Here is a 57,671-nt window from a genome sequence, read left to right on the forward strand (position 1 = left end):
ACGTGACCTACGTCGTCAACCGCAACATCAACTTCACCAACGTCTGTTACGTCGGCTGCCGGTTCTGCGCATTCGCGCAGCGGCGCACCGACGCCGACGCCTACTCGCTGTCCCTCGACGAGGTCGCCGACCGCGCCCAGGAGGCCTGGGAGCTCGGCGCCACCGAGGTCTGCATGCAGGGCGGCATCGACCCCGAGCTGCCCGCGACGGCGTACTTCGACCTGGCCTCCGCCGTGAAGCAGCGGGTGCCGGAGATGCACGTGCACGCCTTCTCCCCCATGGAGATCGTCAACGGCACCGCCCGCACCGGCCTCTCGATCGAGGACTTCCTGATCAAGGCCCGCGAAGCCGGCCTCGGCTCGCTGCCCGGCACCGCCGCCGAGATCCTCGACGACGAGGTCCGCTGGGTCCTCACCAAGGGCAAGCTCCCCACCCGCACCTGGGTCGAGATCGTCTCCACCGCCCACCGGGTGGGGCTGCCGACGACCTCGACGATGATGTACGGCCACGTCGACCACCCCCGCCACTGGGTCGGCCACCTCAAGGTGCTCGCCCGGATGCAGGACGCCGCCTTCGAGGCCGGCGCCGCGAGCTTCACCGAGTTCGTGCCGCTCCCGTTCGTCCACACCTCGGCGCCGATCTACCTCGCCGGCGTCGCCCGCCCCGGCCCGACGCTGCGCGACAACCTGGCCGTGCACGCCATGGCGCGGATCATGCTGCACGGCCGGATCCACAACATCCAGACGTCCTGGGTCAAGCTCGGCGTCGACGGCACCCGCGCCATGCTCCAATCGGGCGCCAACGACGTCGGTGGCACCCTGATGGAGGAGACGATCTCCCGGATGGCGGGCTCGGAGCACGGCTCCGCGAAGACCGTCGAGGAGCTCATCGAGATCGGAGCCGGCATCGGCCGGCCCGTCCGCGAACGCACCACGACCTACGCGCTGCGCTGACCTCGGACCCACACCAGAGAGTCCGTCGGAGGTCGCAGACGCCGACTGACCTGGCCTACGGATCCTGGTCGTAGGGTCCATCCGGCCAGTCAAGCGTCCGCGGTGATGCCCCGCGGTCCATTGCCTCCGCAGCCAGGAAGTACATCAGCGAGTTAGCCGCCCGCTGAGCCGCGCGTGCAGTCTCCAGAGCCGCCGCCACCTCCATGAAAGACCAAGCGCCGGCGGTCGCTCCCTTATCTGCGCTGGCCTCGGTTGGCAGCCACGACTGAAGTCTCCCCAGTGCCGCGCTCAACGCTCTCATCGCCTCGACTGCGGCCTCGAGGTTGGACATTTCGTTGTCCGAAAGTTCTCGCCATCAAGGTCGCCTCACCTTCCGCAGAGCCTGAGCACAACGAATCAACGACCACGCCTCAAGCGAGCCGCACCAGCCGGAGCGGCCAGATACCGGCGAGCCTCTGGGACGCCCGATCTGCGGGCGCCGCCGTTCGTTCCGGCAACATGCTGAGGCTCTTCATGACGACAAGACCGCCGCAACCATATCGTCCGCGCACAGGACCCTCCCGATGCTCGCACCTTGATGCGCCCGTGACACCTTGCGCATCACTGTAATCGCAGATATGGTCTTATGCAGTTATTGAGGAGTAACATGACTTATGTCATCACTGGCGCCTGTATCGACGTCATCGACCGAGCCTGCGTTGACGAGTGCCCCGTCGACTGCATCTACGAAGGCGCACGCAAGCTGTACGTGCATCCCGACGAGTGCATCGACTGTGGCGCGTGCGAGCCGGTATGCCCGGTCGAAGCGATCCTGAGCGAGGACGACGTACCGGACGACCAGACCGCTCACATCGAGGACAACGCGTTGTTCTTTGCCACTGCGCTCGCAGGCAGAGCTAAGCCCTTGTTGAGTCCCGGCGGTGCGACATCGATCGGACCGATCGGGGTCGACACGACGATGGTGCTAGCCACTCCTACTCCCTGATCACCGACAGACGACGACGCAGAACGAGGAGCGATTATGCGTGACGCCGTGATTGTAGAAGCGGTTCGAACGCCGATCGGCAGGCGTGGGGTGGTCTGAGCGGAGGCCACCCTGCCGACCTCTCTGCCCTGGTGCTGGGCGAATTGGCCACCAGGGCAGGTCTGGATCCGGCCGACGTCGAGGATGTCGTGTGGGGATGCGTCTCCCAGGTGAGCGAGCAGACATTCGACATTGCGCGCACCGCCGTGTTGTCAGCGGGATGGCCTGAGACGGCTCCGGGGACTACCGTCGATCAACAAGTGCGGCTCCTCGCAGCAGGCCGTGCACTTCGCTGCGGCTGGCCTCATCGCTGGCCAGTACGACGTGGTCGTCGCCGGCGGGGTTGAGTCCATGAATCGGGTGCCGATGGGATCGGCCAACACCCCCGGGCTCGCCGTTCGGGCCGAGTTACCGAGCCCGGCACGGTCCCGAGGACCCGAACCAGGGGGTCGGGGTCATCGCGGCCATCGGCGGCGGCGACATGCCGGTGGTCGTCTCGATGCTCAACAGCTACTCCGGCTGGGCCGCCGCGGCGCGGGCTTCCTGCTCGACAACGACCTGCTGATCATCACCGGTTCCCTGGTCGGCGAGCACCGAGATCCAGGCCGACGCGACCGCCGACCTCCTGGCCAATGCCTCGACCGTCGTGATCACGCCCGGCTACGGGATGGCCGTCGCGCAGGCGCGGTACCCTGTCGCCGAACTGACGGCCAGGCTCCGCGCCCGCGGCGTCAACGTCGCTTCGGCATCCCCCCGGTCGCCGGCCGCCTGCCCGGGCACATGAACGTGCTCCTCACGGAGGCCAAGGTCCCCTACGACATCGTCCTGGAGATGGACGAGAGCAACGGCGACTTCCCCACCACCGACGTCGTCCTGGTCATCGGCGCCAACGACACCGTCAACCCCGCCGCCCTCGACGAGCCCGGCTCCCCATCGCCGGCATGCCGGTCCTCGAGGTATGGAACGCCCACGACGTCATCGTCTTCAAGCGCTCCACGGGCCTCACCGCGCAGGGATCACGAGAGCGGGCTCCTGCATCAACGTGGGTTCAGTATCAGAGCTCATCGGCGGGCCGGCCATGTAGTGCCGCCTGGCGCGCGAACCGCTCCGCGACGGCAGGGACCTGAGCGAGCTTGACGGGGTATCCCGGGCCCATGACCATCTGAGTGTCTGCGGAGGTGAGCGGCTCAGCGCAATGAGCACAGACGATCTCGGCCCGAGTCTCATGACCACAGGCGTGTCGATACCGGATCGGCGGGCCGGACTCACTCGCCAAATGCTCGTCACCCCACTGTGCCATCGCCATCAGCACGGGGAAGAAGTCCTTCCCCTTCGTCGTCAGGACATACTCATACCGAACCGGCTCGCTCTGATATTGCTTCTTCTCCAGCAGTCCCTGGTCGACCAAGCGGCGCAGCCTATCCGAGAGCGTCTGCCGGGCCAACCCGAGAGCCTGGTGGAACTCCTCGAATCGGCTGCAGCCGTAGAAGGCCTCCTGGAGGACCAACGGTGTCCACCAGTCGCCCATGACATCCATCGTCCGCGCCACCGGACACGGCAGCTGTCCCAGTGAGGTTCGACGCACTCCATCACCCTACTCTCGGACCGAGGCTGGCCGACCGGCGTGTACCACGACTCCCATCGACAGCTACCTCTTCCCAGCCAAGGTGAGAACGACCTCGGAGGCCGCCTCGTTCTCGCTCACCTCGGCAGGAGTCGCAGCTTCAAGCCGCACAGGCATGTCCTTGTGGTGAGGCGTCCCCGCTATCGGGTCGCGATCGAGAGCATCTGTGATCAGGTTGATACGTGGCCCATTGAGCACCCGGCCGCCGTGCCCGTCGGAGACGACCATCCCGAAGCCATGGGGCAGTGCGACCTGACCAGACCTCAGGCTGTCGTCGATCTCCGCCCGGGCCACCAGCCGTCCGATCCGGGTAACCACGGCAACCCATCCCCCCGGCTCGACACCCACGCAGGCGAGGTCATCGGTACGGATCCGCAGCGCCCCCTCTGGATCCGTCTTGCGCCAAGCCGGTGGGCGCAAGATCTGGTTGGCGTTATGACTGCGCCGCTGCCCGTTGATCAGGGAGAACGGGTACTCGAGATCGTCTCGGCGGTCACTGTCCGCGTCGAGCCGCCCAATCCACTCGAGCATCTCCGGCACCACCAGGTGGACCCGATCATGGCGCACCAGCTCCCAGATCTCCTGGTACTCGTGCTGGCTGAAGGCTGCGCCGCTCGCGCTCTCCAGAATCGTATCGAACAGCAGCTCGCCGAGAACCGGACCCTCGACAGACGTATTCAGGGCACGCTGGATGGGCCGAGGCATCGTCATTGCGGCGCGGTGGCACCCGGCCCACACTGGGGCGACAGCGGCCGACCCGTCAGGCAAGACCTTGCCCACGGTGCGATAGAGCAGGACCGGTGCGACCGCGGCCAGGTCCGGGTCGGCGCGCATCATGGCGCCCAGTCGGGGCAGAGCCGCCGCACGGTCGTGTTCGGCGACCTCGACGATCTCCGCGAGCTCCTCGTCGGCGGGCATGGCACCTAGCGCCTCGAACAGGCGCGCATAGATCTCCGGCTCCGGCAAGGAGTCCCCGAGGGGCTCGAGAAGTGGCCGCCGGATGTGGAAGTAGTTGGTCGGCCACTCCCAATTGAACAGGGTGAACTCATACTTCTCGATCTGCGTCGCCGCAGGGAGCACGTAGTCGGCCAGGGCCGCTGACTCCGTGAACGCGACGTCGACCACGACTGACAGTTCGGTGTCGAGGATTGCTTGTTCCACGGCAACGGTGTCCGTGTAGGTGTTGGCGGGATTCGACGACTCGATCCACAACGCACGGATCCGGTTCGGGTGATCGGTGACGATCTCCTCCACCAGGGTGTTGGTCGGCAGCAGCCCGGCGATGTACTCAAAGCCGGTGATCTCCGATCGTTCGCCCTGGGAGTTGACCCAGAGCGGTACCAGCCAGGAGTGCAAACCATTGGTGCCGGGTCGCCCGAAGTTGCCGGTCAGCAGGAACAGCAGCTTCTCGAGGTAGCTGTTCAGGGTCGAGTTGCGACCCTGCTGGATGCCGAGCTCTGCTCGCACCACCATGCGCTGGGAGGCGAGGATGAGGTCGACGGCGCGGTCCACGTCCTCCCGCTCGACCTCGGCGTGATGGATCCACTCGTCGACGGGCACCGCCCGCAGTACCGCCGCCACCGTCTCGAAGCCGGTGGTGTGCTCGGCGAGGAAGGCGTCGTCTTGGCCCCCGCGTTCTAAGACCAGGGCCAGGATGGCGCTGAGCAGGTAGGCGTCGGTGCCCGGGCGCAGGGCCAGGTGAACATCGGCAATCGCGGCCGTCTCGGTACGCCGCGGGTCGAGTACGAGCAGCTTGCGATCGGGATTGGTCTTGATCTGGTTGAGCGTGTTCCGCGCCCGGTTGAAGCCGTGCGCGAGCCACGGGTTGCAGCCGAGCACGACCAACAGGTCGCTATCCTCGATGTCCTCGGCCGTGTGGCAGGTCTGCGCGCCGAACATGTGTCCGTTCACCCAGAAGTCGCCGGTCTTCTCCTGAGACAGCGCGTTGAAGGACCTGGTCGAGCGCATCCACCGCATCAGCGCCGTCCCGTACCCGCCGCCGGAGTGGTTTCCCTGGCCACCGCCCCCGACGTAGGCGAAGGAGCCCGGTCGTCCCGCGGCGGCGTCCGCCTCACGGATCGCGATCAGACGCTCGGCGATCTCCGTGAGTGCCGTGTCCCATTCGATCTCGACGTAGGTGCCGTCGGGCTGACGCCGTAGCGGCATCCGGAGGCGGTCCGCGTGGTCGCCGTACCACGTGAGTCGCTGCGCCTTCTGGCAGGCGTAGCCCTCGGACTTGGGGTGACTCTTGTCGCCGCGAATCTTGGTCAGCGCTCGCCCATCGATCTGCACCTCCAGACCGCAGTTCATGTAGCAGAGTCCGCAGGCGGTCTTGTGCCACTCAGGACCATCCTTCGCGCCCGGCGCTGCCACGAGCCCATCGGTGGGTCCAGCCATGCCTATCTCCATGATGCACTCCCGCTCTTGAGCCCGGCCTGCGCCGGGACGCGAGTCAGTCTAATAGGAAGATTGGCTTGTGGCCAGGTCGGTCTGGCTAATAGACTTACTCCTGGCGGGCACCTCGAACGTGGCCGCGATACCCAGCTGGAGCGTCTGGCCGGACCGAGCCATGAGGAGCCACCATCGCGATGAAGCTAGCCAAGGAGATCGACCGAGTTGTCATCCGCATAGCCGGTGACAGCGGTGACGGGATGCAGCTCACGGGCGAGCGGTTCACCCAGGAGACCGCGAGCTTTGGTAACGATCTGTCGACCCTGCCGAACTTCCCGGCCGAGATCCGGGCGCCCCAGGGCACCTTGGCGGGCGTTTCGTCCTTTCAGTTGCACTTCGCCGATCACGACATCCTCACTCCGGGCGATCGGCCCGACGTTCTGGTGGCGATGAATCCGGCGGCACTCCGCGCCAACCTGGGCGATCTGCACGCGGGGGCGATCCTCATCGTGGACACGCACGACTTCAGCAAGCGCGCGCTGACGCGGGTCGGTTGGGAGTCGAATCCGATCGAGGACGGCTCGCTCGAATCGTTCGCCGTCCACGCGGTCGACATGACCCAGTTGACCCTGGACGCCGTGGCGGGCAGCGGGCTCAGCCGGAAGGACGCCGCACGGTGCAAGAACATGTTCGCGCTGGGACTGCTCTCCTGGATGTACTCGCGACCGACCGAGGGGACACTCGACTTCGTACGTGCGAAGTTCGCCAGGCGGCCCGAGATCGCGGAGGCCAACATCGCCGCCTTCAAGTCGGGGTGGAACTTCGGCGAGACGACCGAGGCGTTCGGGCACTCCTATCAGGTCAAGCCCGCGGTCGTGCCGTCCGGGACGTACCGCAACATTTCGGGCAATCTGGCGCTGGCCTATGGTCTGCTCGCGGCGTCTCAACGATCCGGTCTACCGCTCTACCTGGGCGCGTACCCGATTACCCCGGCCTCGGACATTCTTCACGAGTTGAGCAAGCACAAGGGCTTCGGCGTGCGCACCTTCCAGGCCGAGGACGAGATCGCGGGTGTCGGTGCCGCGCTCGGCGCGGCTTTCGGAGGGGCGCTCGGAGTCACGGTCTCGTCCGGGCCTGGCATCTCGTTGAAGAGCGAGACCATCGGGCTCGCAGTTTCCCTCGAGACGCCGCTGGTGATCTGCGACGTCCAGCGGGGCGGACCGTCGACGGGCATGCCCACCAAGACCGAGCAGTCTGACCTGCTGCAGGTGATGTACGGACGCAACGGCGAGTCGCCGCTTCCGGTCATCGCAGCTCAGTCCCCCGGTGACTGCTTCAACGCCGCGATCGAGGCGGCGCGAATCGCGGTGACGTACCGAACCCCTGTCTTTCTGCTGTCCGACGGCTACATCGCCAACGGATCCGAGCCATGGGCGGTGCCGCGAATTGAGGATCTGCCGACGATCGACCCCGACTTCGCCACCAGCCCGAACGGACCCGACGGGGAGTTCCTGCCGTACCTGCGTGACCCTGTCACGCTCGCCCGTCCTTGGGCGGTGCCCGGCACGCCCGGTCTGGAGCACCGAGTCGGCGGTATCGAGAAGGCCGACCGGACAGGCGTCATCAGCTACGACCCAGACAACCACGACTTCATGACGCGCACGCGACAGGCCAAGGTGGACGCGGTGGCCGCGTCGATCCCCGACCTCGAGGTCGAGGATCCGGGTCACGACGCACGGGTTCTAGTCCTGGGCTGGGGCTCCACCTACGGCCCGATCGGGGCGGCCTGCCGGCGGTTGCGCAAGTCCGGCACCCCGGTCGCCCAGGCCCACTTGCGACACCTCAATCCGTTTCCTCGCAACGTGGGCGCCCTCCTGGGTCGTTACGAGCGTGTCATCGTCCCGGAGATGAACCTGGGGCAGCTCTCAGTGCTCATCCGGGCCAAGCACGACGTCGATCTCGTGTCCATCACCCAGGTTCGCGGCCTGCCGTTCCAGGCCGCCCACCTCGCCACCCAACTGCAGGAAGTGATCAGCCAGTGACCGCCGTTCCGATCGAGCTCGGGCTCAAGCCCAAGGACTTCAAATCCGACCAGGAGGTCCGTTGGTGCCCCGGGTGCGGGGACTACGCGATCCTCGCCGCGGTGCAGGGTTTCATGCCCGAGCTGCAGATCCCTCGTGAGGACATCGTCTTCATCTCTGGGATCGGGTGCTCCTCACGATTCCCCTACTACATGAACACCTACGGCATGCACTCGATCCATGGCCGTGCGCCCGCGATCGCGACAGGACTCTCCACCTCGCGCACCGACCTGTCGGTGTGGGTGGTGACGGGAGACGGCGACGCCCTCTCCATCGGCGGCAACCACCTCATGCACGCTCTTCGCCGCAACGTGAACTTCACCATTCTGCTGTTCAACAACCAGATCTACGGTCTCACCAAGGGCCAGTACTCGCCCACGTCCGAGCAGGGCAAGGTCACGAAGTCGTCGCCGATGGGTTCCCTGGACGCCCCGTTCAACCCTGTCTCGGTGGCCCTGGGAGCAGAGGCGACCTTCGTCGCGCGCACGCTCGACTCGGACCGTGGACACCTCCAGTTCGTGCTGCGCGCAGCCGCCGAGCACGAGGGCACCGCACTGATCGAGATCTATCAGAACTGCAACATCTTCAACGATGGAGCCTTCGACGTGCTCAAGGACCCGGCCACGCGTAACGACGAGATGCTCATGATGGAGCACGGAAGGCCGCTTCGTTTTGGATCCGAAGGCGGGCGCGCGGTCATCCGCGACCCGGCAGGCCGGCTGCTCGTTGCTGACGACGTCGCGGCGGATGACCCACGGGTCGTCGTCCACGACGCCCTCACGGACGATGTGGCCTACGCGTTCGCACTGAGCAGGTTGACCCGTCAGTCGCCTGGGTGCACGCCCATGGGCGTCTTCCGCAGTGTCGAGCGCCCTTCCTACGACGCCCTCATGTCCGCCCAGCTTGCGGACTCGGTGCTCCAGGGGCCTCCCGACGCGGAGCTCCAAGCGCTCATCGAGGGCGCAGACACCTGGACCGTGTGACGGTCCAGATCGTGCAGCGCCCCCGCTGCGATTGGACGCCGGCCCCGCGACCCCGTCGTAGACCTGCGCCGTCATGTCCGGAGCCTCCCTTGGCGCGCCCAGCTGGGAAGATGGGTAAAGGCTCCAAGCGGCCCCTGTCGTCGACGTCTCGGCCGTCGGTGACCCGGCATGACACGCGGCGGGTCTGACGCTTCAAGACCTCTTCACACCTCCGGGTCGATGCCTCACGCGGCCATGAACATCGCATGCACCCCACTCGCGCGGTCGACGGCATCGCAGGTGAAGACACGAATGGAGCCCCGGGTCACATCGACCCAGGACCCCACGCAGGTTCGCCGCGCCGGCTACCCCTGCGGCATCGGATAGTCCGCCGCGAGGTCACTGGTCTCCGCCTCGCGCACCAGCTTCAGCCCACCGAGCGGGTTGTCCTCGGGCCGTGCGATCAGGACCGACCGCGTGGGAGGCTCGCTCGGGTCGCTGAAGTCCAGTGGCGGCATGATGCCGCCGGTGTCCAGTTCGGTGATCTCGGGGTAGGCGGCCAGGACGCCCTCACGTGTCAGGTCGCCGTTCTCGCACGCCTTCTCGAGGATCGCCGAGTAGGCGGAGGCCGCGGCATAGGACCAGGGGATGACGGCGATGGGCTCGTCCTTGTACTTCGCTGCATACTCCTCTCGGACCTTCTCGGCCCCAGGCACGTCGGCGTTGAACAGCTGGTAGGACTGCGCGACGTAGTAGTGCTCCTTCAGCGCATCGCCCGCGGCCGTCCCCAGGAGCTGCGGCGCCCACGACGGGTTGCTGCCAAGCAGCGGGACCTTCAGTCCGCTGGCATCGTCCGCAGCGGCGGCCGACGCGGTCTGGCCGGGGGTGGTCGAGAGCAGGATGGCCTTGACCCCCTTGTTCTTCAGCGTTGTCACCTGGCTCGTGACGTCGGTGGCGGTCGGGGGCACTTCCTGCCCGACGAGCGTCAGTCCGAGCTGGTCGGCGGCGTAGGTGCTGCCGGCAAGCGCGTTCTCGCCTAGCTCGCCCTGGAGGTAGATGTGACCGATTGTGTCACCTTCCTTGATCAAGCCCTCGTCCATCATCCAGGAGATGCCGTTGATCATCTCGAGGTCGAAGGTCGCTCCGACGATCAGACCGTTCTTCCTGCCGAGCAGACTGGAGGCCCAGGACCCGGGCATCACGAAGATGTCGTCCTCCTCCATCTTGGGGCCCAGCGCGGCCATCTGCGGCGACCCCAGGATCATCTGGAAGCCGAGCACGTCGGCTTCCATCTCCGAGTACAGCGAGATCGACTTGGGCAGGTCATAGCCCGAGTCCCGCACGTCGAGCTTCACCTCACGACCGCAGATGCCGCCGTCCGTGTTGAGCTCGTCGAACCAGATCTGTGCGCCCTGGTTGAGGGCGTTGCCCACCGTGGCGAAGGGCCCCGAGAGATCCGTGATCACGCCCAGATCGATGGTCGACTTCGTAACCCCCGGTCCCATCTTGACACCGTCGGCACTCTCGGCGCCCGGCCCGTCGTCCTTCTTGGTGCTACAGGCAGTGACCGACGCCGCGATAGCGAACGCGGAGAGTGCCACGACGAAGGTTCGGGAACGGCGGATACGCACCGATTTGCTGAAGCTGGCTTGCATGTTTGCCTCCATTTGCGACGACCGGCATGGGTTCATGCCGGCAGGTGGGGCCGCTCCGAGGATTGCGGCTCGAGCTGTGCGCCGTCGGATGCCGGCGCCGATCGGGGTGCAGCCCGGCCACGGACGGAGGCGAACACTCCGGCCAGGCCTCGTGGGATGAACAGAATGACGGCCACCACGAGCAGGCCGTATAGGTACTCGGAGAACTGGACGGCGCTCACGCCGTCGCCTCCTGGCTGGGACAGGAACGGGAGGCTCGTGGCGTAGTGGTTAAGCACCTCGGGCAGGGCCACGACGAAGAAGGCCCCGGCGACGGATCCCGGCAGCGAGCCGAGGCCACCGATGACGACCATGATCAAGTAGGAGATCGAGAGCGCGAGCCCGAAGTAGTCGGGGACGGCCCGCCCCAATGCCAGCACGATGAGGACGCCTGCCGCACCCGCGTAGATCGAGGACAGCACGAAGGCCGAGGCCTTGTAGTGGCGTACGTCGATGCCCATGCTCGAGGCCGCGACCTCGTTGTCCCTGACGAGCTGCATCGCACGCCCGGTCCTTCCAGCCACGATGTTGCGGGCGAAGACATAGGCGACCAGCAGGATCGCCGCCCCCAGATACCAGAGTCGCTCCTCCCTGCCGAACGGCACACCGAGCACCATCAGGACCGGGTCGGTCTCGGCGAAGGTGAAGCCGAACAGGCTCAGGGTGGGCACGTCGCGTCCGTAGAAACCGCCGGTGACAGACTCATAGTTGTGCAGGACGTGCTGGCCGATGAAGATCAGAGCCAACGAGGCGACCCCCAGGTAGATGCCGCGCAGTCGACCTGAGATGGGGCTGAAGAGCAGTCCGGCGAAGCCGGCGACTCCCACCGCCAGGATCGCGGCGAGCCAGGACGGCAGGCCCGCGCCGACCAGGGCGCCGCTGATGCCTTCCTCGCTCCCCCCAGCCAGGAACACGTAGGCGTAGGCGCCCACGGCGAGGAAGAAGCCGTGCGCCAACGACAGGAGGCCCGCGATGCCGGTGAGAAGGTTCAGTCCCAGGGTGCCGACCGCAGCAGCGAAGCAGAAGAAGCCCAGTTGCAACCAGAACTGGTCCAGGTAGAGGGGCGCGATGAGCACCACCACGACAGACGCGGACACCAGCAGCCTCGTCGCCCACTGTCGCGAGGCGGTCAAGTTCTCAGACACGGGTCATCTCCCGGGTGCCGTAGAGGCCGGAGGGACGCCAGAGCAGGATCATGATCATCACGACGTAACCCGAGACCTCGGAGAGGGGGGATCCGAGGAAGGAGACCTGGTCGTTGTAGCCCCCACTGAGCGACTGGACCACACCGACGATGAGCCCGCCCACCACGGCTCCACCTGGCGAGTCCAGCCCGCCGATCACCGCAGCCGGGAAGGCATTGAGCGCCGTGACGTTCGCAGTGCTGGTGAGGCCCGGGCTCGGGGCGGTGCCCATGAAGACGCCGGCTACCGCTGCCAGCCCGCCCGCAAGTGCCCAGGAGGTGGCGGCCACGCGATGCCGGTTGATCCCCATCAGGGCGGCAGCCTCGGGATCCTCGGCGGTGGCGCGGACCGCGATGCCCCAAGAGGTGTACTTGAGGAGGGCGAAGAAGGCCACCGCGATCACGGCGCAGACGACCATGGCCGCGAGGCGGGCCTGGGGGACGACGAACGGCCCGATCGCCGTCGTGCGGTTGCCCCAGGGGTCCGCGAAGGACAGGACCTCGCTCCCGATCCGCCGGCTGAGCTCTGTGGCTAAGGCGATGTCGATGCCGAGCGTCAGGATCGCCAGCGAGATGTGCTCGTGGGTCGAGGCGCGCCGGACCAGGAAGACCTCGATCGCACCCGCTACTGCGGCCGCGACGGCGACCCCGGCTAGGACCGCGCCATAGAAACCGAGCCTTTCCTGCAGCTGTACGACGACGTAAGCGCCTAGGAGCAGTGTCGAGCCCTGGGCGAAGTTGAGGACCTGTGTGGCCTTGAAGATCACTGTGAAGCCAATGGCGATCAGGGCGTAGATGAGGCCAATGGACACCCCATTGATCAAGAGTTCCACGAAGTAGGTCATGGGGTGCTCCCGGTCGTCGAAGAGGTAAGGGGGGCGGAGGACTGGTCGCCGGATGTCGCTCCGGCGGCAGTCCCGAGGTATGCGCTCAGCACCGCGGGGTCTTGCTGGACGTGTGCCGGCGTGCCCTCGGCGATGAGGCGCCCGAAATCGAGCACGGTCACGCGGTCCGCGATACTCATCACCAGCCCCATGTCGTGCTCGACCAGCAGAACCGAGACGCCGAGCTGGTCGCGGATGTCCAGGATCTGTCGTGCCATGTGGCGGCTCTCGCTGGCATTGAGCCCCGCGACGGGCTCATCGAGGAGCAGAACCGACGGCTCGATGCACAGCGCGCGAGCGAGCTCGACCCGCTTCTGGTCGCCGTAAGAAAGCGTCCCGGTTGGTTGCGACAGCAGGTGCGTCACCCCGACGAACTCGGCGATCTCTCGGACCCGCTCCAGATGTCGCCGTTGCTCTCGTCGGGCGCCAGGTAACCCCAGCCCGGTCGCGACAAAGCCGGCTCGCGTGAGTCGGTGACGCGCGAGCATGAGGTTGTCGCGGACGCTCAGACGCTCGGCCAGGGCGATGTTCTGGAACGTGCGGCCCACTCCGAGCTTGGCCACCTCATGCGGCCTGCAGTCGGTCAGCATCTCGTCGCCGAGCCTCACCGTTCCGGCGGTGGGCCGATAGACACCGGTGAGGACGTTGAAGCAGGTGGATTTGCCTGCCCCGTTGGGCCCGATCAAGGCGTGGATGGTTCCCGGAATCACCTCGAAGCTCACGTCGCTGACGGCCGTCACGCCCCCGAACGTCTTGGTGATGCCCTCGGCGGAGAGCTTCCGGGGCTGGTGCGTGAGGGGTGGTGTCGTCATCAGGAGGCCTTCCTGCTTCGCGTGCGCGCCGCGGCGGTGAAGTCCCAGGGGGCCAGCACCGGCCGCGGCCCGTCTGCGACCTCATCCCCGAGCGGGGCGCCGTCGCCCAGGTAGAGCTGCCGAATCGCGGGACTGTTGCGCAGTTCGCTCGCGGGACCGGAGAGCACGACCCGACCAAGTTCGAGGACATAGGCATGGGTAGCAACTCCGAGAGCGACCTCCGCGTTCTGCTCCACCAGTAGTACCGATGTGCCCTGACGGTTGATCTCGGTGATGACGTGGGCGATCTGCTCCACCACGAGCGGAGCCAGACCCAGCGACGGCTCGTCGAGCAGCAGCACGCGCGGGGAGGCCATGAGGGCGCGGCCGATGGCCAGCATCTGCTGCTCGCCTCCCGACATCAAGCCAGCGCGCTGGTGTCTCCGGTCGGCCAGGATCGGGAACAGATCGAAGACCCGTGCGCGAGCCTCGGCTGCGCTACGACGATCCCGCGTGCGGATCCCCCCCACCCGAAGGTTCTCCTCCACGGTGAGCCTGCTGAAGATGCGCCGTCCCTCGGGCACCTGGATGACGCCGTGGGCGACGATCTTGCGCGGGTTGAGGCCCCCGATCGGCGTCTCGCCCACGAACACCTGCCCCCCGGTGATTTCGCCGCCGTGAAGCCGGTGCGTGCCGGACATGACGCGCAGCAGCGTGGTCTTCCCCGCTCCGTTGTTGCCCAGGACCGCGACGACCGCCCCCTCGGGGATCTCCAGCGCAGCCCGGTCGAGCGCACTCACAGCACGGCCGTAGCGTGCGCTCACATCGGCGACCTTCAGTGCGAGGGGCGAGGCGGACACAGTGCTCCCGTTCATGCGTGCGGTGAGGGCCGAGTCGAGGCGAACCGCGTCTCGATCTGCTCTTTCACCTGTGACGTCGGTTACTGTTACTGATTGAACAGTAAGTGAAAGGGGTCACAGCGATCCTGTCAAGTGCAGATATCGAACTTAGGAGTGATGTGGATCCGACCGAAATCCGTCAGCGCGGGGAGGCGGTGCTGTCCGCTCATCGCTTCTGGCCGCGTGACGCACCTGGAACTCGCCGCAACATCGTCGACGCGGCATTGGCCACGTTCGCGTCGCGAGGCTTCCACGGATCGACATTGAAGGACATCTCGAACGGGTCGGGCCTCAGTACGGCCGCCCTCTACGTGCACTTCGCGTCCAAGGAGGACCTTCTTTTCGAGATCAGCCGGCATGGACACGCGGTGGCCCTGGCGATCCTGGAGGGCGCGGTCGCCGAGGCAACCAGCGCAGCCGCCGAACTGGACCTGATGGTCTACTGCTTCACTCGATGGCATGCCGAGCAGAAGACCCTCGCCTACGTCGTCCAGCGCGAGTGGATGGGGCTCAACACTGACCACCACGAGGCAGTCCGCGCGCTGCGCAGCCGAATTCAGGCCTGCGTTCGGTCGGTACTGACGCGAGGGGCCAGCACGGGCGAACTCGACGTGCCGGACGTGCGCAGCGCCTCTGCCGCCGTACTGTCCCTCTGTATCGATATCGCCCGCTGGTACGAACCCGATGGGCCGTACACCCCCGACGCAATAGGTCAGATCTACATGGATTTCGCTCGCCGCCTCTTCGGTGTCGATCGGGCCGGACCGGTGCCCAGCGGTAGCGAGCACTTCGGCGTTGACCAGCCGTCCTTGCCTGCGCCCACAGTTAACTCATAAGGCAGTAGGCTCGCGCAGGATGGTTCACACGACGACGGCCCGGGAGGCAAAGTGTCGCTGAGAAATGCACTACTCGGGGTGCTCTCGCTGCGCGAGATGTCGGGCTATGACATCAAGCGAAGCTTCGATCATGCCGTGCACTTCGTCTGGAACGCGGCCGACAGCCAGATCTATCGTGAGCTGCGCGACATGGAGAAGCATGAACTCATCGTCTCTCACCTCGTCCAGCAGGATGGCAAGCCCAACAAGCGCGTGTACCGAGTCACCGAGCACGGGCTCGCGACGCTGGACGAATGGCTGCGCTCACCGGCTGAGGCCCCCTTCGACAAGGAGCCCTTTCTGATGCGGTTGTTCTTCATGGGCCGCATCGATCGAGACGATGCGATCCGGGTGCTCTCTGAGCGCCGAGACGAGATCCGGGCACTCCTCGCAGTGGCATCCGACCGGCTCGAGATGTACTCGGACCTATCGCGCACCGAGCACCCCGAGATGCTGTGGTGGCAGGTTCGGCTGATCAAGGGATTCGAACACACCCAGACCGCGCAATTGGAGTGGATCGACTCGTTGCTCGACGAGCTTCGCACCCAGGTCGAAAGAGATCACGGCACCGAGGTGCCGGGTCTCATGTCCGAGGACTGATCTTCCGCTCGTCAGGCGTCCCCACCGGAGATGGCTGATCGGATATCCCGTCATCCGTGACTGGAACGGGACGAGCTACCTCGTGGGTCGACGCCGAAGGGCGGCAACTTGTGCTGCCACTTGATCCAGTTAAAGCACGACCGGCAGGAGCGACAGAAGAACAGCACCTCAGACGCGGAGCTTCCCGTCAGTGACTCGACTTCGGTCTCGCCGCTGCCGCAGGCAGGGCAGGTCACCGCGGCGAAGTCCAGATCATCGCCGTACACCTCCCGATCACGGGGTCGCTGTTTCAATGTGCGTACACCGGGTCCTTGAACCTGATGATCTCGAAGAGGCCGTCCGGTAGATCACTTCTCCGACGGCGCGAACTGTCCCATTCCCCGCGGTCGAGAGGCTGCGAAAGGTCGGGCAGTTGCAACCCTACCCGCTCGAGGTCCTGAGCGACGTTGCGAAGGAAGCGCTGGGTTCGAGAGCGCTCCGAGGTGCTCGCTTCCGCCACGTCTGCGGTGTCGCCGTCCGGGTGACCGAACCAGTCGACGGCCAGCGGAAGGCGTCTGGCCAGGGCCTCCATCAGCCGCTCACTGCTCTCGTCCTCGGACCGGATGACCTGGAACCAGCCTGTGGCGTACTTGAGGTGGAAGTAGGCCTCCTCCCCCACCTTGCGGGCGATGGCGGAGACGGCCCGGTCCGGATCGTCCAGCAGCGACGACATCATCGCCCAAGTCGCCTGCTCGCTGAGGTAGGCCGTCAGGACCAAGTCCTCCCAGTTCTGGGGAGGAACGTCGAGAAGTTCCATCGAGGAGATCGCGTCAGGTCCCCGACCGCGCTCCATCTGAGCGTACGCATCGCGCCCCGGCGACAGGTGCTGGTAAATCGCTCGCGTCTGCCCGTAGGAGGCGGTGCACATGCCGAGCATGGCCGCGAAGTCTGGCAGCGAGCGTCCGTTCATGACGCACTCGGCGAACCAGTTTCCAAGCACCAGCTTGGTGTCGGCCACGCACAAGAGATCGTCGTTCGCACTGAAGGCCACGCTACTCACACCGCCTTGATTCGGATGACGTCGCCGGGCCGTGGACGCACGGTCACGATGGCCTCGGTCGGGACTACGCACATCTCGCGCCAGCGGTGCTGGTCATAGACGTACCAAGCGCGGATCTCCGCGAGGTCGTCATTGGGCGCCTCTACGGATCCGATGTGGGTCAATGCATCGGTGGAGTCCTTGCGGGCGAAGACCTCGTAGTAGCGGGGGCGGGAGCCGGCGTCGGGCGCGCGCTCGGTGTGCGGGTTCATGGGCTCCTCGAGCTCAGAGTTGGATGCCATGGGCGGCCATCAGCTTCCGGGTCGGGGGCGCCACGAGTTCGCGGTCCCATGGGCTGCTCCAGTCCTCAACCATCTCGACGGAGGTGACACCGGGTACCGCCGCGAGAGCGTCCTCTAGCCGTTCGCGAAGCATCCCGACACCAGGACACGCCATGCACGGGATGCGGACCTTGACCCGGACGTTGCCTGCGTCCAGGATCTCGACATCACTCAGCATCCCCATGTTCGCGAGGCTCGCCGGGATGTGCGGGTCGTTGACCGAATCGAGGGCCGCGAGGACGTCCTCGACGGACAGCTCCGGAGCAGTGGTGCTCACCACAGCTCATCTCCGTAGAGCTCGGCCTGCACACGGCTGATCGAGGGCACCTTGTGGCGACTCCCCTGTTTCCAGAGCCGGAACTGCTCCTCCCAAGGAATGGTCCGCGAGTAGTCCCACTTGCGGGTCTCGGGGTCGAGGTAGATGGGGGGCTCGTAGTCGAGCACGTAACTGCCGCTGTCAGCGTCGAAGTGCGCCGGGACCTTGATCCCCACCTTCTCGCTAAACGGAACCACCTGGGACAGCCACTTCTGACGCATCTGGTCATTCGAGGCACCTCGAATGCGGTAGACGAGCTGGTCGGTGCGGCTCTTGATGTGGTCGGGCACGCCGAACCAGAGAACGCCGAGCGGGAAGTAGAAGTCGACGCACTCCTGGACCCGTCTGCGAGTCTCGTCCGAGTGGTTCCAGAAGAAGTTGACCCAGCGCTCCCCGTGCTGGACATGGAAGATCTCCTCGAAGTTGACCTTGCGCATCGAACGCACGTAAGGCCCGAACGAGCAGTGCTGTTCCAGGTCGGTGGTGGTGATGTATCCGGCCCGGTCGCCGTAGCACATCGAGACGACCGACTCGACGTAGTCCTCGTGGGGGTATTCCAGGATCTGGTTGGTCCGCCATTTCTGCGGATCGCGCTCGAATAGGAAGTGGTGGGTGTCGTAGCCGAACTCCTCGAGCATGCGGTACATGACCTGGGCGTGGCCCAGTTCGTCCTGGCACGCGGACGCGATGGCGATCTTGTCCTCGAGCGTGGGTGCACTGCGGATGGACGGCGAATAGGTCGGCAGAGTGACGACCTCGAGGTCGGCCGCGATGTGCATCGTGTTCACGAGCACTTCGTAGTAGCGGGTGGTCATCTCGCTGATGTCCTCCAGCTGGACACCGGAGTGCACGCGGTTCTGGAGGGCTGTCTCCTGCTCCTCGGTGCTAATTTCGCTGCCACCGTGCTTGCTGGGTGCGACTGTCATGACGCCTTCTCTCCGCAGTTGTCGCGGGTGGCCGCGACGAAGTCCGCGATGCGCTCGGGCTCGTACTCAGGCAAGGGGTAGTACGACGCCAGGTGGTCGGCACGTCCCACGTAGCGCTCGGCGATCAGCTTGGGGAGCTCCTCGAGGGTGCCCCGCAGCGCGAAGTACTCGAGGATGTCGTCGGTGACGAGCTCACTCATCTCATCCCACTGACCGGCCTTCGACATCGGGAGCAGCGCCTCCTGCAGGTCCTCGCGCCCGATGAGACGAAGCACCTCGGTGTAGGCGGGAGTCGAGGCATAGAACGCCACCTGCTTGCGGATCCTCGCGGCTGACTTCTGCTGCTCCTCCTCAGTGTCCCCGACCGCCAGGAAGAGATAGGCGAATCGCCATGGGATCTGCTTGCCGTCACCAGCACGCGCCGCACCCTCCGCGAGCGCAGGCATGCTGACCTGGTCGATGTAGGCGGTGTGCGTGAATGGGTGGAACAGCACTCCGTCGCAGAGCTCGCCGGCCAAGCGAGCCATCGCCTCGCCGACGGCGGCGAGCGCGAGCTGCGGTTGGTGCCCCTCCGGGAGCGGGCCGGGGTTGAACAGCGGAGTGAGCAGGGTGTGCTGGTAGTGAGTGCCCTCGTAGTGGAGCTGCTCGCCTGTCTGGAAGCTGTGGTAGATGGCGCGCAGAGCACGCAGGTAGTCCTTGACCTGAGGGATCGGCTTGTCCCACGGCATCGAGAAGCGGCGCGTGATGTGCGCCTTCACCTGCGCGCCGATACCCAAGACGAAACGACCCTCCGAGGCCGCTGCGAGATCCCACGACTGGTAAGCGGTGCTCATGGGGTTGCGGGCCAGCGCGAGAGTTATGGCCGTGCCGAGCCCGATCCGGCTGGTGCTGGCGCACGCCTGCGCCAAGGGCAGCAGGGGGTCATGTGCCACCTCGCCCGACCACAATGTGTCGTAGCCGAGCGCCTCGACGCTACGCGCGCGGTCGCCCGCGCCTGGCAGTCCCTCAGCGAGGAACGTGTCGATCTTCATGAATGCCTCCTTCTGCGTAGCATATCTACATATGCAGGTATGCACCAGCGCCAGTGTGGTCGCGTCGGAGATTGCTGCCAACGCCGCGGGCTGGCGGATCGTTCGGCGATCCCGAACATCCGCTCGATGACGTACGAGGAGCTAGCGCGTGGAGCCGGGCACCGCGGGCCCCGCCCCGGGCTGACCGGCATCCGCGACCAGGCGGGCACGCACGAAGTCGCGCACTTCGCCCTTGCGGACCTTGCCGAACGCATTACGCGGCAGTTCCTCGATGTGGAAAACCCGGCGCGGGCGTTTGTACGCCGCCAGACGGCCCGCGCAGTACTCCTCCAACGCCTCGACGTCGAGGATCGCGCCGGCTCGGGACGAGATCACCGCAGTGACGCACTCACCCCATCGTTGATCTGGGGTGCCGATGATGGCGACCTCGGCGATATCAGGGTGGGTGACGAGCACCCGCTCCACTTCTGCGCTGTAGACGTTCTCACCGCCGGAGATCACCATGTCCTTGACACGGTCGACGATGTAGAGGAAGCCGTCGTCATCGAGGTAGCCGAGGTCGCCACTGAGGTACCAGGTGAGGCCATCCTCCACGAAGGTGACCGCATTCCAGGCCTCGTCGTTGTCGATGTATCCGGCTGCGATAGACGCGCCCGAGACGGCGATCTCACCGATCTCCCCGGCCGGCATCGGCGCACGGTGACTGTCGAGGACACGGATCAGCGTCCCTGGCACCGCGCTGCCCACCGATCCACGGTGACCTTCCAGAGAGGCGGGGTCGAAGCAGGCGTTGAGCAGGGACTCCGTGATCCCGTAGGCGTTGATGATCATTCCCGACCTCAAGGTCGTCTCCGCCTCCAACCGGTCGCGGTACTCCTCAGGGAACGACGCCGACGCGGTCAGCCAACAGGTGACGGACGTGAGGTCATAGTCGCCGCGCTGCGGCAGATTCAGCACGGCGAACGTCATCGAGGGGACGATGAAAGCGTGGGTAATCGCATGGCGCTCGATCGAGTCCAAGAGGTCGGCCGGGTCGAACTTCGGCAGCAGGAAGTGCGTGGCGCCGACGAGGAAGCCCGCCAAGGACAGCGTCTCCATCGGGCCCCGATGGAACAGTGGCGCCGGTGCCAGCAGACGGCTTCGCGCGGTGACGCCACCGGTCAGCGCCATCCCTATGGCACTCCAGAGCGAACTGGCGTGAGTGACGATCGCCCCCTTGGGCGTGCCGGTGGTGCCGGAGGTGTACCAGATACCGGCCGCATCGTCGTGATGCACGGACGGGAAGACCGGTTCGGCCACATCGTCACCCAGCCTCGCCACTTGGGCGAGCGTCATCGCACCGTCCGCCCTGCCGGTCGGACTAACGCGGCGGCTCCACGGAGGCCTCGAGCCGACCGAGTCCAGCATGTCGTCGAACTCGTCGCCGTGAAGGATCAAGCGGCTGTCTGAGTGGGAGATCTGGTAAGCGACTTCGTCTGCCACGAGGCGAGTGTTCAAGGGGACCACGACGCCGCCGCACCTCAAAACGGCGAAGTAGCAGATCAGGAAGTTCGGATCATTGAGGAACAGGATCGCGACCCGATCACCCTTCTCGAGCCCCACCTCGATCAGGCCCAGGGCCAGACGGCGTACTTCTCGGTCCAGTTCCTCGTACGTCAGGCTGACCTGGGCCGACACCACAGCCCGCTTCGCCGGCGCGTTGATCGCCATCCTCCGCACCAGGCCGTCGATGGTCATCGACTCGACATTCATGGACCGCTCCTCGGATGGGCTGCTCGGGGCTCTGACTTCACAAGCGTCTACCTGTTCTGCGTCTAGGACTAGGGCGTGGCAAGAGACCAGGGGAACGGGTGGAAGGCGATGCCGACCACACCCGGACCGGTTACAGCGAACCCGGTGGCATTGACGGACCCGCGGAGCATGGCGGATCCGTCATGGCCGACCGAGGTGAGGAGGCCGCCGGTGAGCCGGCAGGGGCTCAGCACCGTGGCGGCCTGGCCCCGTTTGGCGGACGAGCGTCGCAGGGCGTCCTCAAAGTCGCGATGCACACCATGCGGTTCGAGGCCACGAAGTGGTCGGCCTCCCATCCGGTCGAGGAGAGGCATGGCCAGCGTGACAAAGGCAGCCAGCGCCGCCAACGGATTACCCGGAAGCCCGACGACGAACGAGTCCCCCCACTCCCACAGCGACTGGGGATGGCCGGGTCGGCAGCCGACGGAATCCACGATCTGCCGCGCGCCCAGCGAGGTCAGAGTGGGTGCGAGGAAGTCCGACGGACCAGCCGAGGAGGCGCCCGTCACCAGCACGATATCGTCGACGCGGGCGGCGAGGTGCTCCTCGAGCAGCCGCGCTTGGTCGCCGATGGGGACGAGATCGCGGAAGCGACCGCCGGCACTGGCCACCATCCCGGGCAACATGGGACCAACGGCGTCGCGCACTTGATTCTCGTGCGGGACTCCGTGCGAGACGACCTCAGCTCCGGTGATGACCGCACTGACCGACGGCACGCGTCGAACGTCGATCGCGTCGAGACCCATGGCTGAGGCGAGCCCGAGGTGCACGGGGCCCAAAACGGCTCCCGCGGGCACCAACTCCACACCTGAGGCGAACTCCTCCCCCCGGCGGCGGATGTGCTGACCGGCGCGGGCCTCCCCCATGAGGAACTCGGCCCTACGTTGGGAGTGTTCGTAGGGGAGGACCGCCGTGGCTCCAGGCGGCGGAACAGCCCCTGTTGCGATCTCGACTGCTTGCCCGGCCTTCAAGGGATCCGCCACGGCGTCCCCCGCCAGCGTCCGGCCGACCACACGCCAGGGTGCGGGCCCTGACACCGCGTAGCCGTCCATGGCGGCCCTGTCCGACCCGGGAGAGTCGACGCGTGCCGCGAGCGGCCTCGCCAGGCGCCGACCAAGAGCAGCGTCTACCGCCACGACTTCAGCACTCAGCGGCGAGGCGGAGCAGTGGGCCAACTCGCGCGCCTGCCGCCACCCCTTCACGGACAGCAATTCTACCTGTTTATGCGACTATCTGTAAACACAGGTACACAGCAGATCCCCAGGCTGGTGGCTTCCCACTCAGGGGGCGTGGTGCGGTGTGCCGCCGACTCGCCGGCGGGTGTGACCCGTCCGGGGGACGAGCCACACGCCGACCCCTACGCCAGCCGCGTGAGGACCTCGGCGACGCATGCCGGCTTCGTCTCGCCTTCGACCTCGACGATGATCGTGGTGGTGAGCTGGGCGTGGCTGGATCCCCGCGTGAACGCCGTGAACTCTGCCCCGGCGCGGATCCGCGTGCCACAGCGCACCGGCGCGGGGTAGCGGACGCGGTCGGAACCGTAGTTCACCTGCATCCTCAGCCCCTCGATGGCATAGAGCTGGTAGAGGAAGCTCGGCACCAACGACAGGGTCCAGTACCCGTGGGCGATCGTCGCACCGTAAGGGCCGTCCTTGGCCCGCTCGGGGTCGACGTGGATCCACTGATGATCGTGGGTGGCGTCTGCGAAGAGGTTGATGTCGGCCTGGGTGACCTCGAGCCAGTCCGTGTAGCCCAGATGTTGGCCGACGGAGGCCTCCACATCGTCGATGCCGGTGAAGGTGCGCATGACCATTCCTTTCGGTTGGTTGAGCCTGGCTCGCGGTGAAGCACAGGCGATGGCAAAGGCCCGGTCGGCTCCGCAGCCCGAAGCAGGCAGCGCAGGTCCGACGGAGGTCACCCCTTCGCGCGGTCGTCGCGCCCGTCGCGATCTTTCGTCGGGACCTCGACGCGTCCGGTCGCACCTCCGAGGCTCACAACCGCCACCCCAGGGCATCACGACGCAACTGGTCCTTGCGGACCTTGCCGAACGAGTTGCGCGGCAGCGCCTCGACGAATCGGATCACCTTGGGCCGTTTGTACCCGGCCAGTCGTCCGGAGCAGTATTCCTCGACTCTGGCGACGCTGGCATCGGCGCCCTCTTCGAGCACGATCACCGCCGTCACAGCCTCGCCCCACTGCTCGCTCGGCGTGCCGATGACCGCGACCTCCGCGACACCAGGAGCGCCGACGAGGACCTCCTCCACCTCGGCGCTGTAGACGTTCTCGCCGCCGCTGATCACCATGTCCTTCGCTCGGTCCACGATGTACAGGTAGCCCTCCGCATCGACGTAGCCCAGGTCGCCGCTGGCATACCAGGCCAGTCCGTCCCGCTCGAAGGTCACGGCAGCCCAGTCCTCCGGATGGCCGACGTAGCCGCTGGCCATTGCTGGTGTGGCGACGACGATCTCCCCGACCTCCCCGGGGCCGAGCGCGCGGCGCTCGCCGTCCAAGATCTGCACTCGGCACATGGGCACAGCACGGCCGACAGAGGGAGCACGATCCATCTGCTCGGGCAGCAAGGTCCCGATGAGGAGGGCCTCGGTGATCCCGTAGGCGTTGTAGAAACGGCCCGCAGGAAGCGTCGTCTCCTCCTGCATGCGGCCCTGATACTCCACGGGCAGAGGTGCGGAGGCACTCATCCAGCACTCCATCGAGGTCAGGTCGTAGTCACCCCGACCCGGCAGCCCGAGCACGCCGAAGGTCATGGCCGGGACGATGAAGGCATGAGTCGACCTGTTGTCCTCAATGGCCTTGAGCAAACCGGTCGGACTGAACGAACGCAACATGGTCTGGGTGGCGCCGAGCATGAAGCAGGCGATATGCATGGTGTCAGTGGGACCGCGATGGAACATGGGAGCCACCGCCAGTAGCCGGCTGTGGTGGTTCATCCGGGTAGTGAGGGCCAGCGAGGAAGCCGCCCAGAGGGTTGATGCGTGGGTGACGATCGCTCCCTTGGGGCGTCCCGTCGTACCCGACGTGTACCAGATGGCGCTGGCATCCCCCGCCGCCACGGGCGAGCCGACGCTTGGGCTGGCACCGGCATAGGCGTCAAGAAGCTCGGGCAGAGACTCCGGCGCGAATGATCCCCATTCCACATCACGGTCCCAGTGGTCGCCGGCAGCAGAGGGTACGACGATCCAGACATCGGCCGAACCGCGCTGGTGGAGGTTGTGCGCCACTGCCGCGAACTCGCCGGCGAAGACGAGCACACGGACACCTGCATCCTTGACCTGAAATGCCAGCTCGGAAGCGACCAGCCGGTGATTGAGCGGCACGATCACCGCCCCGAGTCGCAACGTGGCGAAGTAGGTGAGCGAGAACTCCCACTGATTGAACAGCAGACCGGCGACGCGGTCGCCAGGGCCAACCCCTCGGTCTCGCAGCACGGCGGCAAAGACGTCAACCAGGCGGTCGAACTCACTGAAGGTGAGATGGACATCCCCGTCGATGAATGCGTCCTTGACGGGATAGGCGCTAGCGGCGTTTCGCACGAGACCCTCGAGAGTCAACTCAGCCACGACCCATCCTCTCTTGCGCAGGTATCTGCTTCTGCAGGTACTTACCCTATCGCCTCCATGTCCGCCTTGCCGAGTAAATCTTCGTCCTCCCGGCCACACCTGCCCCGAGTTCGGAGCTCGGCGCACGTGAATCGCCGTCGCATGGAAGCGGTGCACATCGGGCGCCGCACCCGGACTGACGGGGTCACACCCACCGCATCGACTCCATGGCGATGAGCAGCAGGTCCTCCGCCGGGCGCCGCAGACGCTCCTCAGCTCGCCAGACGGCGGTCAGTGGACGAAGCATCTCCACCGTCGTGGGCACCTCGACCAGACGCCCGGTCTCGATCTCTGCCACCACGGATCGGGCCGAGACCACCGCAGGTCCGACACCCGCCATCGCGGCGCCGATGAGTGTCGCTGTGGATGTGCCCTCCATTGCCACGTTGGGCACGCGCCGCAGTGCGCTCTCGAAGGTGCTTCGCGAGCCGCTGCCCCTCTCCCGCAGCACCCAGCTCTCGTCGCCCATTTCGGCCCTGGTCAGTGGGGTGCGTCGTCGCGCCCACCGGTGAGCCGGGGCGACGACGACGGCCATTCGGTCCCGACCGACCTGGCGACGGGCGAGATCACGCGGCATCACCGCAGTCTCGATGAAGCCGATGTCTGCCACTCCGGAGCGCACCTCCTCCGCTGCCAACTCGCTGTTGACCACGTGCAGGCGCGGTCGAACGTCGGGTTGCCGGTGGTGAAGCTCTCCGAGCCACCGTGGCAGCAGGTACTCCGCCACCGTGAGGCTGGCCGCCACCGCGACGCCCTCGACCTTCTCGGCCGACATCGCCGCAAGGCTCGCCCGCATCGTGTCGGCGGCGTGCATCACTGCCCGACCCCACGCGACCACCGCCTCACCGTCCTCGGTCAGGGTCGAACCGCGTGCGGATCGCCGCACCAAGGAAAGGCCCCACCGCGCCTCGAACTCCTTGACCCGAGCACTGGCCGAAGGCTGGCTCAGCCCGCGCGCGCGCGCGGCACCGCTGAGGCTGCGCGCGCTCTCGATGGCCACCAGCAGGCGCAGTGTCTCGATATCGAGGTCGGGCACGCCCAGATCAGTCATAGGAACAGCCTATGCCCTGTCGCCTTTCTGCTCTCTTCCGTCCTCTCTGCGGCCACGACACGGTGCATGGGTGTCCTCCACGACCACAGTTCCGACTCCCCCACTCGCCCTACGGGCGTCCGTGCCCTTGACCGCGGCCTGCCTGGTCACCGTAGTCGCCGCGCTCGTGCCCTTGCTCAGCCCTCTCCTCGTCGCCCTGGCCCTCGGGGCCCTAGTCGCCAACACGCGACTCAGTCGCACCCGTAGCTTGCAGGGCCATGCTCCGGTGACGAAGTGGTTGCTGCGCGTCGGGGTGGTGCTGCTCGGATTACGCCTGCCGGTGGCCGACGTCCTGGCGGTGGGATGGAGTGCAGCCGTGGTCATTATGGTCACCGTCGTCATCACCTATACCGGAACGCGTTACCTCGGTCGGCGCCTAGGCCTCGCCGACGACATGGTCACCCTGATCGCAGCCGGCTTCTCGATCTGCGGGGCGGCTGCGATCGCCGCGGTCAGCGACGCTGTGCAGGCCCGTGAGCGCGACGTCGCACTCGCCGTTGCCCTGGTCACGATCTTCGGGTCCGTGATGATCGGCGCCGTGCCAGCGCTGTCGTCGGCGCTCGGCCTCAGCTCGACCCAGGGGGCCGTCTGGGCAGGCGCCAGCATCCATGAGGTCGCGCAGGTCGTGGCCGCAGGATCCCTGATCGGCACTGGCGCCGTCGCCGTGGCCACGACCGTCAAGCTCGGACGCGTGGCGTTGCTGGCACCGACGTACGCCGTGGCCGCGAGAAGCGCCGGCCGCCACGGCGAGGGACGGGTCCCGCTGGTCCCGTGGTTCGTGATCGGGTTCGCCGTCGCGGTCGCCGTCCGCTCACTCGAGGTCCTCTCGACACCGGTCGTCGATGTCTCGAGCCAGCTCACGACCATGCTGCTGGCCGCAGGCATGTTCGGCCTCGGGCTGGGCCTCCGCCTCGCCGACCTCTGGCCGATTCCCACGCGTCAACTGGCGCTCGCCGCGATGTCCACCGTGCTGGCCACCGGATCGAGCCTGTTACTCATCGTGGTTCTCGGTGTCTGAACCGACGCACCGGAGCGCCCACTCAGAACCTCCGGAATCTGTCGCCTCTTCGGGTTTGTCGCGAGACGATGGCGACGTCGATGAAGTTGCGACGTGGAATCTGGTTGCGGGCGTCGCGACCGGGTCCGTCTCATGTCGAAGGCGCGCACTCTTTGGAGCATGGCGGTCCCGACTGGATACCGAACTGACGTGCCATCGCCCGCATGCCATCGTGGCGACATCGGCAACATCACTTCGAGCGCCGCAGGAGCCCCGTGCCGTCTAGGTTGATGTCGCGCCGAGACCTCGACTTCCTGCTCCACGAGTGGCCGCAGGTGGCGGAGCCGAGGTCGACCCCGTCGGCGGAACGGAGCTCGGTGCCTGCCGGAGCGCCGGGCTCGGTCTAGGACCTTGCGTCGAAACTCTGCCGAGCAGCCCCGTTGTCCCATCTGTTCCTCCTGGTGTCAGGCACCAGAGTCCAGACTCCATGGGCCCAGGGACACAACAGAGCCTCTACTGAACCCGGCACGCAACAGTTCTTCGGCGGCGGGGATGGCGGTGGCTCTTGACCGGTCGACAATGTGGAGGCATCCGTCTTCATCGAAGAGGCCGTGGTCCCCGGTGGCGTACCAAGTAAGTCCCTTGTGCTCGAACGTCACCGCGTGCCAGGCCTCTTCATCTCCTACATAAGGCCACACACCAAGCATTTTCGGCTCAGCCCGGCACCGTTGCCGAGCAACGCCGAGCACGAGCCGATTCGTGCGACAGCCTCGCGGCCACGGCTTTCTTCGCCGGGAACTCGACCCCCGCAACCGTTGATCATGGCGTTGATCGACGACATGAGAGCGGCCGACCACGCGGTCGAGTCGACCTGCCGGGTCCTGCGCCAGCAGGGCTGCCGCGCGGACGCCGGACGGCGTCAACTCTTATCTCAGTCACCGACCGGTGCCACGATCCACGCGCAGCACGAGAAACCCTGCGTTTATTGGCGACGACGCACCACCCACACCCCTAGTAGCCGACTAGGACTTCTGATGCACGGGGCGGGGTGACAGGTCGACTGTCTCTGGCTGGTTGACCGGTTGGTCAGACAGCAGGGTCGTTGAAGGGCGCCCAGAGGGAGGGCTGCCCGCGATTGGACCGTCTCCTGTTACAACCGTGGTACAAAACCAGTGAACGTCTCCGAGCGTTTGCGCAGGTCAGCATGGGTCAGTCAGTACTACGACATTTAGGTCGTAAACTAATCGAATTACTCACGTTCGACCGCACGATGGCCTCGAGACTTCCCGGGGCCATCGTCATTTCGAGGGGCAAGGTCGTCACGACTCGGCCCTGACGACTTCACCAGCCGTCACCGGCTGACCGCAGGCCTGGCAGGCGAGCACGCCGTGGAACTCATCTCCACAGGTGTGGTGGAAGACCATCGGCGGCCCGGCCTCGCCGGCGAGATGGCGGTCACCGAACTCTCGCATCGTCGCGACGATCGGTGCGAGCGACAGTCCCAGCTCGGTGAGGTGGTACTCGAAGCGGGGCGGGCGCTCTTGGTACCGGACGCGGGTCAGCAGGCCTTCGGTCTCGAGAGTGCGCAGCCGAGTGGTGAGGATGTCCCGTGGGGCACCGGTGAAGCGCGCGATGTCGTCGAAGCGATGGTTGCCGAGCAGCAGCTCCCGGACTGCCAGAAGCGTCCACTTCGCACCCACCAGCTCGAGCGTGCGGGCCACCGAGCAGACGCGGGCATCGGACGACATACCGTCAGTATAGGGTGAGTTGGAAGTCACAACCTAGTCCGTTGTGTTTTCCTACTTACTCTCCTAGCGTCGCACCAGGATCTAGGAAAGGGAACACGCCCATGACCGCAGCTGTCATCGTCGACGCCGTCCGGACCCCGCTCGGGAAGGGCAAGCCAGGCGGAGCGTACGCCGACATCCACCCGGTCGACCTCCACGCAGCGTCCCTGCGGGCGCTCGTCACCAGGACCGGCATCGACCCGGCCGTCATCGACGACGTCATCAGCGGCGCGGTCGGCCAGATCGGCGAGCAGTCCGGCAACACAGCTCGATGGGGGCTCCTGGCCGCGGGCTACCCCGAGTCGGTGCCGGGCGTCACCATCGACCGCCAGTGCGGCTCGAGTCAGCAAGCGCTGCACTTCGCGGCGCAGGGCGTCATCGCGAGGGCGTACGACGTCGCAGTCGCCTCTGGTGTGGAGTCCATGTCGCGCGTCCCGATCGGATCGCAGGCCCAGGGCATGGACTTCGCCGGCCCGTCGGTCGCAGAGCGCTACGCCCCTGGCCTGATCCCGCAAGGGGTCGCCGCCGAGCTCATCGCCGCCAAGTGGGGGTTCTCCCGCGCGCAGCTCGACGAGTTCGCGGCCAGCTCCCACGAGCGCGCCGCACGGGCCTGGAAGGACGGCCTCTTCGACCGGGAGGTCGTGAAGCTGAACGACCTCGCCACCGACGAGACGATCCGGCCCACGAGCACGCCCGACTCCCTGGCCGGCCTCCGACTCGCCTTCCAGGACGACCGGTGGAGCGAGCGCTTCCCGGAGATCGACTGGAAGGTCACCGCCGGCAACAGCTCCCCGATCAACGACGGGTCCGCGGCCCTCCTGGTGGCGAGCGAGGACAAGGCAGCGGCACTCGGCCTCAAGGCCCGCGCACGCGTCCACTCGTTCGCGGTCGCTGGCGACGATCCGATCTTCATGCTGACCGGCGTCATCCCGGCGACGATGAAGGTGCTGGCGAAGGCAGGCTTGAGCATCGACGACATCGACGCGTTCGAGGTCAACGAGGCGTTCGCCTCCGTCGTGCTCGCCTGGCAGGCCGAGACCGGGGCGTCCCTCGACAAGGTCAACATCAATGGCGGTGCCATCGCGATCGGGCATCCCCTGGGCGCCTCCGGTGCACGGCTGGCCACGACGCTGCTCAACGTCCTCGAGCAGCGTGACGGCCGCTACGGCCTGCAGGTCATGTGCGAAGCCGGCGGCCTCGCCAACGCCACCATCATCGAGCGGATCTGACACGACGGGCTCAGCCGACCGCGCTCCCTGCGTGGTCGGCCGAGCCCGATCAGACTCCCAGACCGACGAGAGCGCCCAGGTGCGCGCGGTGACGTCCAGGCGTGCCGAGCGCGAGCCGGTCCGCCTTGGCGCGCTTGAGGTAGAGATGCGCGGGATGCTCCCAGGTCATGCCGGTGCCACCGTGGAGCTGCACAGCCTCCTCGGCGGCATGCACCGCGAGATCACTGTTGTAGGCCTGAGCGATCGACGTCGCCACCGTCGCGTCCGGGTCGCCCGCGGCCATCGTCGCAGCGGCGTAGCGGGCGGCCGCTGCACCCGACTCCACGTCAGCGTAGAGGTCGGCGAGCCGGTGCTTGAGCGCCTGGAATCCTCCGAGCACGCGGCCGAACTGCGTGCGCACCTTGAGGTAGGCCACCGTGGTCTCCAGACACCAGCGGGCGAGACCCAGTTGCTCGGAGGCCATCAGCGCCGCACCCGAGCCCAGCGCCCGGCGTACGGCAGGCCCAGCGTCAGCGAGCACCAGGGATCCCGAGACGCCGTCGAGGGTCACATCAGCGAGCTGGCGTGTCATGTCGAGACAGACCCGCGGTGTCACGATCAGGGCGGACACATCGACCGCGTAGACGCCGGAGCCGGCCGCGACCAGGAGCACGTCTGCCTCGATCACTCCGGCAACACTCGTGATCGTGCCGGTGAGCCGGCCACCTGCCAGCCGCACTGCTGGGAGCTCGGCGTCCGGCGCGGTCGACCACGGCACCGCGAGGGCCGCCACCCGCTCCCCCGCCGCCAGCTGCTCAAGCAGGGTCGAGTCGCTGTCGAGCAGCGCGGTGGTCGCGATGACCGAGCTGGTCAGGAAGGGCACCGGCGCCGCTGTGCGCCCCAGCTCCCCGAGCACGAGCGCGGCCTCGCGGGCCGACGCACCCTGGCCACCGCGGTCCTCCGGCACCAACAACCCGGCGAGGCCGATGTCCGGGGGTCGACCCAGGTTTCCGCCCCGCCACCCGCACGCTTGTCTGTGAGCGCCTGTGCTTCCGCGAAGACCGGGTTCTGGCCCTCGGGGTTGTCCGCCCAGCCCTTGAAGTATCGACTCACCGTCTCGACGCCTGCCGAGATGAACGCGTGGCCTTCCCCTGCCTTGATGGCGTGGAAGGCCATCCGCGTGGTCTGCAGGCGGCTCGAGCAGTAACGGTTGACCGTGACGCCTGGCACGTGGTCGATCCCGCTCAGGACGGCGACCGCACGCCCGAGGTTGTTGCCACCTTCGCCGGCGGGGTTTGCGGTGCCGAGGATCAGGTCGGTGATCTCGGCGGGGTCGAGCCCGGGCACCCCGGCGAGCGCGGTCCGGACCATCTGGGTCGCCAGCTCGTCGGGCCGCATCTCCTTCAGTGAGCCCTTGCCAGCACGCCCGATCGGTGAGCGGGCGGCGGAGACGATGACTGCTTCGGGCATGGGGGTCTTCCTGAGATGAGTGAGAGCTTGCTGAGGGCGCGACGGCGAGGCCCGGGAAGGCTGGCGGCCGGCCCTCGAGCTAGATGTGAGCCCACCACGGCGCGTGCGTCCGGATCTGACTCGGCCCGGTCGAGAAGTTCGAAGTAGCGCTGTTCCAGGGCATCGCTCCGGACAATGAATCGGTCGGGACGGTTCAGCGTGGGGACCAACATTCTCCGGCGCGCCGCCAGGACAAGATCGCTCCAGGGCGGTGCTGGGGTCCGGTCATGAGGAGCCCTCTCGTCGGCATGGCTGGTGCCCCGGGGCACGGCGCCGCCGTGCCCCGGGGTGCTGGGTCACGAGGCAGCGACCTCGTACGGGATGGGCCGGTTCTCCTTGGCCCAGCGCTTCTCCATGTCCGACTCCGCCGGCGGCGGCACGAGGCCCTGCGTGCGCCAGAGGTCCATGGGGGTCTCGTCGATGTGGATCTCCCAGTCGTAGCCGCGCTCCTTGACGAACGGCGCGAGCTTCTCTTCGGCCACCGTCATCATCAGTGCGCGAACCTCGGCTGTGTCCATCTGTCGCGCGATGTGGTCGAGCCGGATCCTGACGAAATTGTTGTTCGCCTTCCCTCCGACGTACATCGTGTCCCGCGGCATGTCCTTGAACAGGACGACTACGTAGAACGGAGGCAGGTTGACGTAGTCGACGTAGATCGACGTGATCGCCGCGGACAGCTGCTCCTTGTCCTCAGCGGTAAAGGCGTTCTCGGGGGTGTAGATCTCCCAAAACGGCATTGCGGGCTCCTCCTGAATGATTGCTTCGTCGGGACTTGGACGGTGATGGCGATGGATTCCGTGCCCTACCGCAGGGCGCGCACGAAGTGGTCGCAGGCTGCCTTCGACGACTTCTCGAAGGCCGCCCCCGTGTACACGTCGAAGTGGCCGCACGGCAGCACGACCAGCTGCTTGGGCTCACGTGCCCGCTCATAGGCCTCGAAGGCGAGCTCTGCATACGCACTGATGTCCTGGTCGGCCACGATCATCAGCAGCGGAGACGGAGAGATCCGGTGGATGCCATCGCCGGGCTCGAACTCGCCGATCCGCTCGAGCGAGCGGAGGGTCACCTCGTTGCGCCACGACGGGGCCCTCTCCTGCCCGGTCTTGGTGAAGAACTCCCAGGCCTCGGCGCTGGCCATCAGCGCGGAGCCCATCGGATCCGCATCGACGGCCGGCATCAGCGTGGGCTCCCCGCCGTCGAACAGATTGCGTCGCTCGCCGTCGAGGTAGGCACGCATCGTTGGCAGGAAGTCGGGTCGGACGAGCCGCGTCAGCTGGCCGGACCCGCTGATGAACGGGACCTGGGCGACCACGGCCCGTACTCGCCGATCGACTGCGGCAACGCTCAGCACGAGGCCACCGCCATGGCTGGATCCCCAGATGCCGACACGGTCAGGGTCGACCTCCTCACGCCCGGTCGCATACGTGATGGCGTGACGGAGGTCGCGAGCCTGCTGGATCGAGTCGATGTCCTGGCGGGGTGCACCGTCGCTCGCGCCGAAGTTCCGGTGGTCATAGGCCAAGACGTTCAGTCCGGCTCGGGCGAAGGTCTCGGCGTAGTCGTCGAGGTGCATCTCCTTGACGGCAGTCAGCCCGTGCACCATCACGATCACGGGCGCCCTGGCGACCACGCCTTCCGCGGGGTAGAACCACCCGCGAAGGGTGACGTCGTCCGCCGGGAAATCAACATCCTCGCGTGACATGGCTGTTCCTTTCACGAATCGGTGGTCACGGGGTGGACGTCTGCCGCGGCCGAAACGGTGTCGCGCAGCTGGATCGCACTCATGGCAGAGAACTGCAAGGTCCAGAGGTTTCCGTGGCCCGGGTACTTCGCCGTCATGGTCCGGATCAGCTCCTCAGCGTCGTCGGCCACCTGGAAGGCGGCCGCGAAGTCGTTGAGGTAGGCACGTGTCTCGGTGATCATGGAGTCGACGGCGTGGTCGTCCCCGTCAGGCCTGCGGTGACCGGCGACGATCACCTTGGGCGCCAGCTTCTCCACCAGCTCTACCGTCTCCAGCCAGTCCCGCCACTCCTCGGGCGTCGAGAGGCCGAGCATCGGGTGGATCTCGTTGTAGATGGAGTCGCCTGCCACGACGACGTCGATCTCAGGGATGTGCACGATCGTCGTCGGATGGATGTCGGCCTGCTTCACCTCGATGATGTTGAGAGGCGAGCCGTCGACGTGAAGCGTCTTGTCGTCGATGGGGTCGGGCAGCGCCCCGGCCTCGACGCACGCATCGCCGAACATCAACGCCCACTGCTCGCGCTGCAGCTCCATGGATTCCTTCATCGCCTCGACGACGTGCGGCAGCGCGACGCACTTCGCTTCCGGGAACCGCTCCATGAGGGGTCCGATGCCCAGGTAGTGGTCGGCGTGGGCGTGCGTCACGTAGATCGTGGTCAGTCGCTTCCCGGTGCGCTCGATCAGGTCCCCGAGGTCCCGGACGTCGTCCTTGAGGTACTGCGCGTCGATGAGCACCGCTTCGGTCACGCCGGTCACGAGGGTCGCGGTGGTGGGCGAGAACGTCCCGCTGGGAAAGTCAGGCACGTCCACCGCGGGGATGGCGGGCCAGCGACCGACATACACGGTCGCCCGGATCAGCGGAGCTGCTGCGGCCTGCGGCCGGGTTTCGATATCCACGACGTACCTCCAGGTTGATGTCTTGGTGGGCGGATTGCGGGGGGAACGTCCACTCCGCGACCGTCATCTCCACGGTAGGAGCGCGAGATCTGCGAGACGTCGGTCGAACGTGCCGGGCACTGGTACGCCGCTGCCACGATTCGTCACACGCCCGACGACGACGTGTTCGCGATCCGCGTGGCTGCGTAGCGGACGAAGGCATCCAGCAGCGAGGGGTCGTCGATCGACCGTGCTTCTGCGACCGTGGCGACGTCGTCTCCTTGCAGGATGCGCTTGACGGGGACCTCGAGCTTCTTGCCCGTGCGGGTGTGCGGGATCCCCCTGACCGCGATCACGTCGTCCGGCACGACCCGGGACGACAACGCCTCGCGGATCCGCCGGAGAATGCGTCCGCGCAGCTCGTCGTCGAGATCGGCGCGATCGGACAGCGTGACGAAGAGAGGCATCCAGTACTCGCCGTTCTGCTGCTCCGCCCCGATGACCAGGGCCTCCTGCACCTCCGGGAGCTCTTCGACGACGCGGTAGATGTCGGCGGTCCCCATCCGGATCCCGTTGCGGTTCAGCGTGGAATCGGAGCGTCCGTGGACGATCACGGTGTTCCGCCCGGTGATGGTGACCAAGTCGCCGTGCCGCCAGACACCGGGATAGGTCTCGAAATAGGCCTCGCGGTAGCGTGCGCCGTCGTCGTCGTTCCAGAACCGGGTCGGCATGGACGGCATCGGCTGGGTGACAACCAACTCCCCCACTGCGTCGCGCAGGCTTCGGCCGTCGTCGTCCCAGGAGTCCAGGGCCACCCCCAGGTACGCGGCCGTGATCTCCCCGGCCCGCACCGGCAGGATCGGCACGAAGCCGGCGAATCCGCTGGCAACGTCGGTGCCCCCTGTCACCGAGGCGAGCGGCACATCGCGTCCGACGTGATCGGCAACCCAGGAGTACAGCTCTGCAGGAACCACCGAGCCGGTGGCCCCCAGGACCCGCAGCCGACCCAGGTCGTGGTCGGTGCCCGGTGACCGGCCCGCTCGGGCGCAGGCCTGGAGGTAAGCCGGGCTCGTGCCCAGCGCGGTGACCTCGTGCCGCGCGGCGAGCGCCCACAGCGCGTCATCGGTCGGGTACGACGGGCTTCCGTCGTAGCAGACGATCGTCGCGCCGACGAGGAGGCCACTCACGAGGGAGTTCCAGACCATCCAGCTGGGCGAGGTGTACCACAGGTAGGTGTCCGAAGGCCCCAGGTCGAGGTGGAGAGCCAGCGCCTTGAGGTGCTCGAGCACGACGCCACCGTGGCCGTGGACGAACCCCTTCGGCTTCCCGGTGGTGCCCGACGAGAACAGCACCCAGAGGGGGTGGTCGAACGGCACGTGCGCGGTGGTCATGGCCAGCCCATCCCCGGCGACCGCCTCCGCCCAGGCCGTGGTGCCTGCGGGGACGCTCGTACCAGAGCGAAGGCGATCGACGACGAGCACCTCGCGCAGCGTCGGCATCCCGGCCTGCAGTGCCGGCAGGAGCGCGAGCCGGTCGACCTCGCGCCCGCCGAAGCGGTAGCCGTCGGCCGTGATGAGGACCACCGGTGCGAGCTGCCCGAGGCGGTCGACAACCGCCTCCGGTTGATAGTCCTGTCCGCAGCAGGCCCACGTCGCGCCGACACTCGCGGTGGCGAGGAAGGCGATGACTGTCTCGGCGACGTTGGGGAGGTACCCGACCACACGGTCGCCTTCTCCGACGCCCCGGTCGCGCAACCAGTTCGAAAGCGCGGCCACCTGGTGGCCGAGCTCGGTCCAGGAGATCGTCCGCGGTCCGGGTCCACCAGGTTCGGAGTCATCGATGATCGCCGGGCGGGATGACGCGGTGTGGCTCAGCACGGTGTCGACATAGTTCAGCCGCCTGCCGGGAAACCATCCGGCAAGAGGCATCTCGCGCGATGCCAGCACCGGCCCGTCGCCCGTCATCTGCACCGCGAAGTAGTCCTTCAGCGACACCCAGAACTCCTCTGGGCGGGCCACCGACCACTCCCACAAGGACTCGTAGGAGGTGGCTTCGCATCGGCTTGTCGCCTGGAGCCAGTCGATGAACCCACTGATCCGGGCGCCAGCGATCCGTTCTGCAGAGGGCGACCAGGCCACCTCCCCAGGTCGGATCGACCTTTCCTCGCGCGTTACGTCCATCCGGATATCCACTTCTCTCCCCTTCTTCGGCTCCAGCGAGTGCGGGATCAGCAGCCGTGGCTTTCCCGGTACTCGCTCGGCGTGGCCCCGAAGTGCCGGCGGAACTCCCGGCAGAGATGGCTGGGGTCGAAGTAGCACCAGCGGTTCGCGATCGCCGCGATGGTCATATCCGTGTGCACGAGGTCCTCACGGACCGCGGCGAGACGCCGCGCACGCACCACTGCGGTCATGGTGTCCCCGGTCAGTGAGAACGCCCGGTGGACGGTGCGCGCCGATACGTTGAAGGCGGCCACCAGATCCTCGATGTGGATCGGACCGTTACGCAGATGGTTGTTGATCCATTCGTCGAGCTGCGCGCGCAAGGCGCGCACTCCGGATCGGGGCGTGGCAGAGCCGCTCTGAGCGCGGATGACTCCGGCAGTCAGCGTCACCAGCGCCCCGCGCGTCACCTCGATCTCTGACGAGCTCATGGCTGGGACACCGCTCCAGATCGCGTCGAGGGCCATGAGGAGAACACCGACGAGCGGCCGGGAGTGCTCGAGCACGAGGCAGGAAGGAATGCTCGCGTCGCAACCAGCTGCCACCAGCGCGGCGCGCGGCAGGGTCAGCGTGCGCTTCGCGGCGCGCTCGTCGCCCCAAGCCGGCAGGACCACCACGACGTACTGACCCTCACGAGCATCACCCGGCGACAACATGCCTTCCAGGGGCGCGCAGTCCCAGTCCGCGAGCTGGAGGTCGCCGACATCACGTGAAGAGAGGGTCTCGAGGTCGAGGAGGGCGAGCTCGGCGGTTGCGGTCGCGGTCATCGGGCCTTCCAAGGGACATCGGGCTGGGGTTCGATCGATCTCAACAGCGTGCTCGCGGACCGCGATCGGGTCATTGTGTGGATGACGTATCCCACTACCTATCCGCACGTGTCCGTCCCCCTCGCGACCGCGTTCCCCGTCCCGGGAGCGCGGGCTAGGCTGGCCGGACCATGGCCCCACGGACGGCGAACGGACCGGACAACCTGCCCGCGGATCTCACGAACTTCGTGGGCCGTCGATCCGAGGTCCGCGCGGTCAGACAGCACCTCTCCGACAGTCGGCTCGTGACCTTGACCGGTGTCGGCGGGGTCGGCAAGACCCGGCTCGCGTTGCGCGTTGCCCATGACCTGCGACGCGTGTTCCCGGGCGGGGTTCGTCTGGTCGAGCTGGCTTCCTTGAAGGACCCTGACCTGCTGCCCCACACGCTGATGGACTCCCTCGGCATTCGGGAGCACGCTGCCGATGCGTCGGCGGTCCTCGACGACTACCTGCGTCCCCGGCACATGTTGTTGGTCCTCGACAACTGCGAGCACCTGCTCGAAGCGACCGCGGACCTGGCGGACAGATTGCTGCGGGTGGCGCCGAAGCTGCGGATCCTCGCGACGAGCAGACAGGCACTGATGATCGCCGGTGAGCATGTGTACCCGGTGCCGACGCTGCCAGTGCCCGACACCGATGTCCGTCTCACTCCCGGAGTCGCGACACAGTTCGCGGCGGTCAACCTGTTCGCCGCCCGGGCGGCCGCGGTCGTTCCCGGGTTCGAGATCACCCCTGACAACGAACAAGCGGTGATCCAGCTCTGCCAACGGCTCGACGGCATCCCGTTGGCCATCGAACTGGCCGCGGTGCGACTGCGCGTCCTCTCGGTGGAGGAGCTCGCGGGTCGGCTGGACAGGCGGTTCGAACTGCTCAGCGAGGGCCGTCGTAATCTGCCGGAGCGGCACCAGACTCTCCAGGCGCTCATCGACTGGAGCCACGAGCTGTGCACTCCGACGGAGCAGGACCTTTGGGCACACGCATCCGTGTTCGCCGGCGGGTTCGGCCTCGACGCCCTCGAGGCTGTCTGCGGTGACGACGTGCTCGCCGGAGGGTCGCTGCTCGACACAGTGGCCGGGCTGACCGACAAGTCGATCCTGATCCGAGGCGAGCACGGCGGTCATGTCAGGTTCCGCATGCTGGAGACGCTCCGGGAGTACGGCCAGGCCCAGCTACGGGAGTCCGGCTCTGAGGCGGACGTGCGACGCAGGCACCGGGACTGGTACTGCCGGCTCATCGAGAAGGCTGCCGCCGAGTGGTTCGGTCCGGGACAGGAGGCCTGGGCCGCTCTGCTCCGTGTGGAGCATCCGAACCTGCGCGCGGCGCTCGAGTTCTGTCTCGCGCGACCGGACGAGAGGCGCTTCGCACTGCGGATGGCGGGTCTGCCCTGGTTCCTCTGGGCTGCGCTCGGCTGCATGACCGAAGGCCGCCTGTGGCTCGATCGGGCCTTGGCGATGGATCGGGACCCCAGTCTCGACCGGATCTGGGCCCTGGGCACCGCCGCTGACATCGCCATCTTCCAGGGCGATGAGGCTGCTGCGACTGGACTGATCGACGCGGCTCACGACCTTGCGGGCCGACTCGACGACCCCAGGGGTCTGGCCTACGCAACCCACATGCGCGGCCTCCGCGAACTGGGCTCCGACCCGAGTGCGGCCATTCCGGTTTTGGTCGAGGCACTCGAGCGCTATGCGTGCACCGACGTACCCGCCGACTACCCCAACAGTGTGAGGCCCGCACTGGCCATGGCCTACCTGCTGTCGGGCGAGCTGGAAAGCGCCGCCGAGGTGGTCGGGGAGGCATGCCAGCAGTGCAATCAGGCCGGCGAGCGTTGGCTGTTGTCCTATGCCATGTGGGCGAGGGGGATCCTGCGGCTCCTCCAGGGCGAGCTCGACCAGTCCGAGGCTGACTTGTGCGAGGCGCTGCAGTTCAAGCGGTTCACCCCCGACAGCCTGGGCCTCGCCTTCATCCTGGATGCTCTCGGATGGACAGCCGCCGCGCGCGGTGACTCCGAGCGGGCGGCGATGCTTCTCGGCGCGTCGGACCAGGTCTGGCAGACCGTTGGCGTCCCCCTGTTCGGCGCGAAACACCTCCTCGCGCGGCGGGAACACTTCCAGGGCGTGGCTCGCCAAGCGATGGGCGACCCCGCCTTCGACACTGCGTTTGCGCGCGGAGGCCGGCTCGCGGTGGAAGACATCCTGACCTTCGCCCTGCGGGAGCGCCGCGTCTCCTCGGTCGAAGCCCGAAGGGCCGACGACCTGCTGACACCTCGCGAGCGCGAGGTCGCGGAACTGGTGGCTCAGGGAATGTCGAGCAGGAACGTTGCGGCCAAACTGGTCGTCTCCCCGCGGACCGTGGACGTCCACGTGGAGCACATCTTCGCGAAACTCGGGTTGAACGCGCGCGCCCAGATCGCGACCTGGGTGGCACAACAGAACGCGACGGAATCGCCTGGTCGGCTATAGGAGCGATGGTCACCGCCACGTGACCTCGCGGACTCATGAAGCGGGGCGCTTCCGGACTCCGACTCGGCACGATCGTCCTACGGGTCAGTGTCCACTCATGCATACGTTGCTCGCGTCCCCCACTCAGGAGTCCACGTGCACGACGTACTGGGAACGTTTGTCCCCCTCGGACTGTTCAGGCTGATCCCGATCTGGATCCCGCTCGTCGCCCTCATGGTCGGCACGGTGCTCGATTGGGTGCGCCCTCCGCGGCCGTCGCCAGCGCGAGTGGCCGCCTCACGGAAGCGAAGTCAGGCGAGCACGAATCGCCCCAAGCACTGGTAGCCCTCGGCGCCGCCCGAGCGAGACCAGCGTGATGGAGATGTGCCCGGAGCAGCACGGACTCTCTAGCTGGCGCGGACAACGGGGCTGCGAGTCAGCAAGGTCGCTGGCCCGTCTGGAAGGCGGTCGATCTCTCGATCAATCGAGGCAGCCGCTCCGACCTCTAGCGTCAGGAACACGAGGCAGCCTGCTACAAATCCGGTACAAACAGCCGGCCATCCTCGACGTTTGCGCAGGTCAGCGGGGGTCAGTCAGTCAGTACTACGACATTTGGTCACTTGTGCACGTAGTGCTCGAACTCGACGTTCGAAACGATGAGGGCTCCGGCTTGGCCGGGGCCCTCGTTGCGTTCTCAGCGACTCCGGGCGCTGAGCGCGCCTACGCCCGCCCCGACGACGGCTGAGCCAGGTTGACACCAGACCATGCAGCAATCCCCCCGCGCCCTCACCGACCCCGATCCCTAGCGTTGACTCGGTTCGCACTCTCGCGCAGGAGGGCCGGCGGTGGCATCGTTGGTACATGTTGCACTGGTTGCGGCGGCGCCCCGAAGGCCCGGGCCCACGGCTTTGTCGTTGCGGTGAGCCGCTCGAGGTCCGCGTCGTAGGAGCCGCCCAGCGCTGGGGTGGTGAGCCGGTCAACCTCGTCTCATGCCTGCACTGCGCACAGTGCGGCGACGTGAAGAAGCAGTAGCGGTCGGCTCCATCGGCGCCAGAGCCACTGACCCAGTCGTGGGCGATGATGGTGGGTATGGTCGACGCCGACCAGGGCGTGTGGGCTCGTGCCCGACGCAACTACCGCCAGGCGACGGACGGACGCAGGATCGTCGTACTGGGCGTGGTCGCGGCCGCCGTCTTCCCGCTACTCGGAGTCATGATCGGGATCGTCCTGCTCTTCAGGCACCGGGTCGTCCCCGGACTGGGCTGCATCGTGCTGGCAATGCTGGCGGGCACGGTCTACTACCTACTCGAGCAGGTAGCGGTGATCGCTGGTGGCGATACACAGTCGCCGAGACAGACCGCGACCCCGCCGATCCATCACCACAGCGTATGCGCGGACTCGGTGCCTCGGACTCGCTCGGCGGGCTCGCTGGACTCGTCGAAGTACCGTGGAAGTGCGCCTTCGCCGTGTCCTCATGTCCCCCCAGCGGCGAAGGCGTCTGTCGAGCGGGAGCTCCCGAGGTCCGGCCTTCTGTCACAGGTCGGTGAACCTGGGGCTGAGCCACCCCGGCATCCTCGTTTCGCACCGGGGCGCGGAGGGACCGATTGCCGCCGCCCGCCTTCCGCGGCGGAACGCAACCGCACGAGACCGGTCCACGTGGTCATTGCAGACCCCGCCCAAAACGGTTGAGCATGCCGAGCTTGCGCGGCTCGACGTAGCGGGCCGGTCCAGCGCTCTGACGAGGAGCGACCAGGTCGATGCGGAGCGCAGCGATCAGTCGCCGCGCTCTTCGGAATCGGTGATCGCCGTGATCCAGGCCTGGTGGGTGGTGGCGTTCTTGGTGATCGCCAACAGCTCGTCCATGTGCGGCTCGAGGCCGGTCACCTTGTCGAGCGGCACGCCGACGATGAGCTGGAAGCCGAGCCCCCGCCACGCCTGCACCGCCCGGCCTGCGAACTCGGAGTCGGCCTTGACGAAGCCCTCGTCGAGGAAGACCGGCGCGAACCGCGGTCGCGAGCGCATCTCGTCGCCGAGCCGGAACCGAAGAGCCGACCCCACGATGAAGGCGACGAGCTCCTGGCTCTCGCCGCCGCTCTTCTCCCCCAGTGTCCGGTACGTCGCCCGCAACTCGCCGGTGAGGAAGTCGTAGCGCTCGGCGCTGATCTCGACGTGGCGGCGTACGTCGAGCAAGCGATCACGGTCGGACAGGGTGGGCGGCGCGTCGCCGGCCTGGGTGGGTTTGCGGAGCTGCTGCATGAAGCGGCTGAGGTCGGCGAACCGCTGCTCCAGGTCCTCCTCCCCCAGCTCCTTGGTCGAGCCCGAGGAGAGCGTCCGGAGGTCCTTCATGAAGGCCTGGACGTGCGCGGAGGCGAGGCGGCGCAGCCGAATCCGGAGGCGGTCGCCGACCCCGCCGAACTCCAGCCGCCGCAGGATCGCGTTGATCGGCTCGAGCCGGTCCTCGATGTCCTCGATCGAGGCGGCCATCGCACCGACGAGCGGGACCAGGTCCTGGCCGCTCCACTCGGTGAGCCGGCGGCGCCACTCGGAGCGCCGGTCGGCGAGCCCCTTGCCGCGGATCTCCTCGAGGATGCGCGCGTAGTCGGGGTAGGAGTCAGCGGTCGCGCCGAGGTTGGGCGAGTCCCACTGGAACTTGTACATCCGGAAGGTCGCGGTCAGCTCGTCGTCGACCCGGTTGATCTCGACCTCGGCGACCGCGACCGCCTCGCGCAGCCGCTCCGAGAGGCGCTGGGAGTTCTCGGCGAAGCGGTCCAGGTCCTCCGGGTCGGCCGGGGCAGCGGCCGCCGCGAAGTCGGCGACCAGTGCGGCCTCCTGCTCCGGTGAGAGCACCACGCTGCCGGCCGACTCCATGGCCTCCAGCCTGTCCTTGACGAGGTCCTCGGAGTCGATCAGCTCCAGGTGGGCGTCGCCGAGCTCGCGCTGCCGCTGCTCGAGCGTGAACCGCCTGCGGCGAGCCGCCTCCAGCTGCCCGTCGAGGTCGTCGATCTGGGACTGCAGGACCTGGAGCTGGTCGTCGGCGGCGAGGATCTCCGTCCGTCGCCTCTCCAGCTCAGCGATCCGCTGGTCGCTGCTCTCGACGTCGAGGTCGTCGAACCGGGCCGCCGCGACAGCGTCGTGGGCGCCGCGGAGCTGCTCGAGGACCCGCAGCTGTCGGTCGAGCTCGGTGACCTCCGTGTCGAGCTCCACGAGCCGGGACTCCAGAGAGGCGAGCTCTCCGTCGATGTCAGCGATGGCGTCCTCGTTGGAGAAGCCGATGATGCTGCGGGACTCGTTGCGTCCGTGGGCGCCGCGGCGTCCGTTGCGGGTCTGGCCGGCCAGGGTGACCCGGAGGCCGGCGCCGGCGAGCTCCGCTGCGCTCTCGACACACAGGGCGTTGCGCGCGGGCTCCTCGACGTGCGCCTGGACCCAGCCCGAGAACGGCGAGTCCTTGAAGAGCAGCTTGCCGGCGATCCGCTCGGGATCCGCCGGACCACGGTCGGGCAGGTCCAGCTCGACGCCCTCGAAGGTGAGCCGGCCCCGCAGCTGCAGCCCGTCGATCGCGGCCGAGAACTCGTCGAGTCGGTCGAGCGGCACCAGCATCACCCTTGCCGAGCCGCCGAGGACCGTCTCGATCGCCGTACGCCAGCGCGCCTCGTCAGGGGCGACGTCGACGAGCTCCGCGACGAACGGCAGCTGGTCGACCGTGAGTCCGCTCGCCTGCGCGACCTCGGCGCGCAGCTCGTGCATGCGGGCGGGCATCCGGCCGGCCCGACTCTCCAGCGAGGCCCGCTCCCGACGCAGCTCGCTCTGGCGCTGGTTGAGCGGGTAGCGGCGGTCTCGTACGCCGTCGCGTTCGCGCGTCAGCCGGGCGAGCTCGACCGGCAGCCCATCGAGCCAACGGCGGGTGCGCTGCTGAAGCGCGGCGAAGTCGTCGGCGGAGCCCAGCGCGCCCTCGACGTCTGCGCCGTCGGTGGCGGTCAGGTCGATCAGCGGCAGCATCCGCTCCTGAAGCACCGCGCGCCGCCCGAGCCGGTCCTCGCGGACCACGGCCTCCTGCTCGAGCGACAGCCCGAGCGACTGGAGGGTGGAGCCCCCCGCGGCCCGGTGCGCCTCCTTCGCGGCCTCCAGGTCGCCGAGGAGTGCGGCCTCGGCCGAGGTGGTCGCCGCGAGGTCGCCCGCAGTCGCCGTGCGAGCGTCGCGGTTGGCGGCGATGGCGGTCCCGAGCAACCGCGCGTGGGTGCGCAGCAGCCAGAGCCGCAACGGGGTGTCCCCGGCCAGGGTGACGCCGTAGGAGTCGAGCTCGGCGAGCCGACGGCCGGCCGCGAGCCGACGCTCGTGCAGGCCCGTGATCGGGTCGAGCAGCGTGAGCTTCTGCTCCTCCGTGCGCATCGCCGAGTGCGCCGTGTCGAGGTCGTCGAAGTGCTCGATGGCCCGGTCCGCGGCGGCGTACGTCGCGGGCCGCTCCAGCACCATGTCCTTGTAGAGCTCGTCGACGCTGCGCACCTGGTTGCCGGCCTGGATCCGGGCCAGCAGCCGCAGCGCCTTGGCGCCGTCTCCGTTGGCCCCGATGCCGAGGCGCGCGTGCAGGACGGCGGAGTACTCGGCGTACGTCCGGTGCACCCGGATGCCAGGGAAGAGCTTCTTGAGGGTGTTGGCGTGGAACCGCTCTGGCACGGCCAGCTCGAGGGCATCGAGCGGGAGCGCGCCCTCGTGGGTGACGAGCTGCATCTGTACGTCGCCCGAGCGCGTCGCACGGCGCGGCACGTAGTAGGTGCGCAGCGCCGTGAAGCGGCCGCCGTGGTCGTTGACGTAGGTCATGGCGATGGCGCCCCACGTGTCGGAGCCGCGGCCACGCAGCAGCTTCTCGACGGGTCGGCCGGTGCGCGGGTCGTCGACCACGTCGACGGCACCCCGCAGGTAGGACAGCAGGTTGCGCTGGCCGACACCCCGCGCACGACCCGCTACGGCATCGTTGGAGGCGCCGTTGAACTTGGTGTCCGACGGCATCATCAGCGCGGTGTAGGCATCGAGGATGGTGCTCTTGCCGACGCCCGAGGCCCCGGAGATCATCGTCGCGTCGCCCCGCAGGGGAACCGTCGTCAGACCGCCGAAGCCGCCCCAGTTGACCAGCTGCATCAGCGCCGCGCGCCACTGCACCGTGTCGTCGGACGGCGTCGCGACGACCTGCTGCTCGAAGAGGCCCTCGGACGCGCCCCCGACCCGCTCGGTCTCGTCGATCGACATGCTCACTGCTCCCCTGCTGCGTCACTGTCGCTGTCGCCGGCGTCGGCCGGCTCGTCGTCGAACAGGTCTATCGGCTCGTCCGACTCGGTCGGCGCGTCGCCGGTGTTCGCGCGCTGCAGCGCGTCGAGCAGCTCCTGGAGGAGCTCGAGCGGGAGCAGCGGCTCGACGGCCTCGCTGATCTCGAAGCGGTCGTCGCCTCCGACGCCGATGAGCAGTCCGGCCTTGGCCACGGTCGCGACCGCGTTGCGAGCCCGCTTCTCGTCGCCCGCCTCGTCCGTGGCGTGGGCGGGCCGGAAGCTCGCGACGTAGTCCACGACGTCCTCGCGGTCGACGTACACCCGCGCGTCGCCGCCGGCGCGCCCTGCCCTCAGCCGGTCCCGGAGATGCACCAGCACCAGCGTCTCCTCGCGCGACCAGGCGGCGTCGTACAGCAGCGTCGGGAAGCGGCTGCCGGTCTCCGAGACCGCCTGGCGCTTCCAGGCGACCTCGCGCTCACGGTCGACGGCGAGATCGAGGAAGAGGTCGTTGAGCCGCGACCGGATGACCCGCTCGTGCTCCACCAGCGCCTGCCAGTCACGGGGGTGGGTGCGGGCACTGATGAATCGTTGCTTGAGGAGCGTGACCAGCGCGTGCCGCTGGGTGTATTCCAGGCCGCCCTCGTCCCCCTCGAAGAGCGAGACCGAGTCCTCGGTGAGGAGGTCGTCGTCCACCGCGGTAGCGGCGTCGACCGGGATGTCCCCCTCCACGTCGATGTCGACACTCATGCGCGGGTCTCGCTCTCTCGTCGGTCGGGGTCGGGCAGCGGCGTGCGGGGCACGGAGAACGTGCGTCGAGTCCCGTCGGGGCGCAGGGTGGCGAAGGACTCCGCGGTGTCCTCGGCCCGCCACTCCCGGTCAGCCGCCAGATGCAGCAGCCCGAAGATCTCGACCGGTCGTCGCAACGAGGGCTCGAGCGCCTGGAAGAACTCGCCGAGCGAGCCCGCCGGGAGCAGCGCCTCCAAGGTGTTGTCGAGGCGCTCCCGCAGCGCCGCGAGCTGGGGTCCGCCCTGGGCCATCAGCTCGGCGAGCGTAACCGGCGGCGCGTCCGTCGGGTCGGCGGCCACGATGCGCTCGGGCAGTACGTCGTCGGCGGGATCGTAGAACCGCTCGCGCAGGTGATCGACGCTCGCCCGCGCCGGGAGGAGCGGTACGTCGTGGCTGGCGCGTGGCCCGGTGGTCGCCACCCAGGTCATCAGCTCGGACTCCACCTGCCGCAGGGTCTGCTCGAGCTCGCGGTCGCGAGCCGCGTCATGGGAGACGATGTACTCCTTGAGCGTCGCCGTCACCCGCGAGCGCTGGGCGAGCACCCGGTCCAGCCCGTCCCGCACCAGGCGCACCGTGCCCCGCAGCTCGGCGCGCTCGGCGTCACTCAGGATGCCGTCGGCGAGCGGATGCTCCAGCAGCGCCGTCAGGTCCTCGCGCAGCTGGGTGACCAGCGCATCATCGCGCAGCAGCGCGAACGCTCCCTCGAACGCCCGGCCCTCGTGGGTCACGGTCATCAACGCGTCCGCGCGGGCGAGGTAGTCGTCGATCACCTCTCCCGCAGGCCTGTCCTCGGCGCGGAACGCTGCCAGGATCTCGCCCCGGATCGTCGCGAACCGCTCCTCGACCCGCGCGAAGTCGCTCGGCAGCGCCGAGATCAGGGAGAGCAGCTCGGTGAATCCCTCGAGCATGTAGTCCTCGGTGGCGCTGACCAGCTCGGCCCCGTCCACCAGGCGGTCACGCTCGGTCTGCAGCCGCGCGATCTCCTCGTTGAGGATCGTCACCCGGGCGGAGCGGTCGGGGTTGGCCTCGGAGTTGAACCGACGGACGGAGCCCAGGATCGTCGCGATGCGGTGCTCGCTCAGCGTGGCCCGGTCCCGCGCGAGGTTCTTCACCAGCTCCAGCGCCTGCTGGGCGTGCGAGGTGAGCGAGTAGACCTCGTGGCCCGCATCGTCGAGGGAGCGCACCAGCCACTGGCCGCGCATCCAGCGCTGGCAGACCTCGCGCCCGGTGCCGCTGGGCACGTCCTGCTCCCCCGCCAGCCGGATCTGGGCGAGGTGCTCCTCCACCTGCGTGTGGAGCCGCGCCGTCGCGATCGGTCTGTTGTTGCGCCCGAACGCGGCGCGGAAGATCGTGATGACGACCGGCGCCTGTCGCTGGTGGAGCAGGGTCAGCGTCGGCTGCGAGAAGGCGCCCTTGACCCGAGCCAGCTCACCCGCGATCTCGCTCACTTCTCGCCCCCATGATGTCGTCCCGGTCCGTTTCCGGTGGGCAAGCATTACAGAGGGCACCGACGAGACCTGACACCCCTCGACCCTGCGTGTCCTCCCCGCGCCCCCGAGGACGTCATACATGTCGTGGCTCCGCACCCACGCCACGTACGACGTCCCGCAGCGTCGGCTCGGGACTGGGGCAGGAGCCTGAGCTTCACGGCGACGAGAACGACAGCGCACGCCATGACCTGAGCAGACGACCCCTACTGGGACCTCAGCAAACAGGGATCGCGCGGACTGTGGGACCTCAAAAGGTGGGTCAGAACGGGTCGGACGACGGACGCACGTCCGGCTCGTCGCCCGCGCCGGGGTCGACGGGGTCCATGCCCGGGTCCTCCCCGGGGTTGACGGGATCAGGCGTCACCCCGGGCGAGATGTCGGGGTCTTCAATGGACTGCTCGTCGGGTGTCGTGGTCATGGCTGCCCGGTACCCGGACCAGGCAGGGGCAACCGTGCTCTCAGCCACGAGACGACCCCGTCGGCGACGCCGCGCGCCTTGGGCCGTTCGTGCAACGGCGCCACGAACAGCGGACAGCCGTCGGGGAGCAGCCACTTCACCTCGTGGTAGACCCTCGACAACGTGTCGTCGCTCTCGACGAGCAGGAGACCCGGTGCCGTCTCCACGACCTCGTGCCAGGGCCCTCGCGCGCTCATCACGGCATCGACCGCCGCGGGATCGCCGAGCCACACCAGACAGACAGCCACGCTCGGACAGTGCCCGTCCGACGGAGCGCCATTCCTGACGTCTCGCACGGATCGCATGCTGCTTTGTCCGCCCTTCGAGCCGCGATGGCTCACGCCTCGGTCGGGAGTTGTGGTCCGGGGCCTTCGGCGTAGCGTCGAGAGCCATCTTCTCGGGAGGGAGACGCTCATGAACAGGGTGGGAATCTGGACGGCGGGCCTGGTCGTCGCGGTCGCCGCGGCCGCGACCTTGGCTCCGGCTGGAGCAACAGCGGTGGGTGGTGAGGACGGTCCGGGAGGGGACCAACGGAGCCGCTTCTCCGGCGATCGGTCGCAGCCCCAATGGGTTGCGCAACGACCTGACGCCCGCTCGTACCGCACCGACAACTGGGACACCTCGTCCCGGGTCGAACGGCGCGTCGATGAGCTCATGGCCCAGCTGACGACCCAGGAGAAGGCGGACCTGGCGACCGGCGAGCTCAACAACAACTACGGCTTCTTCAACAACGCGATCGCGCGGCTCGACATCCCGGCCTCCACCATGGCCGATGGACCGGTCGGCGTACGCGTGGCCAACCCGAACATCGACAAGAGCTCGACCCAGCTGCCCTCGGCCTCCGCGCTCGCCGCCTCCTTCGGCAACGGGATGGCGCGGCGTTGGGGTCGACTGCTCGGCCAGGAGGCCTTCGACACCGGCCACAACTTCCAGCTGGCACCATCGGCCGACATCGCCCGCACTCCCCTGTGGGGGCGCGCCTTCGAGGGGTTCGGCGAGGACCCGCTGCTCGTCGGCAACCTGTCGGCCGCAGTCGTCGCCGGGATCCAGGACCACCCGGTCGTGGCGACCGCCAAGCACCCGTTCGCGTACAACCAGGAGACCGACCGGTTCAACGTGAACGCCGTCGTCGGCGAACGCGCGCTGCAGGAGATCTACCTGCGGCCGTTCGACATCGTCCAGCGCGACGGCCGCCCGGGCGCGATGATGTGCTCCTTCAACAAGCTCAACGGCACCTACGCCTGCGAGAACGACGCCATGACCACGCTGCTGAAGGAGCAGCTCGGCTTCCGCGGCTTCATCATGAGCGACTACAACGCCACTCCGAGCACGGTGCAGGCGGCGAATGCCGGACTCGACCAGGAGCAGCCCGGCGACCAGGGGCTCGGAAGCGCCAACTTCGGTGAGCGCCTCGTCGCCGCGGTCGCCGCGGGCGACGTCTCGATGAGCCGTCTCGACGACATGGCCCGGCGGATCCTGCGGCCGATGGTCGGCCTCGGGCTCTTCGACGAGCGGCCGGTGGTGACGGCCTGGGACAAGGCGCGCAACAGCAGGTTCGCCCGTCGGGTCGCCGCCCGCGGGATCGTGCTGCTGAAGAACAACCGGAGCCTGCTGCCGCTGCGGGCCCGTTCCGGGTCGATCGCCGTAATCGGTCCCGACGCGGACAACACCTCAGCGCAGGGGGGCGGATCGTCACAGATCTCGGTCCCGACCGCCGCCGTCGACACGGTGTCGGCCATCCGCGCCCGGGCCGGAGCAGGCAACGTCACCTACTCACCGGGGACCGACGGCATCTCCGAGGGCGATCTGCTGCCAGGACCGGCACCCGTCCCCTCGTCCGTGCTCACGCCCGAGGGCGGCAGCGGCACCGGACTGAGTGCGTCGTACTGGGGCAACGCGACGTACGCCGGGGACCCGCACCTCGTGCAGGAGGAGCCGAACGCCAACGTCGACTTCGGGTTCCAGAACTTCCCCGGGTTCAACGCCGCCTCGCCGAAGATCCCGACGGTGCGCGGTGACTTCGCGCTCCTCGGCGACCTGTCGGCCCGGTGGCGCGGCACGCTCACGGCACCGGCCACCGGTTGGTACACGCTCGGGCTCACCGCCCGGGGAGATGCCACGCTCGCGGTCGACGGAGCCAAAATCGTCACCCACAGCGGCGCCCTCTCCAGCGCCGGCAGGCGACTGTTCCTGCAGTCCGGCACCGTCCACCAGGTCGCCATCGACTACGCCGCGCCCGCGCTCAACAGCTACCAGGGCGCTCAGGTGCGGTTCTGGTGGCAGCACCCCGAGTCGGTCCTCAGCCCGGCGATGCGGGCGGCAGTCGACGCCGCGGCCGCGGCCGACACCGCCGTCGTCGTGGTCCGCGACTACGAGACTGAGGGCGTCGATCGCCCCGACCTCGGGCTGCCGAAGGAGCAGGAGCAGCTGATCCGGCAGGTCGCGGCGGTCAACCCACGCACGGTCGTCGTCATCATGACCGGGGCGACCACCACGGTCCGGACCTGGGGAGGGAGCGCCCGCGCGATCCTGCAGGCGTGGTACCCGGGGCAGGAGCAGGGCAACGCCGTGGCCAACGTGCTCTTCGGCAGGACCAACCCGTCCGGACGCCTGCCCGCCACCGTTCCTCGGAGCGAGCGTCAGGTGCCGATCCCGAACGAGGGCACCGAGCGGTACGACGAAGGCGTCTACGTCGGTTACCGAGGCTTCCTTGCCGACCGCGTCCAGCCGTCGTACCCGTTCGGCTACGGGCTGTCGTACACCACCTTCCGCCTCTCGCGAGCCCAGGTGCTGAACGGCAGCGGCAACGGTGACAACGTCCGGGTCCGCTTCCGGGTGACGAACACGGGCAACCGGGCCGGGGCGATGGTGCCCCAGGTCTACGTCGGCGAGCTGCCCGGAGTCGACAGTCCGCCGCGCCAGCTCGCCGGGTACGCCCGCGTCCAGCTCGCGCGCGGAGCGTCGCGCACCATCACCGTCAAGATCCCCACCGAGTCGCTGTCCTACTGGGACACCGACGCCGACCGGTGGGAGACCCCGGAAGGGAACACCGCCGTCTACCTCGGCAGGTCCTCGGCCGCGAACCGGCAGATCGGCCAGGCCACCGTCCGGTGACCCCCAGCGCGGGGCGCCGCACCTGCGGCGCCCCGCGACAGCTCGGTGCGTTCGACCTTCCACTCCTGGGTACCAGCCGGTCATGACGACGCCCCACGAACCCCAGTCCGAGCACCACTCCGGATCAGACGACGAAGGACAGGTCTCCGAGGTGGCGAGCTTCAAGGAGCCGGGTGAGCAGATCTCGCCCGAGGACTCGGTCGCAGGGGCGCCGCAGGGCGAGAGCGGCGACGCCGACGAGGGACCGACCGGGCCCGACGCGGTGACCAACGACGAGCACCAGGACCACCACCCCGACCAGGACGACGTCGAGACGACCGGCTGATCACCTTCGACCCTCCGAACCCGACGGCTACCCGACCGGCGCGACGAGCAGACGGCCGGACCACACAGCTCGCAGCGTGCGGACGGCGACGACCGCCCACGCGACGACCAGCACCGCGAACAGCAGTCCGGCAGCCACCTGGAGCACGATGAGCCCGGTCACGGCCGCGAGCCCCGACGTGCCGGTGACGACAGTGCCCACCGGGAAGGTGAACGACCACCAGGACAGGCTGAACGGCAGACCGGCGCGAGCGGTGCGGACGGTGATCAGGGCGACGAGCGCGAGCCACATCATCGCGAAGCCCCACACCGGCGCCCCGTAGACCAGACCGAAGGCCTGGAAGGCACCGCCGTACGGCGCCGGCAGGACGTCGGGCGCGACGCGGCCGAGGTGGTGCACGGCGGTGATGGACTGCCCGAGCGGGCCGAGCACGATCCACAGCGTCGGCACCGAGGCGGCGGCACCGATCCCGTGGCGCAGCAGGCGCCGCCAGATGAACGCGATCAGCACGGCGCTGGCCACCAGGGTCAGCCCGAAGAACGCGTAGCAGGCGACCAGCAGCGTCTCGCGGGCCTGACCTGCGGGCAGGTACGGCACCAGCAGCGCACCGGTCGAGGCGCTGACCATCGGCGGCACGACCGGCATCAGCCACCCGCCGAACGCCGAGTCCGCGCACACCTGGTGCGTGATGAACGCCCGGTAGGGCACCACCACCGCGGTGACCAGGCCGAGCACGGTCCCGACCGTCCAGAGCACGACGTCGAGCACCAGGGCCGGGCCGGACCCGATCAGCCGGTGGCCGGCCACCATCGCGCCGGCGCCGACCGTCATCAGCGCCATCGCGGGAGCGCCGTAGAAGTGCGCCATCACCGGGTCGTCGAGGTGCCCCCGTGCGACCTGCGGGTGCAGGCGGTGATGCATGGCCGTCGCCGCGGTCACCGCTACCAGGAGCACCGCCGAGAGGGCCCACACCGCGGCGGCGACCGGTCCGGCGTACGGCACCTGGAACGGCAGGCCCGCGAGGGCGACCGCGACGATGCCGGTGCCCATCACCGACGCGAACCAGTTGGGCCCGATGAACCCGAACGCCGGCGCGGGTCGCGCGACCCGGCCGCTGGCCTGTCGCTCGAGGGCAATCGTGGTCATGGCTCAACCCTGGTCCACAGGGCGGTACGCCAGTAGGGACCGTCACCCTGTGCCGTCACAGGACATACCTGTGAGCCCGTGTACGGTGCTCTCGTGGACCTGTTGCCCGACCTGCCTTCGCTGCGGCTGCTCGCTGACGTCGCACGACTCGGCAGCATCGGCGCCGCCGGGCGTACGGCGGGCATCTCCCAGCAGTCCGCGTCCGAGCGGCTGCGCGCGATCGAGACCCAGACCGGGCTGGTGCTGGTCCAGCGGGCGACCACCGGCTCCACGCTGACACCGGCCGGTCGGCTGCTGGTCGAGTGGAGCCGGCCCCTGCTCGAGCGGGCCGAGGAGCTCGAGTCCGCGCTCCGCACGCTGCGCGAGGACCGCTCCCGCGAGCTGCACGTCTACGCCAGCATGACGACGGCGGAGTACCTCCTCCCCCGCTGGCTCGTCCGGCTCCGCCGGGAGCGCGACACGTCCGCCAGCCTGCACGCCACCAACTCCGAGACCGTCCTCGACGCCGTACGCCGGGGGCAGGCCGACCTCGGGTTCATCGAGGGTCCGGCGGACCTCGGTGGGTTGGCCTCACGTGTGGTCGGCGACGACCACCTCGTCCTCGTCGCCGAGGCGGACGACCCGTGGGCCCGGCGGCGCAAGCCGCTGGCGGCCGAAGAGATCACGGCCCGCCTGCTCACCAGTCGCGAGCCCGGGTCCGGCACCCGTCAGGTCGTCGAGGACGCCTTCCGTGCCGCCGGTGCTGCCCCGCCATCGTCCGAGGTCGAGCTCACGACGACGACCGCCGTGCTCGCCGCCGTACGCGCCGGCAGCCCGCCCGCCTTCGTCAGCGACCGCGCCGCGCGGGCCGAGATCGACGCCGGCCGGCTGGTCGAGGTCGCGACGGACGGTCTCGACCTGCGTCGCGAGTTCACCGCCGTCTGGGTCGGCAGCAAGCGCCCGCCCGCGGGTCCCGTCCGTGACCTCCTGGGCATCGCCGGACGTTCGACGCCCTGATCCCTCGCGCCGCATGCCCGGCCGCCCTGGGGGGCACGGGACCACGGTGACCGCCGATCTCGTCTACCTCGTCGCCGGCGCCAGCCTGCTCTTGGCGATCGTGCTGCCGGACCTGCTGGCACGCTGGGCGATCTCGGCGCCCATGGTCCTCGTCGGCGTCGGCATGCTGATCGGTCTCACGTCGCTGCCCGACGACCTCCCCCTCGATCCTCAGGACAACAGAGCGGCCATCGAGCACGTCACCGAGCTCGTCGTCATCGTGGCGCTGATGGGCGTCGGCCTGGCGCTCGACCGTCCACTTCACCTCCGGGACAGGGCGAGCTGGCGACGCTGGTCCGCGACCTGGCGGCTGCTGGCGATCGGGATGCCGGTCTCCATCGCCGCGGTCGCTCTCCTCGGCTGGGCCGCCGGCCTCGCGCCCGCCGCAGCCGTCCTGCTCGGTGCCGTGCTCGCCCCCACCGACCCGGTCCTCGCGTCGGACGTCCAGGTCGCCGGCCCGCAGACCGGCGACCTGGAGGTGGACGAGCGCGACGAACTGCGCTTCACCCTTACGTCGGAGGCCGGTCTGAACGACGGTCTGGCCTTCCCGTTCGTATACGTCGCGATCCTGATGGCGACCGAGGGTGCGGTGTCCAACTGGGGTCTGGAGTGGGTCGGCTACTACCTGGTGGGCAAGATCATGATCGGGGTCGTGGCGGGCATCGTGGTCGGGCGGATCCTCGCCGTCCTGGCGTTCCGCTCCGCGAGCAGGTCACTCCGCGTCGCCGAGCGCGGTGAATCCCTCCTCGCGCTCGCGGCCCTCATCGCGTCGTACGGCGTGGGCGAGGTGCTGGGCGGCTACGGCTTCCTCGCGGTCTTCACCTGCGCGATCACCTTCCGCTCGGCCGAGCGTTCGCACGACTACCACGCCGCCATGCACGAGGTGGCCGAGCGGCTGGAGCGCCTGCTGACGCTCTTCGTCCTGCTCGTGCTCGGCATCGCTCTGACGCGCGGCCTGCTCGACGCGCTCGACTGGCGCGGGGTCGCCATCGGGTTGGCGCTGATCCTGCTCGTGCGCCCGGCCGCGGGCATGCTGGCCCTGGCGATCCGGGCCAAACAGGGGGAAGGCGGGCTGAGCCGGCCGCAGCAGTGGGCGGCCGCGTTCTTCGGGGTCCGTGGCGTCGGGTCGATCTACTACCTCGCGTACGCCGCGGGCGAGGCGCCCGAGCTGGGCCAGGACTGGCTCTGGTCGACCGTCTCGTTCACCATCGTGGCATCGGTCCTCGTGCACGGCGTGCTCTCGACACCGGTCATGGCCCGGCTGGATCCCGACCGCGATCTTCACCCGGAAGGGCGAGAGTGAGCCGGCCCCGTCCGGGTCACTGTGCCAGCAGGAGCGACGCGACCCCGGCCTCTCGGCTCACGCAGCGTGTAGGTGCCGGGGTCTCGTCGTCCCGACGTCAGTCCCGTCCGGCTGCTCGGTCCAGTCCCCACGGCACCCAGAGCAGGAGGCCGGCGACCACAGCGCCCATGCCGACCCCGGCCACCAGGGCGGCAGACCGGTCGATGACCATGTCGAAGGTGAAGAAGATGATCCCGACGATCATCAGTGACAACGTCACGAGTGCCGCGGCGACCAGGCGCTGAGCCGCGTCGACGACACGGCCCTTGGCGTGGCGGCCGGAGAGGCGGCGGTGGATCGCCACCGGCGACAGCAGCAGCACGGTGGTGAGGGCCGCGAGGACGACCAGCACCAGGTAGGTCGTGCGCTGGAAGTCATCGAGGTCCTCGAACACCTCCTGGAAGGGCAGCGTCAGCAGGAAGCCGGCCGTAAGCTGAGCCCCGGTCTGCATGACCCGGAGCTCCTGGAGGAGGTCATCGAACTTGCGATCGAGGCGCTCCTCTTCGGTCTCGTCGCGTCCGCCCATGCTGCCCGCCCTGCGATCAGTGGTGGCGCAACGCGTCGATCAGGTCGGGCTTCCGCATCGACGAGCGGCCCTCGATCTGGAGCTCGGCGGCTCGCTTGCGCAGGTCAGCGACCGACCAGTCGTCGTACGCCGGGGACTCGCCGCCCTTCCTGCCGACCGCCTTGCGTGACGTGTTCGCCGCCGCATTGGCGATCCGGGCGGACTTCTCCTTGCTGTTGCCCTCGTCGCGGAGCTTCTCGTAGAGGTGGTCGTCCTTGACGCTGGGTCCGGGGGTCTTCTTGTTCTTCGGCATACCTGAACCGTTCCCGGTTCAGCACCCGGCATGCGCCCGGTCCGGGTACGGCGCCGGGGAGGTCATGCGACCTCCTTCCACGGGTCGTGGTCGGCGAGGATCCGCTCGACGCGCGCCTGGTCGAGCCGAGAGACGACGTACTGGCTCTCTTGGGCGTCGCGGACGCACTTGGCGAGCGAGAAGGAGGAGGTCGTCAGGAAGAGCGTCCCGAGTGCGAGGAACGCCTTGGGCCACGGGTCGGCCGGCAGGTAGAAGATCGCGATCAGCATGGTCAGCAGCGCGATGCCGAAGGCGAGGGCGGACTGGGCGAAGAAGGCGGTGGTGTTCTTGGTGGTGGGGGTGTGGGATTCCATGCCGCAACCCTCGCCCGAGCCGCGCGGACCCGGCATCCGTACAGATACTCAGTTCCCTGCGACACTGCCACCTGTGAGCTCGTGGACCTCCCCTGCGGCGATCGCCGTCGAGGACCGGCTCTTCCGCGCCCTCGCGGTGCTGCGCATCGTCGTGCTCGTCAACGCGGTCGCACTGAGCGTCTACCGATGGGACAACTTCCAGCGACCGACAGCGGGTGCGGCCTGCATCGTCGCGATGGTCGCGTGGACCGCCTTCGCGATCTGGGCGTACGACGAGCACCGGCGTCGTACCTTCCTCCTCCTGGCCGCCGACCTGGCGATCGCCATGGCACTGTTGCTCATCACACCCATGGTGAAAGGTGCCGGCTTCAGCGCCAGCCTGCCCGGGTTCTGGGTGATGGGCGCGCTGCTCGCGTGGTCGATCCACTACCGATGGCTCGGCGGCCTCGTCGCCGGGGTCCTGATCGCTGCAGCCGATCTCTTCCTGCGGCAGGAGATCAGCCAGTCCGACTACGGCAACGCCTTCCTGCTGGTGATCGGCGGGCCGATCGTCGGCTTCATGTGCCAGTCACTGCAGCAGATGGCCACGGAGCGCGACCTCGCCGAACGCGCGGCGGCGGCGGCGACCGAGCGAGCCAGGCTGGCGCGCGTCGTGCACGACGGCGTGCTGCAGGTCCTCGCCCTGGTCCAACGCCGTGGACGCGAGCTCGGCGGCGAGGCCGCCGTGCTCGGCGAGCTCGCCGGGCAGCAGGAGCGCGAGCTGCGCGGGCTGATCCGGGCCCAGGAGTCCGTCGACCCGGATCGTCAGGCCGAGACCGTGGACATCGTCGTCGAGCTGGCCCGGCTGGAGCACGACGGCACGGTCACGGTGTCGACGCCCGGGTTCCCCGTGGACCTCCCGGCCGCGACCGCCCATGAGCTCGTGGCGGCCACGCGCGCCTGCGTCGACAACGTCAGGAGGCACGTGGCCGAGGACGCGCCGGTCTGGGTGCTGCTGCAGGCCTCTCCGGACCGGGTGGAGCTGTCCGTGCGCGACGAGGGTCCCGGCATCCCCGCCGGCAGGCTGGACGAGGCCGCGGCGCAGGGGCGACTCGGGGTCAGCGAGTCGATCCGCGGCCGGATCGCCGACCTCGGCGGCACCGCCGAGCTGGCGACCGGCTCGTTCGGCACCGAGTGGGAGTTCGTGGTCCCGCGGACGTCGGCCGCGCCTTAGGGTGCCGCCATGAGCGAGACCGAGGCGAGCTCCACGATCCGGGTGATGGTGGTCGACGACCACCCCATGTGGCGCGACGCCGTCGAGCGCGACCTGGAGGACGCCGGGCTCGACGTGGTCGGAGTCGCTTCCAACGGGCGCGAGGCGCTGGCCCGCTTCCCGGCCGCCCGTCCCCAGGTCGTCGTGCTCGACCTGCAGATCCCGGCGCCGGACGGCGTCGAGGTCACGGCCGAGATGGTGCGGCAGGACCCGTCGGTCCGGGTGCTCATCCTGTCCGCGTCCGGCGAGCACGCCGACGTACTGGCGGCGGTGAAGGCGGGCGCGACCGGCTACCTGGTCAAGTCGGCCTCGCGAGACGAGCTGCTGACCGCCGTACGGCGCGTCGCCCTGGGCGACCCGGTCTTCACCGCGGGACTGGCGGGGCTCGTGCTCGGTGAGTTCCAGCGGAGGTCCGACGAACCGACGACGGACCGGGACGACACGCTGACCGAGCGCGAGACCGAGGTGCTCAAGATGGTGGCCAAGGGGATGTCCTACCGACAGATCGCCGACCGCCTGGTGCTGTCGCACCGCACCGTGCAGAACCACGTGCAGAACACCCTGCGCAAGCTGCAGATGCACAACCGGGTGGAGCTGACCCGCTACGCCATCGAGCGG

The 57,671-nt window shown here is 68.1% G+C and carries 50 protein-coding genes and 3 pseudogenes (1 of these 53 running past the window's edge); 17 read left to right on the plus strand and 36 right to left on the minus strand.

Translation table 11 applies throughout. The features are described from left to right. The 4 genes and pseudogenes from cofH to ABEA33_RS21580 all read left to right on the plus strand — a co-directional run. The coding region (cofH, locus tag ABEA33_RS21565) for a 5-amino-6-(D-ribitylamino)uracil--L-tyrosine 4-hydroxyphenyl transferase CofH (protein WP_345529099.1) at window positions 1–953 on the plus strand (953 nt) is incomplete at its 5' end. A 646-nt stretch (window positions 954–1,599) separates the two neighbouring features. Next, the gene (gene fdxA / locus ABEA33_RS21570; protein WP_345529100.1) at window positions 1,600–1,938 is read left to right on the plus strand and encodes a ferredoxin; all 339 of its coding nucleotides are present in this window, start codon (window positions 1,600–1,602) and stop codon (window positions 1,936–1,938) included. A gap of 131 nt (window positions 1,939–2,069) precedes the next feature. Next, window positions 2,070–2,174 (plus strand): annotated as a pseudogene (locus ABEA33_RS21575) (hypothetical protein); the annotation flags it as partial. 248 nt (window positions 2,175–2,422) lie between these two features. Further along, window positions 2,423–2,972, plus strand: a pseudogene (locus ABEA33_RS21580) (NAD(P)(+) transhydrogenase (Re/Si-specific) subunit beta); the annotation flags it as partial. 59 nt (window positions 2,973–3,031) lie between these two features. Here the strand turns inward: ABEA33_RS21580 and ABEA33_RS21585 are convergent. Together ABEA33_RS21585 and ABEA33_RS21590 are read right to left on the minus strand one after the other, a co-directional pair. Beyond that, on the minus strand, window positions 3,032–3,505 hold the full coding sequence (locus tag ABEA33_RS21585) for a winged helix-turn-helix transcriptional regulator (protein WP_345529102.1): 474 nt from the start codon (window positions 3,503–3,505) through the stop codon (window positions 3,032–3,034). 120 nt (window positions 3,506–3,625) lie between these two features. Then, entirely contained in the window at window positions 3,626–6,010 is a 2,385-nt protein-coding gene (locus ABEA33_RS21590; RefSeq protein ID WP_345529103.1) for a molybdopterin-dependent oxidoreductase, read from the minus strand. A gap of 179 nt (window positions 6,011–6,189) precedes the next feature. Between ABEA33_RS21590 and ABEA33_RS21595 the strand changes: the two genes are divergently transcribed. Both ABEA33_RS21595 and ABEA33_RS21600 read left to right on the plus strand, forming a co-directional pair. Continuing rightward, window positions 6,190–8,034 (plus strand): 2-oxoacid:acceptor oxidoreductase subunit alpha, encoded by a 1,845-nt coding sequence (locus tag ABEA33_RS21595; RefSeq protein ID WP_345529104.1) that lies wholly within the window; start codon window positions 6,190–6,192, stop codon window positions 8,032–8,034. Then, entirely contained in the window at window positions 8,031–9,056 is a 1,026-nt protein-coding gene (locus tag ABEA33_RS21600; RefSeq protein WP_345529105.1) for a 2-oxoacid:ferredoxin oxidoreductase subunit beta, read from the plus strand. The genes ABEA33_RS21595 and ABEA33_RS21600 overlap by 4 nt, the downstream gene beginning before the upstream one ends. A 344-nt stretch (window positions 9,057–9,400) precedes the next feature. Here ABEA33_RS21600 and ABEA33_RS21605 read toward each other — a convergent pair whose 3' ends face one another. From ABEA33_RS21605 to ABEA33_RS21625, 5 genes are all read right to left on the minus strand, one after another. Then, on the minus strand, window positions 9,401–10,540 hold the full coding sequence (locus tag ABEA33_RS21605; protein WP_345529106.1) for an ABC transporter substrate-binding protein: 1,140 nt from the start codon (window positions 10,538–10,540) through the stop codon (window positions 9,401–9,403). Between the two features lie 182 nt (window positions 10,541–10,722). Then, window positions 10,723–11,874 (minus strand): branched-chain amino acid ABC transporter permease, encoded by a 1,152-nt coding sequence (locus ABEA33_RS21610; protein ID WP_345529107.1) that lies wholly within the window; start codon window positions 11,872–11,874, stop codon window positions 10,723–10,725. Next, window positions 11,867–12,757 (minus strand): branched-chain amino acid ABC transporter permease, encoded by an 891-nt coding sequence (locus tag ABEA33_RS21615; RefSeq protein WP_345529108.1) that lies wholly within the window; start codon window positions 12,755–12,757, stop codon window positions 11,867–11,869. The genes ABEA33_RS21610 and ABEA33_RS21615 overlap by 8 nt, the downstream gene beginning before the upstream one ends. Next, window positions 12,754–13,608: an ABC transporter ATP-binding protein gene (locus ABEA33_RS21620; protein ID WP_345529109.1), complete on the minus strand. Its 855-nt coding sequence runs from the start codon at window positions 13,606–13,608 to the stop codon at window positions 12,754–12,756. Before ABEA33_RS21620 ends, ABEA33_RS21615 begins: the two co-directional genes overlap by 4 nt. Further along, window positions 13,608–14,387: an ABC transporter ATP-binding protein gene (locus tag ABEA33_RS21625; protein WP_425577462.1), complete on the minus strand. Its 780-nt coding sequence runs from the start codon at window positions 14,385–14,387 to the stop codon at window positions 13,608–13,610. Before ABEA33_RS21625 ends, ABEA33_RS21620 begins: the two co-directional genes overlap by 1 nt. A gap of 218 nt (window positions 14,388–14,605) precedes the next feature. On the opposite strand from ABEA33_RS21625, the gene ABEA33_RS21630 reads away from it, so the two are divergent. Together ABEA33_RS21630 and ABEA33_RS21635 are read left to right on the plus strand one after the other, a co-directional pair. Next, window positions 14,606–15,322, plus strand: a complete 717-nt coding sequence (locus tag ABEA33_RS21630; protein WP_345529111.1) for a TetR/AcrR family transcriptional regulator — start codon at window positions 14,606–14,608, stop codon at window positions 15,320–15,322. Window positions 15,323–15,400: 78 nt separating this feature from the next. After that, complete coding sequence (locus ABEA33_RS21635) at window positions 15,401–15,961, plus strand: PadR family transcriptional regulator (protein ID WP_345529112.1); 561 nt, start codon at window positions 15,401–15,403, stop codon at window positions 15,959–15,961. Between the two features lie 50 nt (window positions 15,962–16,011). On the opposite strand, the gene ABEA33_RS27530 is transcribed toward ABEA33_RS21635, so the two are convergent. The 12 genes and pseudogenes from ABEA33_RS27530 to ABEA33_RS21685 form a co-directional block, all read right to left on the minus strand. Further along, window positions 16,012–16,227: a PaaD-like zinc ribbon domain-containing protein gene (locus ABEA33_RS27530; protein ID WP_425577463.1), complete on the minus strand. Its 216-nt coding sequence runs from the start codon at window positions 16,225–16,227 to the stop codon at window positions 16,012–16,014. Between the two features lie 23 nt (window positions 16,228–16,250). After that, window positions 16,251–16,958 carry a Phenylacetic acid catabolic protein gene (locus ABEA33_RS21640; protein WP_345529113.1) on the minus strand — a complete coding sequence of 236 codons (708 nt, stop codon included), beginning with the start codon at window positions 16,956–16,958 and terminating at the stop codon, window positions 16,251–16,253. Window positions 16,959–16,996: 38 nt separating this feature from the next. Continuing rightward, window positions 16,997–17,281 carry a hypothetical protein gene (locus ABEA33_RS21645; protein ID WP_345529114.1) on the minus strand — a complete coding sequence of 95 codons (285 nt, stop codon included), beginning with the start codon at window positions 17,279–17,281 and terminating at the stop codon, window positions 16,997–16,999. Next, complete coding sequence (locus ABEA33_RS21650; protein ID WP_345529115.1) at window positions 17,265–17,597, minus strand: metal-sulfur cluster assembly factor; 333 nt, start codon at window positions 17,595–17,597, stop codon at window positions 17,265–17,267. The genes ABEA33_RS21645 and ABEA33_RS21650 overlap by 17 nt, the downstream gene beginning before the upstream one ends. Then, on the minus strand, window positions 17,594–18,562 hold the full coding sequence (locus tag ABEA33_RS21655) for a 1,2-phenylacetyl-CoA epoxidase subunit PaaC (RefSeq protein ID WP_345529116.1): 969 nt from the start codon (window positions 18,560–18,562) through the stop codon (window positions 17,594–17,596). The genes ABEA33_RS21650 and ABEA33_RS21655 overlap by 4 nt, the downstream gene beginning before the upstream one ends. Further along, window positions 18,559–19,593: a TIGR03617 family F420-dependent LLM class oxidoreductase gene (locus ABEA33_RS21660; RefSeq protein WP_345529117.1), complete on the minus strand. Its 1,035-nt coding sequence runs from the start codon at window positions 19,591–19,593 to the stop codon at window positions 18,559–18,561. The genes ABEA33_RS21655 and ABEA33_RS21660 overlap by 4 nt, the downstream gene beginning before the upstream one ends. 141 nt (window positions 19,594–19,734) lie before the next feature. Continuing rightward, window positions 19,735–21,345 carry a class I adenylate-forming enzyme family protein gene (locus tag ABEA33_RS21665; protein WP_345529118.1) on the minus strand — a complete coding sequence of 537 codons (1,611 nt, stop codon included), beginning with the start codon at window positions 21,343–21,345 and terminating at the stop codon, window positions 19,735–19,737. Between the two features lie 68 nt (window positions 21,346–21,413). After that, a complete protein-coding gene (locus tag ABEA33_RS21670) occupies window positions 21,414–22,130 on the minus strand; it encodes a molybdopterin-binding protein (protein ID WP_345529119.1) in 717 nt (238 codons plus the stop codon). A 6-nt stretch (window positions 22,131–22,136) separates the two neighbouring features. Continuing rightward, a pseudogene (locus ABEA33_RS27535) lies at window positions 22,137–22,586 on the minus strand (MoeA family protein); the annotation flags it as partial. A gap of 155 nt (window positions 22,587–22,741) precedes the next feature. Continuing rightward, entirely contained in the window at window positions 22,742–23,191 is a 450-nt protein-coding gene (locus ABEA33_RS21675; protein ID WP_345529120.1) for a MaoC family dehydratase, read from the minus strand. 184 nt (window positions 23,192–23,375) lie between these two features. Then, a complete protein-coding gene (locus ABEA33_RS21680) occupies window positions 23,376–24,962 on the minus strand; it encodes a class I adenylate-forming enzyme family protein (RefSeq protein WP_345529121.1) in 1,587 nt (528 codons plus the stop codon). Between the two features lie 184 nt (window positions 24,963–25,146). Further along, complete coding sequence (locus ABEA33_RS21685; protein WP_345529122.1) at window positions 25,147–26,052, minus strand: LysR family transcriptional regulator; 906 nt, start codon at window positions 26,050–26,052, stop codon at window positions 25,147–25,149. On the opposite strand from ABEA33_RS21685, the gene ABEA33_RS21690 reads away from it, so the two are divergent. Then, a complete protein-coding gene (locus ABEA33_RS21690; protein ID WP_345529123.1) occupies window positions 25,994–27,109 on the plus strand; it encodes a YeiH family protein in 1,116 nt (371 codons plus the stop codon). The two genes, ABEA33_RS21685 and ABEA33_RS21690, sit on opposite strands and share 59 nt — an antisense overlap. A 1,298-nt stretch (window positions 27,110–28,407) precedes the next feature. Here ABEA33_RS21690 and ABEA33_RS21700 read toward each other — a convergent pair. Then, entirely contained in the window at window positions 28,408–28,836 is a 429-nt protein-coding gene (locus tag ABEA33_RS21700) for a winged helix-turn-helix transcriptional regulator (protein ID WP_345529125.1), read from the minus strand. A gap of 101 nt (window positions 28,837–28,937) precedes the next feature. On the opposite strand from ABEA33_RS21700, the gene ABEA33_RS21705 reads away from it, so the two are divergent. Further along, a complete protein-coding gene (locus tag ABEA33_RS21705) occupies window positions 28,938–30,104 on the plus strand; it encodes a thiolase family protein (RefSeq protein ID WP_345529126.1) in 1,167 nt (388 codons plus the stop codon). 49 nt (window positions 30,105–30,153) lie between these two features. On the opposite strand, the gene ABEA33_RS21710 is transcribed toward ABEA33_RS21705, so the two are convergent. The 7 genes from ABEA33_RS21710 to ABEA33_RS21740 all read right to left on the minus strand — a co-directional run bounded on the left by ABEA33_RS21710 (window position 30,154) and on the right by ABEA33_RS21740 (window position 37,197). Beyond that, complete coding sequence (locus ABEA33_RS21710; protein ID WP_345529127.1) at window positions 30,154–30,966, minus strand: acyl-CoA dehydrogenase family protein; 813 nt, start codon at window positions 30,964–30,966, stop codon at window positions 30,154–30,156. Then, a complete protein-coding gene (locus ABEA33_RS21715; protein ID WP_425577464.1) occupies window positions 30,954–31,553 on the minus strand; it encodes a thiolase family protein in 600 nt (199 codons plus the stop codon). The genes ABEA33_RS21710 and ABEA33_RS21715 overlap by 13 nt, the downstream gene beginning before the upstream one ends. Before the next feature lie 335 nt (window positions 31,554–31,888). Further along, window positions 31,889–32,329, minus strand: a complete 441-nt coding sequence (locus ABEA33_RS21720) for a tautomerase family protein (protein WP_345529128.1) — start codon at window positions 32,327–32,329, stop codon at window positions 31,889–31,891. Between the two features lie 65 nt (window positions 32,330–32,394). Next, the gene (locus ABEA33_RS21725) at window positions 32,395–33,294 is read right to left on the minus strand and encodes an alpha/beta hydrolase (protein WP_345529130.1); all 900 of its coding nucleotides are present in this window, start codon (window positions 33,292–33,294) and stop codon (window positions 32,395–32,397) included. 11 nt (window positions 33,295–33,305) lie between these two features. Next, window positions 33,306–34,232, minus strand: coding sequence for an MBL fold metallo-hydrolase (locus tag ABEA33_RS21730; protein WP_345529131.1), 927 nt, complete (start codon window positions 34,230–34,232; stop codon window positions 33,306–33,308). Between the two features lie 143 nt (window positions 34,233–34,375). Next, window positions 34,376–36,391, minus strand: a complete 2,016-nt coding sequence (locus ABEA33_RS21735) for an acetoacetate--CoA ligase (protein WP_345529132.1) — start codon at window positions 36,389–36,391, stop codon at window positions 34,376–34,378. 47 nt (window positions 36,392–36,438) lie between these two features. Then, window positions 36,439–37,197 carry an AraC family transcriptional regulator gene (locus ABEA33_RS21740; RefSeq protein ID WP_345529133.1) on the minus strand — a complete coding sequence of 253 codons (759 nt, stop codon included), beginning with the start codon at window positions 37,195–37,197 and terminating at the stop codon, window positions 36,439–36,441. A 284-nt stretch (window positions 37,198–37,481) separates the two neighbouring features. On the opposite strand from ABEA33_RS21740, the gene ABEA33_RS21745 reads away from it, so the two are divergent. Continuing rightward, entirely contained in the window at window positions 37,482–39,698 is a 2,217-nt protein-coding gene (locus ABEA33_RS21745) for an ATP-binding protein (protein ID WP_345529134.1), read from the plus strand. Window positions 39,699–41,450: 1,752 nt separating this feature from the next. Here the strand turns inward: ABEA33_RS21745 and ABEA33_RS21750 are convergent. From ABEA33_RS21750 to ABEA33_RS21770, 5 genes are all read right to left on the minus strand, one after another. Beyond that, complete coding sequence (locus ABEA33_RS21750) at window positions 41,451–44,918, minus strand: ATP-binding protein (RefSeq protein ID WP_345529135.1); 3,468 nt, start codon at window positions 44,916–44,918, stop codon at window positions 41,451–41,453. A 2-nt stretch (window positions 44,919–44,920) separates the two neighbouring features. Continuing rightward, the gene (locus ABEA33_RS21755) at window positions 44,921–45,682 is read right to left on the minus strand and encodes a DUF4194 domain-containing protein (RefSeq protein ID WP_345529136.1); all 762 of its coding nucleotides are present in this window, start codon (window positions 45,680–45,682) and stop codon (window positions 44,921–44,923) included. Then, window positions 45,679–47,169, minus strand: a complete 1,491-nt coding sequence (locus ABEA33_RS21760) for a DUF3375 domain-containing protein (protein ID WP_345529137.1) — start codon at window positions 47,167–47,169, stop codon at window positions 45,679–45,681. Before ABEA33_RS21760 ends, ABEA33_RS21755 begins: the two co-directional genes overlap by 4 nt. Before the next feature lie 301 nt (window positions 47,170–47,470). Then, window positions 47,471–47,629, minus strand: coding sequence for a hypothetical protein (locus tag ABEA33_RS21765; protein ID WP_345529138.1), 159 nt, complete (start codon window positions 47,627–47,629; stop codon window positions 47,471–47,473). Beyond that, complete coding sequence (locus ABEA33_RS21770) at window positions 47,626–47,916, minus strand: hypothetical protein (protein ID WP_345529139.1); 291 nt, start codon at window positions 47,914–47,916, stop codon at window positions 47,626–47,628. The genes ABEA33_RS21765 and ABEA33_RS21770 overlap by 4 nt, the downstream gene beginning before the upstream one ends. Before the next feature lie 166 nt (window positions 47,917–48,082). Between ABEA33_RS21770 and ABEA33_RS21775 the strand changes: the two genes are divergently transcribed. Then, complete coding sequence (locus tag ABEA33_RS21775; RefSeq protein ID WP_345529140.1) at window positions 48,083–50,782, plus strand: beta-glucosidase; 2,700 nt, start codon at window positions 48,083–48,085, stop codon at window positions 50,780–50,782. An 82-nt stretch (window positions 50,783–50,864) separates the two neighbouring features. Continuing rightward, a complete protein-coding gene (locus ABEA33_RS21780; protein WP_345529141.1) occupies window positions 50,865–51,107 on the plus strand; it encodes a hypothetical protein in 243 nt (80 codons plus the stop codon). A 27-nt stretch (window positions 51,108–51,134) separates the two neighbouring features. Here the strand turns inward: ABEA33_RS21780 and ABEA33_RS21785 are convergent, their stop codons facing one another. Further along, window positions 51,135–52,253 carry a TDT family transporter gene (locus ABEA33_RS21785; protein WP_345529143.1) on the minus strand — a complete coding sequence of 373 codons (1,119 nt, stop codon included), beginning with the start codon at window positions 52,251–52,253 and terminating at the stop codon, window positions 51,135–51,137. 93 nt (window positions 52,254–52,346) lie between these two features. Here ABEA33_RS21785 and ABEA33_RS21790 point away from each other — a divergent pair, with 93 nt between their 5' ends. Next, window positions 52,347–53,249, plus strand: a complete 903-nt coding sequence (locus tag ABEA33_RS21790; RefSeq protein WP_345529145.1) for a LysR substrate-binding domain-containing protein — start codon at window positions 52,347–52,349, stop codon at window positions 53,247–53,249. Window positions 53,250–53,295: 46 nt separating this feature from the next. Further along, on the plus strand, window positions 53,296–54,591 hold the full coding sequence (locus ABEA33_RS21795; RefSeq protein WP_345529147.1) for a cation:proton antiporter: 1,296 nt from the start codon (window positions 53,296–53,298) through the stop codon (window positions 54,589–54,591). 97 nt (window positions 54,592–54,688) lie between these two features. Here ABEA33_RS21795 and ABEA33_RS21800 read toward each other — a convergent pair whose 3' ends face one another. From ABEA33_RS21800 to ABEA33_RS21810, 3 genes are all read right to left on the minus strand, one after another. Further along, on the minus strand, window positions 54,689–55,156 hold the full coding sequence (locus ABEA33_RS21800; RefSeq protein WP_345529149.1) for a DUF6328 family protein: 468 nt from the start codon (window positions 55,154–55,156) through the stop codon (window positions 54,689–54,691). A 16-nt stretch (window positions 55,157–55,172) separates the two neighbouring features. Further along, entirely contained in the window at window positions 55,173–55,448 is a 276-nt protein-coding gene (locus ABEA33_RS21805; protein WP_345529151.1) for a Rho termination factor N-terminal domain-containing protein, read from the minus strand. Between the two features lie 62 nt (window positions 55,449–55,510). Continuing rightward, window positions 55,511–55,801 carry a YiaA/YiaB family inner membrane protein gene (locus ABEA33_RS21810; RefSeq protein ID WP_345529153.1) on the minus strand — a complete coding sequence of 97 codons (291 nt, stop codon included), beginning with the start codon at window positions 55,799–55,801 and terminating at the stop codon, window positions 55,511–55,513. A 73-nt stretch (window positions 55,802–55,874) separates the two neighbouring features. Here ABEA33_RS21810 and macS point away from each other — a divergent pair, with 73 nt between their 5' ends. Then, complete coding sequence (gene macS / locus ABEA33_RS21815) at window positions 55,875–57,014, plus strand: MacS family sensor histidine kinase (protein ID WP_345529155.1); 1,140 nt, start codon at window positions 55,875–55,877, stop codon at window positions 57,012–57,014. A 9-nt stretch (window positions 57,015–57,023) separates the two neighbouring features. Next, window positions 57,024–57,671, plus strand: the 5' portion of a protein-coding gene (locus tag ABEA33_RS21820; RefSeq protein WP_345529157.1) for a response regulator. Its footprint extends 18 nt past the window's final position; only the first 648 of its 666 coding nucleotides appear in the window; it begins with the start codon at window positions 57,024–57,026; its stop codon lies off the right edge, out of view.

The organism is Nocardioides endophyticus (genome assembly GCF_039543845.1).
GTDB lineage: Bacteria > Actinomycetota > Actinomycetes > Propionibacteriales > Nocardioidaceae > Nocardioides > Nocardioides endophyticus.

Excerpts from the sequence above, each read along its gene's own strand:
- ABEA33_RS21605 (WP_345529106.1), bottom strand. The coding sequence starts at position 10,540 with ATGGGACCGGGGGTTACGAAGTCGACCATCGATCTGGGCGTGATCACG.
- ABEA33_RS21615 (WP_345529108.1), bottom strand. The coding sequence starts at position 12,757 with ATGACCTACTTCGTGGAACTCTTGATCAATGGGGTGTCCATTGGCCTC.
- fdxA (WP_345529100.1), top strand. The coding sequence starts at position 1,600 with ATGACTTATGTCATCACTGGCGCCTGTATCGACGTCATCGACCGAGCC.
- ABEA33_RS21725 (WP_345529130.1), bottom strand. The coding sequence starts at position 33,294 with ATGTCACGCGAGGATGTTGATTTCCCGGCGGACGACGTCACCCTTCGC.
- ABEA33_RS21800 (WP_345529149.1), bottom strand. The coding sequence starts at position 55,156 with ATGGGCGGACGCGACGAGACCGAAGAGGAGCGCCTCGATCGCAAGTTC.
- ABEA33_RS21700 (WP_345529125.1), bottom strand. The coding sequence starts at position 28,836 with ATGTCGTCCGATGCCCGCGTCTGCTCGGTGGCCCGCACGCTCGAGCTG.
- ABEA33_RS21620 (WP_345529109.1), bottom strand. The coding sequence starts at position 13,608 with ATGACGACACCACCCCTCACGCACCAGCCCCGGAAGCTCTCCGCCGAG.
- ABEA33_RS21675 (WP_345529120.1), bottom strand. The coding sequence starts at position 23,191 with ATGCGCACCTTCACCGGCATCGACGATGTGGAGGCCTCCGTCGGCCAA.
- ABEA33_RS21690 (WP_345529123.1), top strand. The coding sequence starts at position 25,994 with ATGGCCACCAGCAGGCGCAGTGTCTCGATATCGAGGTCGGGCACGCCC.
- ABEA33_RS21775 (WP_345529140.1), top strand. The coding sequence starts at position 48,083 with ATGAACAGGGTGGGAATCTGGACGGCGGGCCTGGTCGTCGCGGTCGCC.
- ABEA33_RS21720 (WP_345529128.1), bottom strand. The coding sequence starts at position 32,329 with ATGCCGTTTTGGGAGATCTACACCCCCGAGAACGCCTTTACCGCTGAG.
- ABEA33_RS21785 (WP_345529143.1), bottom strand. The coding sequence starts at position 52,253 with ATGACCACGATTGCCCTCGAGCGACAGGCCAGCGGCCGGGTCGCGCGA.
- ABEA33_RS21780 (WP_345529141.1), top strand. The coding sequence starts at position 50,865 with ATGACGACGCCCCACGAACCCCAGTCCGAGCACCACTCCGGATCAGAC.
- ABEA33_RS21595 (WP_345529104.1), top strand. The coding sequence starts at position 6,190 with ATGAAGCTAGCCAAGGAGATCGACCGAGTTGTCATCCGCATAGCCGGT.
- ABEA33_RS21810 (WP_345529153.1), bottom strand. The coding sequence starts at position 55,801 with ATGGAATCCCACACCCCCACCACCAAGAACACCACCGCCTTCTTCGCC.
- ABEA33_RS21765 (WP_345529138.1), bottom strand. The coding sequence starts at position 47,629 with ATGACCACGACACCCGACGAGCAGTCCATTGAAGACCCCGACATCTCG.
- ABEA33_RS21670 (WP_345529119.1), bottom strand. The coding sequence starts at position 22,130 with ATGGGTCTCGACGCGATCGACGTTCGACGCGTGCCGTCGGTCAGTGCG.
- ABEA33_RS21755 (WP_345529136.1), bottom strand. The coding sequence starts at position 45,682 with ATGAGTGTCGACATCGACGTGGAGGGGGACATCCCGGTCGACGCCGCT.
- ABEA33_RS21805 (WP_345529151.1), bottom strand. The coding sequence starts at position 55,448 with ATGCCGAAGAACAAGAAGACCCCCGGACCCAGCGTCAAGGACGACCAC.
- ABEA33_RS21665 (WP_345529118.1), bottom strand. The coding sequence starts at position 21,345 with ATGAATGTCGAGTCGATGACCATCGACGGCCTGGTGCGGAGGATGGCG.
- ABEA33_RS21705 (WP_345529126.1), top strand. The coding sequence starts at position 28,938 with ATGACCGCAGCTGTCATCGTCGACGCCGTCCGGACCCCGCTCGGGAAG.
- ABEA33_RS21660 (WP_345529117.1), bottom strand. The coding sequence starts at position 19,593 with ATGAAGATCGACACGTTCCTCGCTGAGGGACTGCCAGGCGCGGGCGAC.
- ABEA33_RS21685 (WP_345529122.1), bottom strand. The coding sequence starts at position 26,052 with ATGACTGATCTGGGCGTGCCCGACCTCGATATCGAGACACTGCGCCTG.
- ABEA33_RS21585 (WP_345529102.1), bottom strand. The coding sequence starts at position 3,505 with ATGGGCGACTGGTGGACACCGTTGGTCCTCCAGGAGGCCTTCTACGGC.
- ABEA33_RS21645 (WP_345529114.1), bottom strand. The coding sequence starts at position 17,281 with ATGGCATCCAACTCTGAGCTCGAGGAGCCCATGAACCCGCACACCGAG.
- ABEA33_RS21715 (WP_425577464.1), bottom strand. The coding sequence starts at position 31,553 with ATGCCCGAAGCAGTCATCGTCTCCGCCGCCCGCTCACCGATCGGGCGT.
- ABEA33_RS21590 (WP_345529103.1), bottom strand. The coding sequence starts at position 6,010 with ATGGAGATAGGCATGGCTGGACCCACCGATGGGCTCGTGGCAGCGCCG.
- ABEA33_RS21740 (WP_345529133.1), bottom strand. The coding sequence starts at position 37,197 with ATGACCGCGACCGCAACCGCCGAGCTCGCCCTCCTCGACCTCGAGACC.
- ABEA33_RS21655 (WP_345529116.1), bottom strand. The coding sequence starts at position 18,562 with ATGACAGTCGCACCCAGCAAGCACGGTGGCAGCGAAATTAGCACCGAG.
- ABEA33_RS21735 (WP_345529132.1), bottom strand. The coding sequence starts at position 36,391 with ATGGACGTAACGCGCGAGGAAAGGTCGATCCGACCTGGGGAGGTGGCC.
- ABEA33_RS21750 (WP_345529135.1), bottom strand. The coding sequence starts at position 44,918 with ATGTCGATCGACGAGACCGAGCGGGTCGGGGGCGCGTCCGAGGGCCTC.